44 protein-coding genes, 4 tRNA genes and 2 pseudogenes (1 of these 50 only partly in view) are annotated in these 43,391 nt (G+C 65.9%); 20 read left to right on the forward strand and 30 right to left on the reverse strand.

What is annotated here, in order from left to right; genetic code table 11:
- On the forward strand, window positions 1-254 hold the final stretch of the coding sequence (locus A5691_RS03160; protein ID WP_068014926.1) for a glutamate--cysteine ligase. The gene continues 829 nt to the left of window position 1, outside the view; the window shows 254 of its 1,083 coding nt (coding positions 830-1,083); its start codon lies beyond the left edge, outside the window; the stop codon is at window positions 252-254.
- 120 nt (window positions 255-374) lie between these two features.
- On the opposite strand, the gene A5691_RS03165 is transcribed toward A5691_RS03160, so the two are convergent.
- The 3 genes from A5691_RS03165 to A5691_RS03175 form a co-directional block, all read right to left on the reverse strand.
- Window positions 375-1,160, reverse strand: coding sequence for a sulfite exporter TauE/SafE family protein (locus tag A5691_RS03165; RefSeq protein WP_082950108.1), 786 nt, complete (start codon window positions 1,158-1,160; stop codon window positions 375-377).
- A gap of 65 nt (window positions 1,161-1,225) precedes the next feature.
- Window positions 1,226-2,158: a catalase family peroxidase gene (locus tag A5691_RS03170; protein WP_067751606.1), complete on the reverse strand. Its 933-nt coding sequence runs from the start codon at window positions 2,156-2,158 to the stop codon at window positions 1,226-1,228.
- Between the two features lie 17 nt (window positions 2,159-2,175).
- Window positions 2,176-2,964, reverse strand: coding sequence for an SDR family NAD(P)-dependent oxidoreductase (locus A5691_RS03175; RefSeq protein ID WP_068014930.1), 789 nt, complete (start codon window positions 2,962-2,964; stop codon window positions 2,176-2,178).
- A 196-nt stretch (window positions 2,965-3,160) separates the two neighbouring features.
- On the opposite strand from A5691_RS03175, the gene A5691_RS03180 reads away from it, so the two are divergent.
- Window positions 3,161-3,736: a hypothetical protein gene (locus A5691_RS03180; protein WP_068014933.1), complete on the forward strand. Its 576-nt coding sequence runs from the start codon at window positions 3,161-3,163 to the stop codon at window positions 3,734-3,736.
- 42 nt (window positions 3,737-3,778) lie between these two features.
- Here the strand turns inward: A5691_RS03180 and A5691_RS03185 are convergent, their stop codons facing one another.
- Window positions 3,779-4,369, reverse strand: coding sequence for a carboxymuconolactone decarboxylase family protein (locus A5691_RS03185; RefSeq protein WP_068014936.1), 591 nt, complete (start codon window positions 4,367-4,369; stop codon window positions 3,779-3,781).
- Window positions 4,370-4,519: 150 nt separating this feature from the next.
- Between A5691_RS03185 and A5691_RS03190 the strand changes: the two genes are divergently transcribed.
- Both A5691_RS03190 and A5691_RS03195 read left to right on the forward strand, forming a co-directional pair.
- Entirely contained in the window at window positions 4,520-6,079 is a 1,560-nt protein-coding gene (locus A5691_RS03190; protein ID WP_068014939.1) for a long-chain-fatty-acid--CoA ligase, read from the forward strand.
- Window positions 6,076-6,864 (forward strand): annotated as a pseudogene (locus A5691_RS03195) (MBL fold metallo-hydrolase). Before A5691_RS03190 ends, A5691_RS03195 begins: the two are co-directional and overlap by 4 nt.
- Here A5691_RS03195 and A5691_RS03200 read toward each other — a convergent pair.
- The 4 genes from A5691_RS03200 to A5691_RS03215 form a co-directional block, all read right to left on the reverse strand.
- The gene (locus A5691_RS03200) at window positions 6,859-7,698 is read right to left on the reverse strand and encodes an enoyl-CoA hydratase/isomerase family protein (protein WP_068014941.1); all 840 of its coding nucleotides are present in this window, start codon (window positions 7,696-7,698) and stop codon (window positions 6,859-6,861) included. The pseudogene A5691_RS03195 and the gene A5691_RS03200 overlap by 6 nt on opposite strands.
- Before the next feature lie 51 nt (window positions 7,699-7,749).
- Window positions 7,750-8,043 (reverse strand): hypothetical protein, encoded by a 294-nt coding sequence (locus A5691_RS03205; protein ID WP_067783469.1) that lies wholly within the window; start codon window positions 8,041-8,043, stop codon window positions 7,750-7,752.
- A gap of 32 nt (window positions 8,044-8,075) precedes the next feature.
- Entirely contained in the window at window positions 8,076-11,333 is a 3,258-nt protein-coding gene (locus tag A5691_RS03210; protein WP_068014945.1) for a serine/threonine-protein kinase, read from the reverse strand.
- A gap of 114 nt (window positions 11,334-11,447) precedes the next feature.
- Window positions 11,448-11,522: transfer RNA gene (locus A5691_RS03215), tRNA-Val, on the reverse strand.
- A gap of 178 nt (window positions 11,523-11,700) precedes the next feature.
- Between A5691_RS03215 and A5691_RS03220 the strand changes: the two genes are divergently transcribed.
- The 3 genes from A5691_RS03220 (at window position 11,701) to A5691_RS03230 (ending at window position 11,963) form a co-directional block, all read left to right on the forward strand.
- A tRNA-Gly gene (locus tag A5691_RS03220) sits at window positions 11,701-11,773 on the forward strand.
- A 28-nt stretch (window positions 11,774-11,801) separates the two neighbouring features.
- Window positions 11,802-11,875, forward strand: a tRNA-Cys gene (locus tag A5691_RS03225).
- A 13-nt stretch (window positions 11,876-11,888) separates the two neighbouring features.
- Window positions 11,889-11,963 (forward strand) — tRNA-Val (locus tag A5691_RS03230).
- A 249-nt stretch (window positions 11,964-12,212) separates the two neighbouring features.
- On the opposite strand, the gene A5691_RS27805 is transcribed toward A5691_RS03230, so the two are convergent.
- Window positions 12,213-12,734, reverse strand: coding sequence for a hypothetical protein (locus A5691_RS27805; protein ID WP_156675492.1), 522 nt, complete (start codon window positions 12,732-12,734; stop codon window positions 12,213-12,215).
- Between the two features lie 456 nt (window positions 12,735-13,190).
- On the opposite strand from A5691_RS27805, the gene A5691_RS03235 reads away from it, so the two are divergent.
- Both A5691_RS03235 and A5691_RS03240 read left to right on the forward strand, forming a co-directional pair.
- On the forward strand, window positions 13,191-14,534 hold the full coding sequence (locus A5691_RS03235) for an AAA family ATPase (protein WP_068014948.1): 1,344 nt from the start codon (window positions 13,191-13,193) through the stop codon (window positions 14,532-14,534).
- Entirely contained in the window at window positions 14,531-15,394 is an 864-nt protein-coding gene (locus A5691_RS03240; RefSeq protein ID WP_068014951.1) for a hypothetical protein, read from the forward strand. Before A5691_RS03235 ends, A5691_RS03240 begins: the two co-directional genes overlap by 4 nt.
- 244 nt (window positions 15,395-15,638) lie before the next feature.
- Here the strand turns inward: A5691_RS03240 and A5691_RS03245 are convergent, their stop codons facing one another.
- The 4 genes from A5691_RS03245 to A5691_RS03260 all read right to left on the reverse strand — a co-directional run bounded on the left by A5691_RS03245 (window position 15,639) and on the right by A5691_RS03260 (window position 21,299).
- On the reverse strand, window positions 15,639-16,619 hold the full coding sequence (locus A5691_RS03245) for a DUF6602 domain-containing protein (RefSeq protein ID WP_156675493.1): 981 nt from the start codon (window positions 16,617-16,619) through the stop codon (window positions 15,639-15,641).
- Between the two features lie 268 nt (window positions 16,620-16,887).
- Window positions 16,888-19,170: an ATP-binding protein gene (locus A5691_RS27070; RefSeq protein ID WP_156675494.1), complete on the reverse strand. Its 2,283-nt coding sequence runs from the start codon at window positions 19,168-19,170 to the stop codon at window positions 16,888-16,890.
- 327 nt (window positions 19,171-19,497) lie between these two features.
- Window positions 19,498-20,376: a helix-turn-helix transcriptional regulator gene (locus A5691_RS03255; protein ID WP_068014960.1), complete on the reverse strand. Its 879-nt coding sequence runs from the start codon at window positions 20,374-20,376 to the stop codon at window positions 19,498-19,500.
- Between the two features lie 119 nt (window positions 20,377-20,495).
- On the reverse strand, window positions 20,496-21,299 hold the full coding sequence (locus A5691_RS03260) for an SDR family oxidoreductase (RefSeq protein WP_068014962.1): 804 nt from the start codon (window positions 21,297-21,299) through the stop codon (window positions 20,496-20,498).
- 119 nt (window positions 21,300-21,418) lie between these two features.
- Here A5691_RS03260 and A5691_RS03265 point away from each other — a divergent pair, with 119 nt between their 5' ends.
- Window positions 21,419-21,784 (forward strand): hypothetical protein, encoded by a 366-nt coding sequence (locus tag A5691_RS03265; RefSeq protein ID WP_231980949.1) that lies wholly within the window; start codon window positions 21,419-21,421, stop codon window positions 21,782-21,784.
- Between the two features lie 88 nt (window positions 21,785-21,872).
- Here the strand turns inward: A5691_RS03265 and A5691_RS03270 are convergent, their stop codons facing one another.
- The 7 genes from A5691_RS03270 to A5691_RS03300 all read right to left on the reverse strand — a co-directional run bounded on the left by A5691_RS03270 (window position 21,873) and on the right by A5691_RS03300 (window position 28,228).
- Window positions 21,873-22,157 (reverse strand): hypothetical protein, encoded by a 285-nt coding sequence (locus tag A5691_RS03270; protein WP_156675495.1) that lies wholly within the window; start codon window positions 22,155-22,157, stop codon window positions 21,873-21,875.
- A 90-nt stretch (window positions 22,158-22,247) separates the two neighbouring features.
- On the reverse strand, window positions 22,248-22,919 hold the full coding sequence (locus tag A5691_RS03275; protein ID WP_067751552.1) for a hypothetical protein: 672 nt from the start codon (window positions 22,917-22,919) through the stop codon (window positions 22,248-22,250).
- 464 nt (window positions 22,920-23,383) lie between these two features.
- Window positions 23,384-23,884, reverse strand: a complete 501-nt coding sequence (locus A5691_RS03280; protein WP_068014968.1) for a hypothetical protein — start codon at window positions 23,882-23,884, stop codon at window positions 23,384-23,386.
- A gap of 101 nt (window positions 23,885-23,985) precedes the next feature.
- Window positions 23,986-25,254: an amidohydrolase family protein gene (locus A5691_RS03285; protein WP_068014972.1), complete on the reverse strand. Its 1,269-nt coding sequence runs from the start codon at window positions 25,252-25,254 to the stop codon at window positions 23,986-23,988.
- A 16-nt stretch (window positions 25,255-25,270) separates the two neighbouring features.
- Complete coding sequence (locus tag A5691_RS03290) at window positions 25,271-26,485, reverse strand: amidohydrolase family protein (RefSeq protein ID WP_068014975.1); 1,215 nt, start codon at window positions 26,483-26,485, stop codon at window positions 25,271-25,273.
- 4 nt (window positions 26,486-26,489) lie between these two features.
- Window positions 26,490-27,293 carry an acetoacetate decarboxylase family protein gene (locus tag A5691_RS03295; protein ID WP_068014978.1) on the reverse strand — a complete coding sequence of 268 codons (804 nt, stop codon included), beginning with the start codon at window positions 27,291-27,293 and terminating at the stop codon, window positions 26,490-26,492.
- Window positions 27,290-28,228, reverse strand: coding sequence for an SDR family oxidoreductase (locus A5691_RS03300; RefSeq protein WP_068014981.1), 939 nt, complete (start codon window positions 28,226-28,228; stop codon window positions 27,290-27,292). The genes A5691_RS03295 and A5691_RS03300 overlap by 4 nt, the downstream gene beginning before the upstream one ends.
- A gap of 65 nt (window positions 28,229-28,293) precedes the next feature.
- Between A5691_RS03300 and A5691_RS03305 the strand changes: the two genes are divergently transcribed.
- The gene (locus tag A5691_RS03305) at window positions 28,294-29,193 is read left to right on the forward strand and encodes a helix-turn-helix domain-containing protein (protein ID WP_068014984.1); all 900 of its coding nucleotides are present in this window, start codon (window positions 28,294-28,296) and stop codon (window positions 29,191-29,193) included.
- Window positions 29,194-29,240: 47 nt separating this feature from the next.
- Here the strand turns inward: A5691_RS03305 and A5691_RS03310 are convergent, their stop codons facing one another.
- The 4 genes from A5691_RS03310 to A5691_RS03325 form a co-directional block, all read right to left on the reverse strand.
- Window positions 29,241-29,660: a hypothetical protein gene (locus tag A5691_RS03310; RefSeq protein WP_068014987.1), complete on the reverse strand. Its 420-nt coding sequence runs from the start codon at window positions 29,658-29,660 to the stop codon at window positions 29,241-29,243.
- A gap of 116 nt (window positions 29,661-29,776) precedes the next feature.
- Complete coding sequence (locus A5691_RS03315) at window positions 29,777-30,007, reverse strand: hypothetical protein (protein ID WP_067751528.1); 231 nt, start codon at window positions 30,005-30,007, stop codon at window positions 29,777-29,779.
- Window positions 30,008-30,045: 38 nt separating this feature from the next.
- Window positions 30,046-30,789, reverse strand: coding sequence for a hypothetical protein (locus tag A5691_RS03320; protein WP_068014990.1), 744 nt, complete (start codon window positions 30,787-30,789; stop codon window positions 30,046-30,048).
- Window positions 30,790-30,956: 167 nt separating this feature from the next.
- Complete coding sequence (locus tag A5691_RS03325) at window positions 30,957-31,304, reverse strand: DUF732 domain-containing protein (RefSeq protein WP_067751522.1); 348 nt, start codon at window positions 31,302-31,304, stop codon at window positions 30,957-30,959.
- A gap of 610 nt (window positions 31,305-31,914) precedes the next feature.
- Between A5691_RS03325 and A5691_RS03330 the strand changes: the two genes are divergently transcribed.
- From A5691_RS03330 to A5691_RS03340, 3 genes are all read left to right on the forward strand, one after another.
- A complete protein-coding gene (locus A5691_RS03330) occupies window positions 31,915-33,861 on the forward strand; it encodes an alpha/beta hydrolase (protein ID WP_068014994.1) in 1,947 nt (648 codons plus the stop codon).
- Window positions 33,842-34,423, forward strand: coding sequence for a hypothetical protein (locus tag A5691_RS03335; protein WP_067751516.1), 582 nt, complete (start codon window positions 33,842-33,844; stop codon window positions 34,421-34,423). The genes A5691_RS03330 and A5691_RS03335 overlap by 20 nt, the downstream gene beginning before the upstream one ends.
- 62 nt (window positions 34,424-34,485) lie before the next feature.
- Entirely contained in the window at window positions 34,486-34,716 is a 231-nt protein-coding gene (locus tag A5691_RS03340) for a hypothetical protein (RefSeq protein ID WP_067891735.1), read from the forward strand.
- On the opposite strand, the gene A5691_RS03345 is transcribed toward A5691_RS03340, so the two are convergent.
- Complete coding sequence (locus tag A5691_RS03345; protein ID WP_067751509.1) at window positions 34,713-35,048, reverse strand: DUF732 domain-containing protein; 336 nt, start codon at window positions 35,046-35,048, stop codon at window positions 34,713-34,715. The two genes, A5691_RS03340 and A5691_RS03345, sit on opposite strands and share 4 nt — an antisense overlap.
- A gap of 326 nt (window positions 35,049-35,374) precedes the next feature.
- On the opposite strand from A5691_RS03345, the gene A5691_RS03350 reads away from it, so the two are divergent.
- The gene (locus A5691_RS03350; protein WP_067758904.1) at window positions 35,375-36,295 is read left to right on the forward strand and encodes a cation diffusion facilitator family transporter; all 921 of its coding nucleotides are present in this window, start codon (window positions 35,375-35,377) and stop codon (window positions 36,293-36,295) included.
- A 24-nt stretch (window positions 36,296-36,319) separates the two neighbouring features.
- On the opposite strand, the gene A5691_RS03355 is transcribed toward A5691_RS03350, so the two are convergent.
- The 4 genes from A5691_RS03355 to A5691_RS03370 form a co-directional block, all read right to left on the reverse strand.
- Complete coding sequence (locus tag A5691_RS03355) at window positions 36,320-36,664, reverse strand: DUF732 domain-containing protein (RefSeq protein WP_067784212.1); 345 nt, start codon at window positions 36,662-36,664, stop codon at window positions 36,320-36,322.
- A gap of 75 nt (window positions 36,665-36,739) precedes the next feature.
- The gene (locus tag A5691_RS03360) at window positions 36,740-38,254 is read right to left on the reverse strand and encodes a sodium:alanine symporter family protein (protein WP_231978455.1); all 1,515 of its coding nucleotides are present in this window, start codon (window positions 38,252-38,254) and stop codon (window positions 36,740-36,742) included.
- A gap of 141 nt (window positions 38,255-38,395) precedes the next feature.
- Window positions 38,396-38,698, reverse strand: coding sequence for a DUF732 domain-containing protein (locus A5691_RS03365; RefSeq protein WP_082950111.1), 303 nt, complete (start codon window positions 38,696-38,698; stop codon window positions 38,396-38,398).
- A gap of 74 nt (window positions 38,699-38,772) precedes the next feature.
- Window positions 38,773-39,069 (reverse strand): DUF732 domain-containing protein, encoded by a 297-nt coding sequence (locus A5691_RS03370; protein WP_231969355.1) that lies wholly within the window; start codon window positions 39,067-39,069, stop codon window positions 38,773-38,775.
- A gap of 147 nt (window positions 39,070-39,216) precedes the next feature.
- On the opposite strand from A5691_RS03370, the gene A5691_RS03375 reads away from it, so the two are divergent.
- The 3 genes from A5691_RS03375 to A5691_RS03385 all read left to right on the forward strand — a co-directional run bounded on the left by A5691_RS03375 (window position 39,217) and on the right by A5691_RS03385 (window position 41,081).
- Entirely contained in the window at window positions 39,217-39,963 is a 747-nt protein-coding gene (locus tag A5691_RS03375) for a Clp protease N-terminal domain-containing protein (RefSeq protein ID WP_067784210.1), read from the forward strand.
- Window positions 39,964-40,050: 87 nt separating this feature from the next.
- Entirely contained in the window at window positions 40,051-40,584 is a 534-nt protein-coding gene (locus A5691_RS03380; protein WP_067757898.1) for a hypothetical protein, read from the forward strand.
- Window positions 40,572-41,081, forward strand: coding sequence for an N-acetyltransferase (locus A5691_RS03385; protein ID WP_067757895.1), 510 nt, complete (start codon window positions 40,572-40,574; stop codon window positions 41,079-41,081). The genes A5691_RS03380 and A5691_RS03385 overlap by 13 nt, the downstream gene beginning before the upstream one ends.
- Here the strand turns inward: A5691_RS03385 and zapE are convergent.
- Window positions 41,059-42,114, reverse strand: a complete 1,056-nt coding sequence (zapE, locus tag A5691_RS03390; RefSeq protein WP_067784206.1) for a cell division protein ZapE — start codon at window positions 42,112-42,114, stop codon at window positions 41,059-41,061. The genes A5691_RS03385 and zapE overlap by 23 nt on opposite strands.
- A 34-nt stretch (window positions 42,115-42,148) precedes the next feature.
- On the opposite strand from zapE, the gene A5691_RS03395 reads away from it, so the two are divergent.
- Both A5691_RS03395 and A5691_RS03400 read left to right on the forward strand, forming a co-directional pair.
- Entirely contained in the window at window positions 42,149-42,910 is a 762-nt protein-coding gene (locus A5691_RS03395; protein WP_067757889.1) for a pyrimidine reductase family protein, read from the forward strand.
- 82 nt (window positions 42,911-42,992) lie between these two features.
- Window positions 42,993-43,391, forward strand: a pseudogene (locus A5691_RS03400) (hypothetical protein); the annotation flags it as partial.

Below are 43,391 nucleotides of genomic sequence, written 5' to 3' on the forward strand. Positions count from 1 at the left end.
ACGACGGCCTCGCCGGACGCACGCTCGACCTGGTCCACGGCCGCGGAGCCGTGTCCGCGCGCGATCAGTTGGGCGCCCTCGTGCAACGCGTGCGGCCGGCGCTGGAATCGCTCGGCGAATATGACCGCGTCACGGGCGAACTCGACCGCGTCGCAGCCCAGGGCAACGGGGCGATGCGCCAGCGGCGGGCGTGGCGCAAGCGCGGCGAGGTGAGGGACGTCATCGACGAGGTGGCCGCCGCCACGCTGGACTGAACCGGTTGCCGCGCCTCTGTTCACTTGCGCGTGCGCCCAGGGCGGCGACACGCCGGGCGGGCCCTCCCTGGGCGCACACTCAAAGCCGTGAACGCACAGCCGATGCGGCCCGCGCCTCGGTCACGCCACGGCGACCAGTCGGTACAGCCCGATCAGGCCGACCACCACGATCGTCGCCCGCAGCGCGTTGCCCGACAGCCGCCGCCCGTACCGCGCCCCGATCAGTCCGCCGACCAGTGAGCCCGCCGCGATCAGCCCGGCGGCCGGCCAGCTGATCCGGTCGAACGCCACCCACGTATAGGCCACGGCGGCAACCACATTCACCACCAGCGTGAGCAGGTTCTTGGCGGCGTTCATGCGCTGCACCGACTCCGGCAGCAGCGCGCCCATCACCCCGACCAGCAGGATGCCCTGGGCGGCGGTGAAATAGCCGCCGTAGACGCCGACGGCGAACGTGCCGAGCACCAGGACCGCCATGCGGCCGGGGGTGATGTGTTCGGGTGAGCGGCCGGCTACCTCGGCGCGCCGGCCGGTCCACGCCTGGATCCGTGGGCCCACGACCACCAGCACCAAAGCCAGCACCAGCAGCACCGGCACCACCTCGGCGAAGACTTTCTCCGGCAGGTGCAGCAACAGGAAGGCGCCCACCACCGCGCCGGCCAACGAGGCGGGCAGCTGCCAGCGCAGGCGATTCCATTGACCGCGCAACTCGGCGCGGTAGCCCCAGGTGCCCGACACGCTGCCGGCGACCAGGCCGATGGCGTTCGACATGGTGGCGGTGACCGGCGGGAAGCCGAGGGCGACCAAAGTCGGGAACGTGATCAAGGTGCCGGACCCGACGAGCGCGTTGATGGCGCCCGCGCCGAGCCCGGCCAAACAGATCAAGAGCATGTGGGAAGGCGACACTGAAGAAAAACCTTAGCCTGCCGCCGGTTTCGGCCCGCGGGCGAGTGCGGGCGGGGGTTTCCCGGTCAGGCGGGCGGCGCCTCGGCCCCGCGGTCGACGCCGGTGCGTAGCTTGACCGACGCCGAATACGCGAGCGTCCGGAAGTGCAGGACCGGGTCGTCGGAGGGTTCGATGCCGTCGGTCACCCGCATCGGGTCGAACACGACGATGTCGCCGCCGTGTTCGCGTTGGGTCTCCAGGCCGGTGATCTCGATGGTGCCGACGGTCGCGATCTGAGTGCTCTGCCATGCCGCGGACGGGTCGACCGTGGAGTCGGCGGGACCGGCGATCTGCACGCGATATTCGAACCGCACCGGCCCGCTGTCCAGGCGCGCATTCAGCTCGTCGGTGAGGAAGTCCGCACCCTCGCCGTGGGCGGCCGACGCGGACAGGTAGTTCTGCGCGGCAGCCGGAACCAGATGGTAGCGAACGAATCTGGCGCTGCCGTCGGCGGCGACCCAGCGGAATGCGTGCAAGCCGTGGTATTCGGTGGTCGCGTAGCTGGCCGGGATCTTGTTGGCGTCGCGCACCACCGGCAGCGCGCCGAGCAGCCGCGGATGGGTGAGGAAGTATTTGGCCATGCGCAGCGGCGTGGTCAGGCCGGGCCGCATCGCCTTGAGCAGATCGACGAATCCGTCGGGCGTGCTCGAGACGAACAGCCGGGCGGTCTGCGTCGACACGTCGGTGGTGGAGCCGTCGGGCAGCGTGAACTTCACCGCCATGCCGCGGATCCCCGGCACATTGTCGCGCTGCTTGGGATTGCCCGCGCCATTGGAGAATCGGATCAGCGCCGGGACCGTCGAGCCGTCGAGATGCTTTGCGCGCGAAAGCATGACCGCGTCCGGGGTCGCGGTGAACGTGCCGCGGTAGAGCGTGCCTTTGGCGTGCAGCGCGCGACAACCCGGCTGGGCACCGCCGGTGCCTCGGATCGCCTCGATCGCCTCGTCGGGAGTGACCATGCGCGAATCTTAAAGCGCTATTCGGGAAAGCCGAAGAGTTTCACGACACCGTGATCGCGGCCTGCGGTGTAGCCGCCGTCGACGGCGATTGCCTGGCCGCTGACGAAGGAGGCGTCGGGCGACAGCAGGAACGCCGCCATGGCCGCGACCTCCTCCGGCTGCCCCAGCCGTTGCAGGGCGTGTTCTTCGGTGATGGAGTGCAGCGGGCCCTCCATGCCCGGCAGGCCGAACACGCTTTGCGCCATCGGCGTTTCGATGAAGCCGGGGCAGATGGCGTTGGCACGGATGCCGCTCGGTCCGTAGTCGAGCGCGATGTTCTTGGTGAGCAGGACGACGCCGCCCTTCGCCGCGTTGTACGAGCTGCCACCCGCCGTGCCTTCCAGGCCCTCGACGCTGGCGACGGTCACCAGCGAACCCCGTTCGCCGTCGACCCGGGGTTGCTCGATCATCCGGGCCAGCGCCGCCTTGGCGACCAGGAACGTGCCGGTCAGGTTGATCCCGATGACCCGGTCCCACTCGGCCCTGTCGAGCAGGTGGACCGGGCCGCCGCCGGCGACCCCGGCGGCGTGCAGCACGCCGTCCAGGCGGTCGGGCACGGCGGCGAGCACCGCAGCGATCGCCGCCTCGTCGGTGACGTCGGCGGCGACGAACGTGAACCCCGGCCCCAGGTCGGGCGCGGCGGTCAGGTCGGCGCCGATCACCGTGCCCCCTTCGCCCAGTAGGCGCCGCGCGGTCGCCAGGCCGATTCCGGACGCGGCGCCCGTCACGACGAAGGTGCGGGAGCGGGCACGGTCAGGGTTCGCCACGTCTGGTCCCCTCGGTCGAAGGTCGGTTGGGCCGCAGACATGTTGACACACCGGTCCGCCACCGAAGCCGGTTTCGATAGAGGAGAGCTATCACCAAATAGTGCCGCGGTCTTGGACACCGGCCCGCTTGCGGGGAGATCGTTAGAACCGGCGGGCGAATCCCCCCGTTCGCCCAGAGCCTGAGCAGGAGCCACACATGTCGACCCCCCAGCCAATACGCCCGCGGCGGGCAGCCGCCGGCCTGGCCGTCGCCACCGCCGTGACGGCGGCGGTCGTCCTCTTCCCCACCACCCATGCGGCGCCGGTGCGGCTCGTTTCGGCCGATCCGGTCGATGTTGCCGACGGCGTCTCGATCGTCCCCGCGCCCGGCTGGACGCTCGGGCACCGCGGGCCGAATTGGGTGGCGCTCAGCAACGCCGACGGCAGTGCGCAGCTGCGGGTCGCGGTCAAGCCCGCCGGCGCGACGGATGTCGGTGCGGTGTTGCAGGCCGACATGAGCGAGTACGCGTCATCTTCCGGCCTGGGCGACATGAAGACTTTGACCGCGCCGGACACCCGGCCGCTGCAGAGCGCGAACTTTCAACAGCAGGCGTCCATCGACTACACGGCCGACGTGCCGGCCCCGGAGGGCCCGATTCCCGTCCTGGGCACGTTCACCGAGCTGCTGAACACGTCCAACCAGCGGTCGGCGTTCATCGACTTCCGGCAGAACAACAACGCGACCCCGCAGGCCGTGGACGACGGCGGGATGATGATCCGCTCGATGGAATGAGGGATGCGAACTGGTTCAGGCGAATCAGCAAGGCGTGCAGTACTATTCGCCGTCCCCCTCGCGTCCCGGAACCGACGCATCGAACGCGTTGAGGGTGACGGCCACCATCGAGAAGCAGCCGACAAGAAAAACGATTTCGGCGAGGCCTTGCTCACCGAACGTACGTCGCGCCGCCTGGTACGTCGTCTCGGCCAGCGCCCCGCCACGGTTCAGCGCCGCCGCCATGTCGTAGGCGACCGCCTGGTCACTGCTGAGGTCGCTGGGCCGCTCGCCGGCGGCGATGGTCGCGATCGTCCGGTCGGGCAGCCCCGCGCGTCGGGCGAAGTACTCGTGGCCATAGATCTCGTAGCGAGCACCGAACTTGGCGGCGGTCACCAGGATCACCAGCTGGTGGACCGTGGCGGGCAGCACGCTGTGCTCCCATAGCGCCTTGTTGAAGGCCCAGGCCGGCTTCCCGAAATTCGGGAAATGCAGCCAGCCGTTGAAGGGGCCGATAAGGGCACCGTCCTCGCGGCGGGCGATGAGTTCCCCGAAGTGGTCTTCGATCATCGCCGCCATGTCGTCATAGAGCTCCCGTTGATCAGCGCTCAACGTGGCCGGTGGCAGTGGTGGCAGACGCGTCCTTGCTGGCATGGCTCGATCGTGCGACCGCGGCGACCGTTGCGCCAGGACTTGTTGGTGACCAGTGGTAGGCGGAACCTCCCAGCGGACCGGGCAGGCCGCCCGCACGTCCTGGCATGATCGCTATCGCAGAATGGAGCAAACCGACCTCGGAGGGGCCTCATGCCACCAGCCGACACCACGGCGCACACCACGGAGACGCTGGCGGGATTCGTCGATCGGCACGCACAGCAGCGGCCCGACGCCGTCGCGATCCGCTACGGCGAATTGGAGTGGTCCTGGGCCGACTGGGCCGCGCGAATCCGCCGTGCGGCCGGCGCGCTGCGCGCCGCCGGTGTGCGGCGCGGTCAGAGCGTCGCGTTCCTGGACAAGAACCACCCCGCCTGCCTCGAGGTGCTGTTCGCCGCGGCGTCGATCGGGGCCGTGACCACCGTCGTCAACTGGCGCGCGATGGGCGACGAACTCGTGCACGTGCTCGACGACAGCGGGGCGCGGCTGCTCTTCGTCGGCGCCGAGCTGCGGGCCGCGGCCGAGGCGGCCGCCGCACGCGCGCCGGGGGTGGAGCGCATCGTCGTGGTGGGTGACGAGTACGAATCCCTGCTGGCGGCCGCGTCTCCCACGGAGCGCGACATCGACGTTCACGAGAGCGAAACCGCGCTGGTGATCTACAGCTCGGGCACCACGGGGCGCCCGAAGGGCGTGTTGCTGAGCCAGCGGGCGCTGGTCAACCACGCGGCGAACCTGGCGCCGGCCTTCCCCTTCGACGACGGGGACGCGAACCTCGTCGCCATGCCGCTGTTCCATGTCGGCGGAATCGGCTACGCGCTGTTCGGGATTCGGGCCGGTGTGCCCACCATCATGACCCGCGAACCCGACGCCGCCGCCCTCACGGGCGCCGTGCGGGCCGGCGCCACCCACGCCTTCTTCGTCCCGCCGGTGATCGCCCGGTTCCTCGACGCCGGCGAGGCGGCGCACGCCACGATCGCCGGCCTGCGCTACATCGTCTACGGGGCCGCGCCGATGCCGCTGCCGCTGCTGCACCGGGCGCTGTCGACCTGGCCCGACACCCGTTTCGTGCAGGTGTACGGCCAGACGGAGCTGTGCGGGGCGGTCACCGCGCTCAGCGACGACGACCACCGCGATTCCGCGCGCCCACACCTGCAGCTGGCGGCCGGAAAGGCGGTGCTGGGCACCGAGATTCGGGTGGTGGATCCCGAGACGGGCGCCGCGGTGGCCGCCGGCGAGGCGGGCGAGATCTGGGTGCGGAGCAACCAGAACATGACCGGCTACCTGAACCGGCCGGAGGCGACCGCCGAGACGATCACCGACGAGGACTGGGTGCGCACCGGCGACGTGGGGCGCCTGGACGCCGACGGCTACGTCTACATCGAAGACCGCCTGAGGGACATGATCATCACCGGCGGCGAGAACGTGTACGGGCCCGAGGTGGAAAGCGTGCTCATCGAGCACCCCGCGATCACCGACGCCGCGGTGATCGGTGTACCCGACGACTTCTGGGGTGAATCGGTGAAGGCGATCGTCGTGGCCGACACCGAGACCGACGCGCAAGACGTCATCGACTTCTGCCGTCAGCACCTCGCCGGCTACAAGTGCCCGAGGACGGTGGACTTCGTGGAATCGCTGCCCCGCAACGCGAGCGGGAAGATCCTGAAAGCCGCTCTGCGCGAACCGTATTGGCGCGAGCGGGGACGGGGCATATGAGCGCCGCGGTCGACGCGCAACGGCGCGACCGTGCGATCAGTGTGCTGGGCGGACCGACCACGGTGGTCGACATCGCCGGCCGGCGGATCGTGATGGACCCGACGTTCGACCCGCCCGGTGTGCACGCCTACCTGACGAAGCTCGCCGGGCCTGCGGTGAACGCCGACGCGCTCGGCCCGGTGGACGCGGTGCTGATCAGCCATGACTAGCACCCGGACAACCTCGACGACGACGGTCGCCGCATGGCCCTGGCCGCGCCGCTGGTGCTCACCCACCCCGGTGGCGCCGCCCGGCTGGGACCACCCGCGGTGGGGGTCGCGCCCTGGCAGACCTACGAGCTGTCCGGATCGCTTGCGGTGCAAGCGGTTCCGGCGGTTCACGGGCCGGCCGACGGGCAGCGCGACGCCAGCGGGCACGTCAACTGCGAGGTGACCGGCTTCGTGCTGTCCGGGCCCGGCCTGCCCACCGTGTACCTCAGCGGCGACAACGCCTCGATGGCGGCGGTCAAGGAAGTGGCCGACCGGGTGGGCGTCATCGACGTCGCGGTGCTGTTCGCGGGCGCGGCGAGCGTGCCGGCCAAGGAGCGCGGCCGGCCGCTGACGCTGACCTCGGCGCGCGCGGCCGCCGCCGCCGAGATCCTGGGCGCCCGCGTCGTCATACCCGCCCACGTCGACGGCTGGGCGCACTTCAGCGAGGGCGCCGGCGAATTCGCGGCGGCCTTCGACCAGGCCGGGATCGGCGACCGGCTGCGGGTCGCCCCGCACGGAGAGTGGATCGACCTATAGCCGTCCCTCGACCCGCAGATCGGGGTGCACCCAGTCGGGTGAACGGCGCTCCTTGAACGCGCGGAAACCCTCGCGGGCCTCGGCGTCGCTGAGGCTGCTGGTCATGCCGATGCGGTCATAGAGACCCAGGTAGCTGTCGATGCTCGACTTGATCACGCCGCGGGCCCGCGGCGCGGTCCGACAACACTGCGCGAGCAGCTCTTTCGCGGTGTCCAGCAGGTCGTCGTGCGGCACGACGCGGGTGACCAGGCCCCAGTCCAGGGCCTCCGCGGCAGTCAGCACCCGCCCGGTGAACATCAGGTCGCGGGTGCGCACCGGCCCGATGACGCGGGTGAGCATCTGGCTGTAGTAGGTGTCGGCGTAGCCGCGGAACAGCTCGGGGACGCGGAAGGTGGCCCGTTCGCTGACGATCGACAGGTCGCTGCACAGCGCGATCTGGAACCCGCCGCCCTGGCACAGGCCGTTGACCGCGGAGACGACGGGTTTGGCCGAGGTGCGCACCGTGTCAAACGGCGTGACGTCCATGCCCAGCGCGCCGCCGAAGGTGATCCAGTTGTCGGTGGCTCCCCCGCCGCCCATGTCACCACCGGGCGCGAAGACATCCCCGGTCCCGGTGATCAGCAGCCCGGCCAGGTCCGGGTCCTCCGCGACACGTCCGACGGCGTAACGGATCCCGAAGTACATCGCGGGGGTCAGGGCGTTGCGCGCTTCGGGGCGGTCGATGGTGCACACCGCGATCGACCCGTGCCGCTCGAGGGTGAGATACGGCGTGCCGAGCCAATCCCCCTCCGGCGGGCGGGGGGTGTCGTGCTGGGCCGGGGGAACCTGGGCCACGGGATTCCTCTCATCGGTCGCTACTGTCGCTCTTACAGTAGCCGCCACGACCTACAGGTACGGCAGCGTGGCCGTCGCGCTGGCCGCGGACGCGTCGTCGATCAGGGTGGCCAGTTGGTTCTGCAGCGCGGTCGTGGCCTCGCCCACCGGCTTGTCGCAGAACCGGCATCGAGCGGTGAACCTGGGCTGGTCGTCTTCGTCCGGCCAGAAGCGGCGGGGCCCCACTTGGGCGCCCGGGTCGAAGGCGACCGCCTGATGGGGGGCCTCCTTGAGCAGCCTCCCGACGGGATGGCCTTGTGGGCACTCGAGTTTCAGGATTGCGATGCCTTCTTGGTTGCCTACCATGCTCCACCGTCCTTTGTGTGTGTTGTCTGCCGTCAGCCGAGGCCGGCGTCGATGAGCAGCCGCGGCAATCCGTGTTGGGCGCACTGGGCACGCACCAGCGCGAGGTCGTCGTCGGCGGGACGTCCGGCGGCGGTGAGGGTTTCGACCAGCAGCACGCGGGCCTGCAGGTTCGCCAGCGGCCGGGCGGCCGCGTCGATGCCGGCCAGCAGCGCGACGGCGTTCCGGCATGCCCGGTCGCGGTCGTCTCGGGCGCGGCTTCGGGCGAGCAGCCGGATGCCGGAGGCCGCGTCGAGCTCGGCGGTGACGGTGGCGATCCCGTTCCCGTCCCGGGGCACGTCGCCGGCGGCCCGCAGCCGGTCGGCCTCCGAGGGTTCGAGTTTCAGCCCCAGCCTGACCCGCTCGTGGTTGATGGCGGCCGCCAGGCGCGGCAGCCGCAGCTTCTCTGCCACCGCCATCCCGGCGTCGAGGCGGCCGATCGCCTCGTCGCGATCGCCCTGCGCGGCTTTGACTTTGGCGCCGACGACGTAGCGAGCAGCCAGGTAGTCCACCCCGCCGCCTTCCGGACCGAGGTGATAGCTCTCCTCCAGCAGCGCGGCCGACTCGTCCAATTCGCCTGTCTCGTAGAGCAATTCGCCGAGCACCGCGCCGGCGATGCGGGCCGCGTAGGAGTGCGAGCCCACGGCCGAACCGATCTCGAAACCCTCGCGGAACTTGCGCAGCGCAAGCGGGATGTCGAGCCGCTGGCGGGCTGCGATGCCGGCCCAGCTGCACGAGTAGACGGCGCCCACCGCGCCGACCTGCTCGTTGAAGGGCTCCGCCCACGCCAGGAGTCGTTGCGCGGCCGGCAGATCGAAGCGGTAGATCGCCGCGAACGCCAACGCGGTGGCGGCGGCCTGCGGCAGCACGGGACGCAGCTCGTCCGCGCGGGACACGACGTCGGCCAACAGTTCCTCCAGCCCGTCGGTCCGGTCGGCATAGATCTCGGCCACCGCCCGCACCACGCTGGCTTCCAGGGCCAGGTCCGCGCGCCTCGCCTCGGGCAGGTCCGCCCTGGCCAGCGCGACGGTGAAGCGCTCCAGCGCGGCCTCGGTGGCCTCGCTGCGGTGCAGCAGGATGTTGGCCCACGCCGACGCGAGCTGCAACAGCGGCCGGGAGACCACGAGCTGCGGGGGTAGCTTCTCGACGAGGCCCAGAAAGGTCGTCATGCGGGACTGGTTGATCAGCGCCCTGGTTTCCAGGCGCTCGACCAGGTCGACCGCGTGCGCGGTCTCACCCGCGGCCAGCGCGTGGTCGACGGCCTCGCTGATGTGGTCGTGCTCGGCGAACCACTCCGAGGCCGTGTGGTGCAGCTCGGCAAGACGATCGGGATCGTCGCGCTCGAGCCGGCGCCGCAAGAACCCCGCGAACATCTGGTGGTAGCGAAACCATTGCGGGGCATGATCAATGCGGCGCAGGAACAGGCCGCGCCGCTCGATGTCCTCGAGAATGGCGTGCCCGCCGCCGACTTCGGCCAGCACCGATGCCAGCTCACCGCAGATTCGTTCGGTGATCGAGGTCGCCATCATGAACTCGACCAGCTCGGGCTCCAGGGTGTCCAGGACATTCTCGGCGAGGAATTCTTCGACCGCCTCGTCGTCGCCGGCCATGCGGCTGACCAGGTCGCCTGCGTCGCCGCCGCCCCGCAGGGACAGCGTCGCCAGTTGCAGGGCGGCGACCCAGCCGTCCGTCGAAGCGGTCAGCGCCGCCACGTCCTCTCCGGCCAGCTGCAGCCCCGCGACGTCATTGAGCAGGGACCGCGCCTCGTCATTGTCGAAACGCAGCTTCTCGCAATCGATTTCGACCAGCTCGTCGCGGACTCGCAGCTTGCTCAACGTCACGGCGGGGCGCGACCAGCTGGTCACGACGATCTGCAGGTGATCACCCCCGTGCTCGATCAGGAAGCGCAGGGCGTCGATCGCTTGGGGGTCGGACACCCGCTGCCAGTCGTCGACGACCAGGGTGATCGGTTCGCCGAGGTCGTCGATCGCGTCGATCAGCGAGGTCAACACGAAGCGGGTCGCCTCGTCGCCGCGCTGTTCGAGCATCTGCTCGAGCGGTTCGGCGAGGGCGGGACGCACCCGCCGGATCGCGGCGAGCAGGTGGGCGAGGAACCACACCACGTTGTTGTCGTCGTCGTCCACCGTCAGCCAGGCCACCGTCACGCCGGCGGCGGTCAGTTCGGCGCGCCACTGGGCCACCAGGGTGGTCTTGCCGTATCCCGACGGCGCGTGCAGGAGGATCAGCCGCCGGCGCCCGGCCTCGCGGAGCAGCGCCATCAAGCGGTCGCGCGGGACGAGCGATCGAGTCGAGGCGGGGGGACGGAATTTCGTCGCCGGCGCCGGCGGCGTCGACGCGGTTTCGCGAGCGCGGTACGCGGCCGCCGGGACTGTCGATCCCGCCAGGTCGACCGGCACGACCATGGTGTCGACGGGGATCCGGTGACGGCGTTGCGCCTCGCGCAGTTGCTCGCCGTATTCGAGCGCGGTGACCGGCCGGCGCGTGGGGTCGCGCGTCATGCCGGTCTCGATCACGGCGACGACGTCGCCGGGCACGCCCCGTTCGGTGAGCATTTCGGTAACCGACCGGCCCATCGGCGGGTGGCCGGTGAGCGCGCAGAACAGCGTCGCGGCCAGCGAGTAGACGTCGGAACCGGTTGTCGGCGTGGCGCCTTCGAGTAGCTCGGGCGCGATGAACGCGGGGGAACCGATGACCACCCCGGCGCGGGTCTCGAACCCGCCGGCGATCCGCGCGAGGCCGAAGTCGGTCAGCTGCGGCTCGCCGTAGTCGGTCAGCAGGACGTTTCCCGGCTTCACGTCGCGGTGCAGAATGCCGGAGCGGTGCGCGGCCTCCAGCGCCCCGGCGAGCTTGACGCCGATGCTGAGCACCTCGGGCCAGGGCAGGGGACCCTGGCCGCTGACCAGGCCCCACAGCGACCCCTTGTCGTGGTAGGGCATGACGATGAACGGCCGGCCGCTGCGGGTGGTGCCGGCCTGCAGGACCGTGACGATGTGCGGGTGACCGGAGAGCCGGCCCATCGCGCGCTGCTCGCGCAGGAAGCGGTCGAGGTTGTCGGGGTCAAGGTCGTTGGTGAGTACCTTGACCGCCACCCGGCGGTCGAGCTCAGGCTGGGCGCAACGGTAGACGACCCCGAATCCCCCGCGCCCGATCTCCTCGACACCCTCGAAGTCGAGTTCCGCGGCGACCCCGGCGATCAGATCCTGCTGGATCGCCTCTGCGTCCACGTCGGCCATCGACGATCTCTGTCCTCGCGAGTAAGGCCGGTGCGCCTTGCACTGGTCGTGTCACCATATCGCGGAATGACCTGGGGCGATGGCGGGAAAATTTGGGCTCCAACAGCCAACTTGTGGTGGTCCCGGCTGGGATCGAACCAGCGACCTTCCGCGTGTGAAGCGGACGCTCTCCCACTGAGCCACGGGACCGGCGCCGAGAGGCGAACGACGTCGAAGACTAGCACGGACCGGCTCCCCAGTATGGGCCGCGTGCGCCTCTCGGGGTCTGCGCTAGCCTGGACGCGGCTCGTACCGAGAAATTTGTATGTGCCCGCTCACGTCGACTATCGTCGTGCTTCGCAACGGGCGACGATCTCGTCCGAGGCGCGCGGATGTAGCGCAGTTGGTAGCGCATCACCTTGCCAAGGTGAGGGTCGCGGGTTCGAATCCCGTCATCCGCTCGAAGGTGCAAGTGGCATCAACCCCAGCGGTGGAGTGGCCGAGTGGTGAGGCAACGGCCTGCAAAGCCGTGCACACGGGTTCGATTCCCGTCTCCACCTCCAGCTTTTGATCCCGGCGCGATTAGCTCAGCGGGAGAGCGCTTCCCTGACACGGAAGAGGTCACTGGTTCAATCCCAGTATCGCGCACCAGAGTTATTGCAGTTCACACGCTGTCCTTAGTTGAGCTTAGCAAGAAGCATGTAATACTCATGCAATAGCGCAAGCAGACAGCCATGGACGTCACACGCGCCGGGGTCAATGTCCACGACTGTCGTAGAGTGCGGCGCACCGTGGGCGGGCCGCGAACACCCGCAGCGATATCTCCGAGAACTCGCCGAGGCTGCAACCAATTCACCTGTCGTGGCGAATCAACTGCGTCTCGCTTTCCGAACCCTGCGCCTATTCTCGGTCCGCAGTAACCGATGCCTCGATATTGCTCGAACCATCAACAGTATCGTGTTGGGCCTTTGGCGCTTGAGCGTCCGAGAAGAATTTGGTGATGATGGTTTCAATTCGCCGTGTTGCTGAATCCCAACCAAAGCCAGACAGAAAGCCGACGGCCAAGTAGCCCAGGTTGGTTACCAAACCTGTATCGCTACTTGGCTTTCCGGAGAAGATGAGAAGTCCGCTCTGCAACAACGCGAACACAACCAGACCAAGCACACCGCCGAGCACAGGAGCAAACAAATACCCCCACGTGTGGCGTACATCGAATGAATTACGGACCGATACCCAGCGGTGGAATTTCACCATCCCGAGCACCCCAGCGCCGAGGATGCCGCCGAGCATGGCATGGAGCAGTCCGATCAGTCCGGCTGGTGGAGCCGAGCATGAAACGCCAAGTACAGTGCAGTCGGTGGAAGTAGTCCGTGTCAGTAGCGTAATCACCGCGCGAACCGCGAAGACGGTGTAGAGCAGCATCCAGGCAGCAAGTAATAGCTTTACTGCAAAGAGACCTACGAGACGAATTGCCGACAGCCTCCTGGCGCATCTGGGATCTCGGAGCTCCTGCATCGGCGCCCCCTCACTGCCGGCAACCGCTCGGTCCGACATAGAGCCCTCCCCTGCAGCCAAAGTTCCATGTGCGCTCGCACATTAGTCCACCCCTCAGGTTGGCGGACAGATGCCACGCCAGCGCTTCGCCAGGAGGCGTGGCAGCCGGATCCGGGCCATAACCTGTGGGGAAGCTCGCCCGGCTCCAAGCTCTCCGCCGAGACACGGTGGGGCACAGTCGCCGTATTACGTACCGATGCCACGGCGACACGCACTTCAGCGTCAGTCTCACATCCCTAGGGGCTGGTAGGCATGCTAGAAGTTGTATCTGGATCCAGCTAATCTCCGAATAGCCGAGGTCCTAGGCGCACGGGGAGGAAACTGATGGCTCGTATCACCAACATCAGCATCGTAGGCCTCCTGGACTACTTTGCGCATTCGATCGAGTTTCCGTCCGATTGGCGCTACATCCTTCTCTACGGCCCGAATGGTGTTGGCAAGACTCGGCTTTTAGAGATACTTCATGCGCTCTACTCCCGCGACTTCGACGCGCTTTACGAAGCACCTTTCGACAGTCTTAGTGTCACTCATGACGACAACTCTAAGCTTCTAATAACGCGCAGCGAACCCGAAGAAGGTAGCGGCATCGACGGCGGCCTATCGTTTACACTGACTTTCACATCCTCGGATAAGGTTTATACCGGCCATTACGAAGCCGGGGGGGACGAGCGATTGCGACGTTATCTGCTTGAGAACACCAGTTGGGAGCCAATTAGCGGCGGGCAGTGGAGAGACAGCCTTGATGGCGAGATCACCGACTTTCGCGACTTGTATTTCCGTTATGGACCTTCATCGGACATGCCAAGCGCGCGTATGGAGCGGGCTGCGAGAATGGATGAGCGTATAAACCAGCTAATTGAGGAAACGCCGGTTCATTTTATCGAGACGCAACGTCTTCTATATGACGATTTGCCGAATTTTCGCCCAGCCCGCCACAGAGAGGTAGCCCGCAGGCGTACGATTGATGCATATGCAGAGGACATAAAACAACAGATGGCGACGGCCCTCGCCGAAAACTCGCGTCGCACGCAACAACTAGATCGGTCCTTTCCGCGAAGATTGCTCGAGGATCCGCTAGCGCCTGTGGAAGACGCCAATATCATCCGAGAGCGGTACGAAGAGCAGAGTGCAAAACGGAGCCGTTTAGCCGAGTTGGGCCTCATTAATTCGGCTGTAGACGTGCCACTACCCGTTCGCAAGCTTAATGACTGGGAATTGAGAGTTCTCAATACATACTTAGACGACACGGACGACAAGCTGGAGACCTTCGACCACGTGGCGGCCAGAGTATCCCTGCTTGAAGAAATTGTTCATCGCAGATTTTTCAACAAAACGCTTCGCGTAAATATCCGCGAGGGAATCGTGGTGACACGGGATTCTGACGGAAGGATCATTCCCCCATCCAAGCTTTCATCGGGCGAACAGCATGAGCTCGTGTTAATGTACGACCTGCTGTTCAACGTCCCGCAAGGCGCTCTTGTCTTGGTCGACGAACCGGAAATATCGCTGCATGTCGCCTGGCAGAAAAGTTTTATACAAGATATCGACCGAATCGCTCAATTAGCAGACCTTCGCTTTATGATCGCAACACATTCTCCGCAGATCATTAACAAATCGTGGGACCGGACCGCAGAGTTGGGACCGCAGATAGCGGGTCACTACGAATGAGGGAGTCGCTCGACGGCGATACTGTTTTCGCCGGAATCAAGATGATGCGGCAGGTAGATCAACGCGCCATCGTGCTGGTCGAAGGCCAAGAAGATACCGCGTTGATTGATCCGCACCTAAATCAAGAAGCGTGCCGGTCGGAGATAGCTTTCGGCAAGCAAGCGGTGCTTAGAGCCGCTCACCTCGCGGAACTCAGCGGGTATTCAACTGTATATGCGGTTGTAGACCGAGACTTCGACTCCGAAACCGACCTTCAAGAATACGGTGGCCATATCTCAGTATCTGAATACTACGACATGCAAGTGGATATCTTTAGGCATTGTCCGGGCATTCTTCAGCGCCTGCTCGCCGCGCACGCTGATCGCGAGAAGCTGCGTAGTCACATGCACAGACTAGCAACCCGGGCGGATGATTTGCTTGTTCAGATAGCCGGCCGCGTTGGGGCATTGCGACTTCTATCGGTCAAGAAGACGCTGGGCATTCTGTTGAAGGACTTTCCTATGGCCCCGCTTATCGAGGCGCACGAAAACGGCGAACTTGTCGAGAAGATTTCCGTTATTGCCATAGGCCGTACAAAAGCCGTCGACAAGCCGACGGCGGCGGACCTTCAGTCCATGCTTGAGGCGACAATAGCAGAACATAATTTAGCATTGCTATGCGCAGGACACGACCTGGTTAATCTATTATCGGCACTCGCGAGCGGTCGTTGGGGAGGGCCATCTGGGTCCGACGCGATGGGTCGCGCCTACCGAAGCACGACTGATTGGGAGTGTTTCGCGAAGCTTCGAGTTTGCGCGGATTTGCGCACTTGGGGCGAGGAATCCGGCCTTGTAATCTGGGAAAGAGACCTAGTGTCGTAGTGTGTCCTGCCAGGAATTCAAGCCCGGCTAATCCCGGCCGACGATGCACCGTTATGGTCTCGACGCAAGCAGGCAAATCGCGCAAGGGCGTCCGAGCCTTCGGGTTGGAACTAAGGTACGAAAACGCGGACTCCAGGCCGTCGCCCGCCACTCTCGGTTGTCCGAAGCTGATCAGGCTGACCCATCGGGCCGATTCCGGGTCGCGGTCATCGCGGGACGCCTTAGTTCTGAAACTTTCCAGCGCCTACAGGCCTGGCGACGGCGGCTTCGCAATGGGATCGACTTGAGGAATGAACGCTAGCCCCCCTTGATAGGGCTTGTAACTTTGTCCGATGCCGTAAAAATTGGGTAGGTCCGTAGGATCCTCTAAGATCGAGTTGGTGGCATGACCATATAGTCTGGCTACTAAGGTCCCGAGCGGCGATTCCTCGGAGTGGCCACTCGACTCGATAAGCATCAATGGTTCGACGCGATCGTCGGGTCCCATGAACTTCGCGATTTGCGCTTGGGTGGACCCTTCTGGGACCCAGCCCCAAAAGAAGCACGCCTCGCCGAGTACGCACAGACAGTGAACCATCTGGTCTCGATCTGGGTGAAGCCGCTGGTTGATCTTGATAAATCGGGCTACCAATTCGTTCAGGCTGTCATCCGCTAGGCGTATCCCCACAACTGCTGTAAACAACGGATTGGTTAGGTCGACGTTCCCAGGCAGGCCATCAATCCGTCTATTCTCCGTCACCTGGCTTCGTGGAACGACAGGCCGGCGGAGCCTACTGCAAGTAACCAGCTTCGCCATCGCCGCGTCAAGGACCGAAATGCTTAACGATTGCTTGACCTCAAGAACCGCGTACGCGCCTTCGACCGGCATAACCCGCTGGCGATCAGTCGTCGTAGGCGGCGGCTTGATAAGAGGGAACCAAGTGTCATTGAAGATGACGACATCGCAATCACCGGCAGTATTGCCATCCCGGTCCGACACGGCCCCACAAGTTACTTCGTATCGACGAGGGAGGATCTTTGCGAGCTCTTCGCGAAAGATGGCCTCAATTGGCAGCCCTGCCGAAAAGTTGTACTGGCCCATCTTGATCTCGGCAAGCGCCCGGACACCGAGCATCAGTTCCACCCATTTGCAACGCTCGTAGAAGGCTCGCTGCATACGTTCAGTCGATGGCTTCGGCTGTGCGCCATTCAGGAGTATGTCGATGTCGTCTGGCGGGTTAGTCATGTTCTATTAATCCTCACGGTGAACTACGAAACTTGAGTGTTGCTACCAGTGGCGTTACCGCTACGCCTGACACAACCGTAATACTCGCATCTGGCACTCTTCTAACGCGGAATGCGCATAAGAAGCCCACGCCACGCCGACTCCGCGCGGACTGGACAGTAATTGGCAGCGACCAGTCGACCCTTCGCACCTGCTGCCATATTTGAGACGCCCGGAGCGTTCGGTCTCAGGACTCTGAGCGCACTCATCAGAGTGCGAGTAGGCGGATTCACCTGGCGGGGGCTAGTACCGGGTCGGTTGCTGTGATGACGTCGATTACTCGCCTCATCCCAGGTGGCTCATAACTGGCATCAACCATTTGGTCCACGATGACATTGCGGAACCCCTCGTAGCTGCCCACACCGGACAGCTCCCGAGCGGCGAAGCGCTGCAAGATGGATCGGCCAGGAAGTTCTTTTACCCACGTCCCATTATCGAGGGATGCGATAAACCCATCTTTGATCGCTGCCGCTTGCTGCTCAAGGAACGCATAGTCGATAGTATCTCGGGCATTGTTTAGGCGGTCAAATGTTGCGCTGACGGAGGCAATGAGCGCATCTGCTGCGTTGCGCTTGCTAGGGTCGCCTCCGAGATGCACAGAGGATACAATCCTATCGTTCACGATTTTCCTAAGGGCATCGACGACTAGTCTAGGCAACACTTCCTTTGCTGCGTTTCTTAGCGCTTCTACAACCTGGTCGTCGCTATCGAATTTTGGACGGCCCAAGAGAACGCCGACAGCTTCACGGATGAAGCGTGGTTCCAATAGATAGTTTTCGATGTGGTAGGCGTCCCAGCTCAGTTGATGGGTGCCTTGCGGAGGCAATTCCGACGGTGCGGAATCCCTATCGGTAACTGCGAAGAATCTCCTCGCCATACCAACCCGCTCAGCGGTGTGTGCGAGAACTTCATAAAGGTCCTTGACGCGACGTTTAGAGCCGCCGCTGACAAGGTTTGTATTCTTTGCAAAATCTGGAAAGAGCTTTTCAGTAATCCGTACATCGGTGTCCGTATCGCCACCACCCTCAAACAGTACAACCTTGCCCTGCGGACGGTACATTGCGAGGTCTCCAACGAGATCTATTGTTGCGCGTTCTAATTCGTCGCGGGCAAGAATTGGTACAGCTTGATTGTCTGTGAACTCCTCGGCGTCCGCTGCCGTCATGTGGAATACGCTGTAATTGGGGTTCCCAACAGCTTGGCGGAGCAAGGCGTCTGAGTGTGTAACCAGCCACAACTGGTTATTACGAGCCTTACCCAAATGCTTATGGTAAAAGTCGGGGAATCCGCGCAGTAGGCCAGGATTTAGATGTAACTCCGGTTCGTCCAGCAGAATCATCGAATTTCGAGGTGTCGTATTTCGTAGCCAGAGATAACCATAAAGTACTTCTTTTTCGCCTGAGCTTAGTTCGTTGATGTCGTGCACCTGTCCGCCCTTGGTGCGGACTGGGAACCTCAGGCCGCCGTTGGGGTCAGGCTCAACGCCAAGGTATTGCTTGTCGGGGAAGAACGTTTGAAACAGTTCCTTCAACGTTTCGTTCAGATCAGACTGACCGGATGGCACTCCTGACTCGCGTGAAATCAGGTCACGAATATATGTAGTGGCCAATTGAGTCTTAACATTCGCGTATTTCTGCTGCCAGTTGTATAACGCCTGTTGTCTACGTTGCGAGTCGATTTGCTTAGCATCCAGATTGACTCCACCGATAATTTCTCGCTGGTAGGCGCGGGAAGCACTATGATACTCGATTACGCCCAGGTGATCCGGAACGTACGTTTGAAAGATCATTTCCACAATAAAGTTCGGAGTATGTGAAAGCTCCAAGTTAGAGCCGATGGTGAAAGCTAGCTGATAGGCAGGTTCCGTAAGCGCTTGACGGAGCATTGACGCAAGAACTTGAATGTTCTTCTGCGCAGCTTCACCATGCTGGCGGAATTGAGTTGCGAAAGCCGGCGAGAACGACGAGTGTGGTATTGGCTGTCCGATTGCCATGGCCCACGCGGCAGGTTCTACGACTCGCTCTGCGTTCGTATTCAGGTAGTCTTTTTCGGAGGAGTGCAGTTCAATTGTGGCAGCAATACTTATGGGCCTGCTTTGGTCGCGAAAGAGTCGTTTGAACTGCTCGCGGTCGTTCATATCAATTTGGAACTCACCAAACCACTGCATCCACTCGGCACCTTCATATCCACCGTAGATAGACTTGAGGAGTCGAATGGCATCGAATACGCAAGACTTCCCGCACCCGTTGGGTCCTGCGATCAAGATAAAATCTGTTAAGCTCTCAATCCTGAGGCGACGAATTGCCTTGAAATTTTCTATTAACAGGTCACGGAATCTCATAAACCCTAACTCCGGGTAGATGCGCATGATAGTCGACGACGCGTCAAGGATATGCGAAGCGAAGCATGGACCGGGGTTGCTGTCGGCACGCCGACGTCGATTGGTCGGTCCAGCTAGCCGCTCCCGGCTGGCAGGTGGCCACTGGTGCAGGGTGGTGACGGTGGTCAGCACCTAAAGGCATGCAGGGTCGTGTTCCTCCATATCGCGCCGTGCTGACGCACGATGGTGTGTGTACATCACCATGAGTTGAACCATACGAACATTTGGGAATACCCCGCGGAGTAGCCGTTTGGGTGCACCGTCCGCGCGGCTAGCGGCCCCGTAACTGAGTCACCAAATAGCGCTTGGATCCACCTCTTTGGCTCTACACATCCGCTCGAAGTGCTCGGGATCTGCGAAACCTGAAGAATCCCATGCACCGAAGGATGTGAATCACCCGAGCATCCAACACGTCGACGCTTTACCCACCTTCGCGGGGGAAGCAGCGATTGCGGGTGCTTAGAGTTCGGTCGCCAGCATCTGTTGGGTGGCCGCCCACGACGCTAGTAGCGCTAGACCATCCGCGGTCGGCGTACCCGCGGCAGCGGTGTATACGTTGAGGCGCAGGTTGGGTTCGTCGGGCAGTTCCAAAGACTCGACGTCCAAGTCGAGTTGACCCACGACTGGATGGTGCAAACGCTTGCGGCCCGACCGGTGCAGCCGCACGTCCTGAGATGCCCACCGTTGCCGGAATAGCTCACTGCGCGTTGACAGTTCGCCGACTAGGGCGATCAGCTCCTCGTCGTGCGGATTGCGGCCAGCTTCCATGCGCAGCTTCGCGGCCGCGTCCCTGACGATCTGGTCGTAGTCGACAAAAAATTCTCGGGCCGCCTCGGGGTGCAGATAGACGAACCGCGCTGTGTTCGCTGGCCGTCGCGGATCGGCCAGCACCGGTGAGAACAGCGCGCGGGCTAGTTGATTCATGGCGAGCATGTCATAACGGCCGTTGTGGATACAGGCTGGCGCATCGGAGATGGCGTCGAGCACCTGCTGCAGTGTCGAGCGCACCGTCACGGCCGGCTTGTGCCGGCGTGGGCGGCTTGGCCCACCGGATTGGCGTGCGAGGTGGAACAGGTGGTCACGCTCGGCCTCGTCGAGTTGCAGGGCAGAGGCCAACGCGTCGAGCACGCCGTCGGAGGCGCCGGCGAGGCTGCCGCGTTCCATGCGCACGTAGTAGTCGACAGATACGCCCGCCAGTAGCGCTACCTCTTCGCGACGCAGACCTTTGACCCGACGATTGCCGCCGTAGGCGGTCAGGCCCGCCTGCTCGGGTGCGATGCGGGCGCGACGCGAGCTGAGAAACTCCCGGATCTCGGCGCGTAGATCCATCGTGGCCATCCCCTTACCGTAGGCCCGCTCTGCAATCTGAGGGAGGCACTGCGAGTGCCCCGATGACTGCGTTGAGACCTGGCTTACAGGTGTGCACGAGGGACCGCTGGAAAGCCTGGCGCCGGCGCCTAAGTACCCGACGCGGTCGTCGCGATGCCGCCGTCTACCGGGATGATGGTGCCCGTGAGGTAGGACCCGGCCCGGCTAGCGAGAAACACGGCGACACCCGCCATGTCGTCGTCGCGGCCGAGGCGACGCAGCGGGGCCGCCGCCGCAATCGCGTCACCGATGGCATCGAGCGTCGACGCCATCATCTGCGACGGGAAGGGGCCCGGCGCTATTGCGTTCACCGTGATGTGCTGCGGGCCGAGTTCCCTGGCAAGCACTCTGGTGAGTTGATGAAGTGCCGCTTTGCTGCTGGCGTACGAATAGTTGGGCGACTGGGCGACGTGGATGGCGGCGATGCTGCCGATGTTGATGACCCGAGCGGGATCATCGGCGGTGCCCGATCTGCGAAGTGCGGGCAGCAGCGCTTGCACCAGCCAGAACGGCGACTTGAGGTTGATGTCGATCACGGTGTCCCAGGCTTCCTCTGGGAACGTTGCCAGCGGTTCGCGCCACATCGCTCCCGCGTTGTTGACCAAAATGTTCAGGCGTTCCGAGTTCAACGTCACGAGACTGGCGAGGCGCTGACACTCCTCGTAGCTTGACAGGTCGGCGGGGATCGCTTGAATGTCACCAAATTTCGACAACTCCTGCCGCGCCCCCGCGCACGCGTCTGCATTGCGTGAGCTGATGACGACGCGGGCGCCCGCCTGCAGAAGGCCGCGCGCTATCATCAGCCCGATACCCCTGGTGCCACCAGTGACCAGTGCGTACTTTCCACTGAGATCGAAAAGTCTTGTGCGCGATGCTACTTGATTTTCCGTCATCTAAACCAGGTTGACAGGCATGTCGGGCCCTGGGGAGACCCTGGCGATACAGGTACCGAAAGTGCCACCCTTGGATCGGCGAAAGTGTCCCCTTCGGTGCTCCTGGTAGCTCCAAGTCGATGAACGCAGCCCGAACGACGGGCCGCGACGACCTACAGGAGATCACCATGAAGAACACCGCCCGCAGATCGATTCGTTTCCGCTACGCCGCCACGCTGTTCGGCGCGCTGGCCATTGTCGCGGTGGCGCCTGCCACCGCTTTCGCCGAGCCCAACGGGCCCACCGGCGGGGGCGGCGGATGCCACTACACCGACCCGGACGGCTACGACATCCCGATCGACGAGGGCCAGGGCGTCATCGTCGCCGGAAAGCTCGTCACGTGCACCAACGGTAAGACGGTCGTCACCGACGCACCGGCGCGCACGCACCCCCATCCGCCGGCCTCACCGCCCAACCACCTGCCGGTGCTGACCCGGAAGGCGTAGGCCGCGCGATCACACTGACACCACCGGGCCGCCACCGTGAAACGCGGTGGTGGCCCACGTGTGGGTCACCCCAATGAGTCGTGCCGGCCTACGGGCGTTCCTGAATTACGCACTCCACAATCCGATTGGCCAACCGCGGGTCGAACCCCATGTGCGACACCCGCTGCGCTTCGGCAGCCGGAGAAACACCGGAGTTGAGATCCTGCTCAATGACCCCGAGGAGCTGCTGGTTCTGGTAATCGCGTTCCGACAGCGGGATTTGCGTAATGCTTCCCACGCAATTTCCGTAACCGCTCAAATCGGCACGAGCGGGCGCCGCCGCCATCATCGCGACGGTTACTCCGACTGCAGCGGCAACGGGAACGAAGCGCACGGGGATAAGGGTACCCAGCCGCAACGCCGAAAAACCAGCAGACGGTTTACGCCCGGTCGGCAGAGGGGAGCATCCCGGCGCCGACAGCAGTCAGAAGTCGAGCCCGTATCCGCCGCGCAAGTCCCTGTGCGCCGCCTCGAGGGTGCGGTCGCACAACTCCACAAGTGCCTCGAGGTCGAGATCCGAGTCCCGGCCCAACCGGTCCAGCCACCCCATCTCCACCCTCCTCAGCTCCGACCATTTGAGTTCGCCCTCGTAGTACACGGTGACGTCCTCCTGCGGGGCGGGGCAGGCCGTCGTCTGCGCCAATTGTCGCTTGCACGAATCCAATTGGGTCAGCGAATACCCATGCTCCCGGAACTGACGGTCCCACTCGTCGAGCAGAAGACTTACCGCGTCGCGCACCGGTGGCGCGGCGTAGACCATCAGCTCGGCCACCCCGTCGTCGAGGCCGAGACGCATGCGGAAGTCGTAGAGCTCTCGGATGGCCTCGGCGCGGCGCTGGCTGGCGACCTCCTCGGCGGTGCCGGACCCCTCGTATTGAGCCGCCCGTTTGACGTAGATGGTCGCCGAAATCAGCGACTTCAACACGGCCTTCTTGTCGTCGGCCGCCCGCTTCTCGAAGTCGAGGACGCGTTCGTGGCGGCGGTCTTCCTCCTTGTTCCTGGCGTCGATGCGCTTCGTCCAAATCGCGACGGTGGCGCTCGAAATCACCGACGCGAGAGGTACGAGCGCGTTGGTCAGCAGCGTCGCCCAGTTCATTGGTCGACCCTTACCCGCAGTACCCCGGGGGCGGCGCCGGGGCGCCGCGCGGGACCACGGTTTGGTTGCAGAGCCCCGATTCCGAATGCGGATTTTGAGCAGCGGTGGGGTTTGGGCTGGGGGTGTCTGGCGGCGCGGGATCGGCGTTGGCCGTGGCCGCGGTCAGCCCCATAACGGCCATCGCCAATCCGCCGGCGAGAGCCGCGCCGGCGGCCACTCTTGTCAGTCTTGGGTGGGTGGGGCGGTCGGGTGTGGTCATGATCTTCCTTTGCGGTCGCATTCCCCGGTGGGTGCGCCCTGCAGGTGGACCATCCCCGCCGATTGGACAGTTTTCGATATCTCTTCCGGAGACCGTTACAAGAGAGCCGGAGTGGGTTGCGCCCAAACCTAGATCGAGGCTATTCGGGCGGCCAAAGGGTGTCTCGGGTTTGCGGAATTTGAGCCGTCGCGGTGTCGGGGTTAATTCAGACGCGTTCAGCCTTCATGTCCATGTCGATCGTGCCTTGGCAGGCGCCGCTCAAAATGTCGGTGTGCATCAGACCGTCGAGCGATCCGTCGGGTTGGGGCGTGTAGGTGACCGTGGCTCGCGCCGGATTCCATTGGATCGACGTGTCGGGCATCATGCAGTCCCACTGGAAATCGTTGGTTTGCGACCACGACTTTCCGTCCCAGGTGAACTGGACGGGCTGCGGAACCGTCGGGTTGGTCGGTGGAGGGCCGCTGACGATCGTGGCGACGCACTTGCCGTTCGTGCAGCTCGAGCGCAAACCGTAGATCTCGGTGTGCTGCACCTCGGGATTGCCCACCGCCATGCTGGTGCCCGCCTTGGGACCAACCATGAACGTGATGGCGTACTGGCCGTTCCACGACGGATTGTCGGCGAGGGCGGTAGCGGGAAATGACAGCGTGATCGGCAGCAACGCGGCGCATACACCGACGAAATTTTTCCAACGGTGCGATGCCATTGTTTCTCCTCTGCGGCCGTACCTCTTCAATAGTCATCCGCCGATACATCGCGGGCAAGGTTCTGGCCGATTGTCGGCATCCGCGAGAAGATTCGCTCCCCTCAGCTCTCCACCAAATCGGGAATCGGCTCCGCGTCCGTCAGCCAGTGGCGTCCGGTCCGGCGGGCCGCCCCCCACTTCGGGATGCTGACGGCGTCGTCCTGACCCAGGTCCTCCGGCGTCGGGCCGATGCGCCGGGCCAGCCCGGAGAGGGCACCCAGATCGAAGTTGTAGAGCTCCGCCGCCGCCAGACCGAGCATCTGGCGGGTCTCCTCGATCGGGATGTCCCAGAAGGAGCGGCGCAGCCAGTCGAGGGTGTGCGGCCACGTCCCCTCCGGATGGGGGAAGTCGTTGCCCCACAATAGGTTCGAAACGCCGATTTCGTAGCGCCGCGCCAGCTCCCGGCGCTCGGTGGTGGTGGCGCCGATGAAGCAGTTCCGGTCGAAGTAGGCCGAGGGCGGCATCGTCAGGTCGCCCTCCATCTGATGGCTCATCTTCTTGGCCGAATGCTCACGGAGGTACCGCGTGTCCATCAGCCAGAGCAGATCGTTGGCCCAGAACGCGCCGCACTCCGTGACGCCCCAGCGCAGCCGGGGGAATCGCTCGAACACTCCCGACCACAACGCGAACCACATCGGGCGGGCCCCCCACCAGCGCACCTCGGTGACATAGATCCCCAGGTGCCCGCCGTACTCCTCCTGGGGGGCCGGACCGGAGTGGGTGTGCACCGGCATCTGCAGGTCCTGGCAGGCGGCCCAGACCTTGTCGTAGCGGCGGTCGTGATACGGCGGATAGCCGACCCAGCGCGCGGGGATCAGGATCCCGCCCCGCAGCCCGGACTCGGCCGCGCGAGTGATCTCGGCGACGGCCGCGTCGACGTCCGCCAGAATCGGCACCACCGCGACCCCGGCCCGACGTTCGGGGCTGTGGCTGCACAGCTCGGCCAACCAGCGATTGTGGGCCCGCGCCCCGGCCATGGCGCGCCCGGGGTCCAGGTCGCCCGACTGGCCCAGGCCGGCCCCGAACGGCGCGCCGGCGACCCCGGTCACGGCGTCGGCGTCGGGGAAGATGACCTCGCCGACCACCCCGTCGCCGTCGAGCTCCTTGTCGCGCAGCGCCACATCCCATCCCCCCGCGATGCCCTCCCCGTTCTCGGAGAACCACTCCTGCGCGAACTGCTCGTCGATGAATCCACCGGCCTGCGCCGCGGCGGTCTTCTCGGCCAGGTAGGTCTCGAAGTCGTCCCGGTATTCGGGGTCGACGTATTCGCGGTATCGCTCGGTCGGGAGCTCGGCGTGGGTGTCGGCGGAGATGATGACGTACGGGTCCACGGTGGGCGTCCTTTCGCTACCAGGTACGGATCGGGTCGGGCTCGAAGGCGGTGCTGCTCGCGCCGGCGGGCACGGCGGTCAGAGGCTCGGCGACCTCGGCCACGGTCGGGCCGATTCGGTCGGCCAGCGGCGCGAGCGCCTCGAGGTCGAAGCCGTAGACTGCCGCCGCGGTGCCGCCCACGATGGCCGCCACCTCGTCGGCCGGGACGCAGGAGAAGGTGTGCCGCAGCGCTTCTCGGCTGTGGGGGAAGGTCCCCTCGTAATGCGGGTAGTCACTCCCCCACATGATTCGGTCGACGCCGATTGCCTGGCGCTCGGCACATTCGACTGGACGCATGAAACTGGCGCCCACGTAACACTGGCGGGCCCAGTACTCGCTGGGCTTGAGACGCAGCGAACCGGCGGTGGGCCCGGCGAACCGGGCGATCGCCGAGCTCGCACGCCCGTAGCGCGCCGCCGCGACGTCGAGCGAAGCGAGGGTTGCCGGTATCCAGCCGGCGCCCTGCTCGGTGAAGACCACGGTGAGGTCCGGGTGGCGATCCAGTGCGCCGCTGAGGATCAGGTGCCACAGCGCCCGGTGCGCCCACCAGTGCGTCTCGTACACCCACACCGCGAACGAGCTGCCCCACCCGTCCGTGGGGCTGGGGCCGGCGTTGCCGCCGTGGTGGTTGAGCACCAGGCCCGCCTCCGCGCACGCCGCCCACAGCGGTTCCCAATGCTCGGCGTAGAGCGGGGGAAGGCCGGTGCCCGGGGCGATTCCGGGCAGCAACACCCCGCCGCGCAGGCCGAGATTGGCGATGTGCGCCAGCTCGGCGATGGCTTCGTCGAGATCCCCGAGCAGGATCTGGCCGACGCCGGCCCGCCGCTCGGGTGACAACGAGCAGAAGTCGGACAGCCAGCGATTGTGCGCGCGCAGGCCCGCCCAGCGCAGCTCGAGCTCCCGCGCGGTCTCCGGCGGAGGGGCGGCCAGGCTCGCGTGCGGGAAGAACGGCGGCACGGTGTTGGGGAAGATGACCTCCCCCGCGATGCCGTCGGAGTCCAGCTCCGAGTTCCGCCGGTCGCTGTTCCAGTTGTGCTCGGCGTCGGGCTCGCTGAGGTCGCCGAACGGGTTGACGTATGTCCTTGCCCAGCCGTCGAATTCATCCCGATAGTGCGGATCGAGGTAGTCGCGGTAGTCGAGCAGGTCAGCGCCGGCGTGGCAATCGGCCGAGATGACCGTGTACCGGTCCATGCGCCTACACCCGCGCCGGCTCGGGCCCGGGGGCGGCGAGCAGGGCCACGTCGTCGTAGCGCTGGTGCACGTACGGCAGCAGCCATTCCTGCGGCACGCGGGCCGCGATCCGGCCCACCTGGATGGTGCGCCGACGGCACCAGGTGATCGACCGGATTTCGCGAATCACGATGTCGGCCACCGGGTCAAGAGGCGACTCCCCCAACTCGAGGGTGCCGTCGATGTTCTCCAACAGCTCGTAGTGCCGATGGTATTCGCCGTAGACCAGGTGGGGGTCGGTGATACCGCCGCCGTCGGGGGCGCGCAGGAACTTGAAGTAGAACTCGGTGTTCACCTGGTCGGGCGGCAGCTCCGCCGGGCCGGCGACCTGCCCGACCACCCTGATGAGCTGATAGCCCAAGCGGTCAACGGCGGCGGTGACGCGATCACCGTCGCGCTCCACCTCGATGTGGGCCAGTTTCTTTGGTTCGCCGAATGTTTCACGCCCGCCCGTGACCGACTGTTCGCTGGACTGGGGCATGAAGAGGGGATAGTCGCCCTCGCGTTCGCCATGCCGGGCGGCCACCGAGAACACCGCCGACCCGAACGGCGGCCTGCCCTCGATGCGCACGCGCTGAAGCTGAACCCGCACCAGCGGTTCGGCCCCCGGCTGCAGCGGCTTGGGCAGCACGGCCGCGACGATGTCCGGATCGGTGAGGTAGGTGACCGTCACCGCCTCGGTGGCGATGGGCGCCTTGGTGGCGTCGATCTCGTGGTCGACCTGCGCCTCCGGTGCGCGAGGACCATAGCGGATTTCCTTGTTGCTCAACGCTTTTCTCCTTCCGTCTCATCAGCCCGCTCGGCGCTTCGGCCGAGGACGTCGACCAGGTAATCGGGTGTGCCGCGATTCAGGATCGAGGCCGCCTTTCGGCTCACGACCTGGTCGGCCGGTGTGGGTGGCCCCATCATCCAAAAGCGCTCCGCGCGAATGCCGTCCACCACCAGGTCGGCGACCGTCTCGAGCGGAGTGAACTCGACATGCGCACCGGCGGCCTCGAAGCGGGCCACCACCTTCGCCAAGGTCTGATCGGGTGTCTGACGCTGCTGCGTCGCGGCGTAGCGCCGCGGTCGGTGTCGCCACGATTCCCAGATGCCGGTGTTCAAGAAGCCGCCGGGGAACAGGACGTGCGCCCGCACCCCCGTCCCCGTCATCTCCAGGTGGGTGTAGAGGCTCTCCGTCAGACAGAGCACCGCGGCCTTGGTCATCGGGTAGACCGCCGTGGCCGGTCCGCCCATGGCCCCGCGAGCGATCGGCGCGAACCCGCCATTGCCCGAGCAGGTGTTGACCACGTGCCCTTCGCCCCGTTCGAGCAGGAGGGGCACGAAGGCCTTGATGCCATGGATGACGCCCAACACGTTGACATCGATCCCCCAGCGCCAATCGGCCAGATCGTGCTCCCACATGTAACCCTCGGAGACCCCGCCGGTGCCGGCGTTGTTGCACACCACGTGCACGCCGCCAAAGCGAGAAATCGTCTCCTTGGCGAGCGACTCGACCGAGGAATAGTCGGTGACGTCGGTGACCACGCCGGCCACCTCGATGCCCTCGTCCGCGAGCGCCCGGGTCGCCTGGTCCAGCGGCTCGGCGAGGACGTCGGCCAGCACCACCTTCATGCCCTCTTGGCCGAACCGCCTGCCCATGGCCCGGCCGATGCCCCCGGCTCCGCCGGTTATCACCGCCACCTTGCCCGGTAGGTCATTCATTGTGGCGATCGTCACATAGTCGCTTATCACATCGCAAGCAGTCGCACTATGCGACCATTGCGCCCATGGCGCCGCGTCCCTCCCCGCAAACCGAGCGGGTAGTGGCCCTATTCGAGCAGCTCGCGGGCGACGCGAGCCGGGGCATGACGCTGGCCGAGGTGTCGCGCCGGTTGAGCGTCCATAAGGCCAGTTGCCATTCGATGCTGTCCGAGTTGCTGCGAGCCGGCTGGCTGCTGCGCGACCCGGTTCGCAAGACCTATCACCTGGGTCCCGCCCTGGTTCGCCTCGGCCGGGAGGCGGCGGGGCGCTATCCGGCGCTGGTGCTGGCCCGCTCCGCGATGGCCGAACTGTCGGCCGCGACGGGCGCGCACTGCGTGGCGTTCTCGGTGAGCGAGGACCGCTCGACGGTGGTCGATCAGGTTCGTAGCCGCCGCGGCGGCGGGCATCCGATGCCCACCGGCACCCAGTTCCCCCATCGCCCGCCCTACGGCGCCTCGACCGTTGCCTTTGCCGGGGCCGAGGCGCGGGAGCGCTGGCTGGCCGCGCTGCCCGAGGACGTGCGGGACCGCTACGGGCGGGCCATCGCGGCAGCACAGCAGCGCGGCTACGCGGTCGGTCTTCACCTCCTGCCCGACCTGCGCCTGCAGGAGCTGGCGCTGATCGTGCGCAGCGCCGAGGTCCGTTCCTCGCGGCTCAGCCAGCTGGCGCAGCAACTGACCGACGAGCTGATCCACCAGGAGGACTGGTTCCCGGTCAGCCTGGAGCCGGACCGCACCTACGAGGTGAGCCACATCGACTCCCCGATCCTGGGACCCGATTCCCGCATCGCCCTGATGCTCAGCCTGGTCCCCAGCGCGGAGCCGATGAGCGGCGCGGCGGTAACCCGCATGGGGGCGCAGCTCGCTTCCGCGACCCGCAACCTGAGCGCGACCCTGCCCGAAGAGTCGGTGGCCGAAACTCGTTGAGAGACAACGGCTGCCGGGCGACGAAGTGGCCCGCGGCTTGAGTGGACTCAGTCCGACGACTTCTCGGAGTCTTTGGAATCCTCGTCGTCGTCCTCGTCGTCCTTTGAGTCCTCGTCGTCCTCGTCGTCCTCGTCGTCCTTTGAGTCCTCGTCGTCCTCGTCCTCGGAGTCCTTGTCGTCCTTGGACTTGTCCTTCTTGGACTTGTCGTCCTTCGAGTCCTTGTCGTCCTTCTTGCCCTTGCCCTCGTCCTTCTTGTTGTTGTCCTTGCCCTTGGACTTTTCGGAGTCCGATTTGTCGGAGTTGTCGAGCTTGTCCGCGAATTTCGTCAACAGCTCGGCTAGTTTGCGGGCCTCATCGGAGTCCAGCGAATCGAGAAACAATTGCTCGTCGGCGTCCGAGACACGCTGAACGAAAACTGCGTCGTCCTTGATGCCGACGTCCCACCGGCCCCCCTCGTCACGAGCCATCTGATGCCGCCTTTCAACTAGTGAGCTGTTTGCACAACCGACGCGCCCGGCGCGTTACTGCGTTGTTTACCCACTTGTGCCGGCGACGCCTCACTGATGTGTCCCGCGCCCCGGGTTCAGGGCGCAATCGGCCGCTTGAAGAAACATGCGACGGAAAAGGCTCCGCGGTGGTCGGCGTCCAGCCCGACCATCTCCCACCCCAGCCGACCGAGCTCATCGGCCCTCAGCTTCATCTCGTCCATCGCGGTGTCCCCCTCGCGGTAATCCCAGGTGTACTCCCATTGCTGCGGGTACCACTTGCCGTCTGACGCCAGCCACCATCCCGGGCCCGGTGAAGGATTGTCCATGTCGTCGTGAGTACCACAGGCGGTGCCGGCCGTCGCAGCTACGGCGCGTACGCCCAACCGAGAAAGATGTTTTGCGTGTCGTTCGGGCTCGGTCTTATTTCCCGGATGTGCGGCGGGGTGAAGTAATTGGCGGTCAGGTACTGCCCGTTGCCCTCGCTGAGCATCACGTGTCCGGTGCCGTGGTCGAACCCGGGATTGCTCGTAAAAACGAGCGCCCCCTCCGGGATGCCGTCGGGGCTGGTATGGATCTGCCCGTTGCGATTGAGGTCGTTGAACGCATCCATCGCCGAGGGGTAGCGGAACGCGTGGTTGTAGGCCTGTTCGACGAACGCCTCGCACTGCACGGTGTTGTTCGGGTCGCTGGCCATCTGGTCGCGCGCCCACGCGAGGGCGTGCGCCGCCTTGTCCTCGCCGGCGTTGGAGGTAGGCGCCGCCGCGCCGCCGGCGCAGTCCGGCCCGAGCGCGTCGAGAGTGCGCGTGTCGATGTCGACATCGGCGACGTAATGACCGTCAGTTGTCTTGTACCAGAGGCTGTCCCAACCGCCGTTGGAGATCTGGTAGCTGAAGAAGCCCTTCACGGGCTCGCCCGCGGTATGGCAAACGAGGGTCAGGACCTGGCCGGCGTTGTAGACGCCCTCCTGGCCTGCCTTCGAGGTGGGGCCGGTCATGCGATTGGTGGTCGGCGCTTTGACCGTGCCGGTCGTTTCAGCCTGAGCGGGCGCGGCGGCGCTCAGACCGAAGGCAAAAACGGCTGCCGTCGCGGCCGCGATTGCTGATCTCATCGCCTGGTCTTTCTGCCACGCCCCATATGAAATTGATCGGGACGCTACACCGGGACCAAAGGCCACGTCCTTGAAATGGACGCAAGAACTCGATGGGCAATTCGTAAAGGATCCCGCGGCTTCCTTATCGACCCATTACCGAAACCCGCCGCAGGGGCTCGCCAATTTCAGCAGTGGTCTGTCCAACACCGCTGCAAGGGGCAGTACGTCGAATGCGCGAGGGCCACCATGGAATGCACGTCTCCGAACGTCACGTTCCGTTGATCCAGGTTGGCGTGGATGCTCTGAGCGATCTGGTCATACGTCCAACCCCAGCCCAGGTCGTCACAGATGAGGCGCCCCATTCCCGTGAGGGCGGCGTCGTGTTCCGGCGGCCAATTGAAACCCTGGGCCCGCAGCTGGGCCAGGTAGGCGTCGTCGAGGGGATCGGCGGCCGCGATGCCGGCGCTGGCGAGAAGAGCGGCGCCAGCCGTGACGGGAACGGCCAACCGGGTTAGCCAGCGACGTAAGGGCATTCGATGCGTTTCCTTTCCTCGCGCCGGTGGCGACGCCGCCGTCAGTCGACGGTCGCAAACGCGGCAAGAAAACGAAGAATAGGAAAGGCAGGGAAATTGCAGCTTATGAAAAGCTGAATAGTCGGCATCGCTCAAGGCTTCAGTGTCAGCCCGCGGGCGGCGGTGGCGGCGGCGGAGTCCATCTCCGCCCGTCCGTGGTCCACCCGCACGGCAGCCAGTTCAGCTGGGGGCCGTCGAACGTCAGGCATTTCGGCGTGCCCGGCGGCGGCGTCGGGCCGGGAGACGGCGAGTCAGCGTGAGCGGTCGCTCCGCTGAGCATCACAGTCCCAACGGCGACAAATATCGCTGCCGACTTCCTCATCGCGATTCCGGTGCTTGGGGAACCACCAGAGCGAGTCGCTAGCCTTCGGCCCGCGCGTTCACGATTCGAATGCTAATTGTCCGAACTGCTGAAGGCCTGGAGAATTCCTGACAATCGGCCGTGCGGCCGGCCTGCGGACAACATGCGGCGCCCCCAGACCGCGCTCGGGGTGAAGCGTGTAAGAGGGCGTTCGATAGTAAAGTTCACCGACATGGGAGGCGGTGACGCCGCAAAACAGCAGGCGGTGCGATGCAGCTCCGGTACATAAGCGTCCCGGCGCTGATCGCCGAAGCGGGGGGCGATCCCTGGGCGATCAACCAGAGCCTGCAAGCCGGTAGCCCGTTTCAGATTTCGAATCTCGCCGAGGCTTTCCACCAGGCGGGCCGCTGCACCCAGGAAGCGAACGAGAGTTTCGAACAAGCCCGCAAACGCTTCGACGCCGCCTGGAACCACCAGAACGGCGACCATCCGATCAACGGCTCGGCCGAAGTGCAGCGCGTGATCAAAGCGCTGGGAGCCCAGTCCCTCCAGCTGCCCAAGATCGGCGCCGACTTGGAGAACATCGCGGCCGCCCTGGCCGAGGCGCAAAAGGCCGGGGCCGGCGAGATCGCCACGCTGGAAGGCGAGCTGCAGAAGCTCGACGACCTGATCGGGCAGGCGGTCGACATGGAAAAGGACAGCCACCTCAGCGCGGCCGACCGGCAGGCGCTCGACGCCCTCATCCACGCGTGCGAAGACGACGCCATCAGCGACACCAAGGCCGCGCTGGCGCAGCTGCAGGCGCTGCGCAACGGCTACTCGGCCACGTTGCAGAAGTCGCTGGGCAATCTGCGTGCCGACGGATACGACCCCGAGTCGCTGCGCCCAGTCGACGCCGACACGCAGATTCCGGCGCCGGACACCAACCCCGAGGACGTGCATCGCTGGTGGACGTCACTGACACCCGAGCAACGGCAGCGCTTCATCGCCGAAAACCCGGACCAGATCGGCAATCTCAACGGCGTCCCGGTCCTGGCCCGAAGCGACGCCAACATCGCCGTGATGACCCGTGACCTCAACCGGGTGCGCGACATCGCCTCCCGCAGCGGCGTATCCGTCGACGACGTGCTGCACGACCCCGCCAAATACGGCCTCTCGCCGACCGACATCACCCGCTACCAGAACGCCAACGAGACCAAGCAAGGGCTCGACCACGACGCGGGCAACGATCCGCGGCACCCCAATCCGACCTACCTGTTCGCCTACGACCCGTTGGCGTTCGGCGGCAAGGGCCGCGCGGCGATCGCCATAGGCAACCCGGACACCGCGAAGAACACGGCGGTGATCGTGCCGGGCACCAGCAGCAGCGTGAAGGGCGGATGGCTGCACGACGGTCACAACGACGCCATCAACCTCTTCGCTCAAGCCAACGCGGCCGACCCCACCAACCCGACGGCCGTGATCGCCTGGATGGGGTACGACGCCCCCAACGACTTCTCCGACGTGCAGCGCATCTCCACACCCGAACTCGCACGGACCGGCAGCGCGGCGCTGGCGCAGGACGTCAACGGACTGTGGGCGACACATCTCGGCGGCGGACAACACGTCACGGTGCTGGGCCACTCCTACGGTTCGACGACCGTGGCCGACGCCTTCGCCATGCACGGCATGCACGCCAATGACGCTGTGCTGCTCGGCTGTCCGGGCACCGACGCCGCCAAAAGCGCCGCCGATTTCCACCTGGACGGCGGTCATGTGTTCGTCGGGGACGCCTCCACCGACCCGGTCGGAATGCTCGGCCAGCTGAATGGCTTGAGCAAGCACTTCTTCGGCGACGACATCGTCGGGCAGGTGATGGGCAGCGACCCCGGCCTGGGCGCCGATCCCGCCGTCGACGGCTTCGGATCGACGCGGTTCCGCGCCGAGGTGCCCGGCGCGAACGGCATTAACCCCCACGACCATTCGCACTACTACTATCCCGGAAGCGAGGCGCTGCACAGCATGGCCGACATCGTCTCGGGCCACGGAGACGCGTTGGAAGCCGACGGCCTGACGGCCGGACATCGTCACCAGATAGGCGGCGTCCAAATCAGGATTCCCGGGCTCCCCCCGGTCACCGTCGGACCACATACCCCGGCGGTCGTCGACCCGGAGTGGAACCGCCCGCCGGGTTCTGTCACCGACAATCACTTCTTCGATGGCCAGCACCACCATTGAGCGCCGGCGCAAGCGGTCGCGGCAGGCAGCGCTTGCCGCGCTGGCGGCCGTCGTCACGCTGTTGATAGGAGGATGCGGTTCCATGTCGCCCAAACAACATTCCCCCGGTTCCTCTCATCCGGTGGATGATTCCGCGCATCCCCTGACCGACGACCAGGCCATGGCTCAGGTTGTCGATCCGGCGAAACAGATTGCGGCCGTGGCGAATTTGCGGGGACTCAGCGGGGGTTTCTCGTTCGCCTCCTGCAACGACCAGGGAGATCCGCCCTACATGGGCACCGTCACCATGAGTTTCCTGTTGCAGGGCGACCCCGACGCGTACTTCCAGCAGGTGCACGCCGCGATGGTGGCTCATGGCTGGAACGACGGCGCCCCTCCCGGACAGCATTACTTCGGCACCACGCTGAACAAGGATGGGGTGACGGCGAATATGAGCTACTCCCCCTCCGACCACAGTTACGGGCAGATCATGCTGTACGGACAATGCCGCAACACCACCGATCACCACCACGACGGCAAGACGAACACCACGGACATCACCAGCCAGCTGAACGCCCGCTGACGTGATCCAGGGAAATCATTCGGCCCCGCAATGACTTTCGTCAGAAGGGTAGAGTCGCGGGCATGAATTTGGTCGAGTGGCTGAAAAGCCCGCATCACCTGCGCACGCGTTTGATGATGGAGCGACAACCGATCCGGAACATCGAGATAGAGACCGTGTTCCTCGAACTCTCCCACCGCGACGCGCGACTACGGTTCCCGGTGATGTTCATGCTGCTGCCGAGGCGTTTTGGCTCGTCGCCCGACGGCACCATTCGCCCAGACCAGAAGAAGTTACCGCGGAACCCCGATTAGCTCTGCGTGGCTTTGCTGACGTACTGCGGGCAGTACGACTGCGTTGCCGCGCCGATGAAGTAACCCGAATTGTTGTCAGATAACTGCAGCGCACTCTTTACGTCGGCCAATGTCTGTGCCAGCGTCGCGCCATTGGTCCAGTCCTGGCAAACGCCATGTCCGGCATTGACGACCGTCTGATTCGACAGGTTGGGGAATGTGATTCCCTGCTGTCCGAGCGCCTGCAGGAAAACGTCATCCGTCGCGTCCGCATTCGCCAAGGGCGCGGCGATGACAGCCATGCTCGCCAAACCCACGGCAACTGGGCCGGTCAAGCGTGCGATGTTCTTCATGGTGGCTCCTCAGGGTGGGATCAACTTCTAGCCGTCGGTATTTGTGTACGCGCCGATCGGTTAATGGTTCGGCCACTCGATACTTTTACACACGCGCCGGTTCGGCGCTCGGCAATCGGCAAACTTCCTGTCCGGTGACGGCCGCGCGAAACTCCGCCATAATTAACGGAAACGGCATTTATGCCGAGTTATCGCCCCGACCGCAGCAACGGTTGCCGAAACACGCGACGGCGCCCGCCGCGCCCCGAGGCCCACCCCCGAGCGGGTCGCGGAAACGCCGGCCCAGCGGGGTGGGGCGCCGGCGCGCGTTCGGGCATGCTTGCCGTATGCACCTCGTCAACGGCGTCCGCGACCCCGCGGCAAGTTTTCCCCTCGACACCGTCACCGATGATGCGGCCGAGCGTCGGCAGGCCAACCGGGCCGTCGCCGTCAGCGCGATCGGACTGGCGCTGACCGGGCTCGTCGAATTGGCGATCGCACTGCTGTCCGGCTCGGTGGCGTTGCTCGGGGACGCGTTGCACAATCTGTCGGACGTCTCCACCAGCGCGCTGGTGTTCGTCGGGTTCCGGGCGTCACGCAAAGTTCCCACCGAGCGCTATCCCTACGGCTACGAGCGCGCCGAAGATCTCGCCGGAATCGGTGTCGCACTGGTGATCTGGGGCAGCGCCGCCGTGGCCGCCTTCGAAAGCGTCAACAAGCTGCTCCGGCACGGCGGCACCGGATACGTGGGCTGGGGCATCGCGGCGGCGCTGGTCGGAATCGTCGGCAACCAGCTGGTGGCCCGCTATAAGTTGGTGGTGGGCAAGCGGATTCGTTCGGCGACCATGGTGGCCGACGCCAAACACTCCTGGCTGGACGCGTTGTCGTCCGCGGGGGCGATGCTCGGGCTGATCGGCGTGGCGCTCGGCTGGGGATGGGCCGACGCGGTGGCCGGGATCGTCGTCACGGGGTTCATCTGCCACGTCGGCTGGGAGGTGACCTCGGAGATCGCTCACCGCCTGCTCGACGGCGTCGACCCCGAAATCATCACCACCGCCGAGGCCGTCGCCGCCACGGTGCCGGGCGTCACGCACGCCCACGCCCGGGCCCGATGGACCGGGCGGACGTTGCGGGTGGAAGTGGAAGGCTTTCTCGACCCGGACACCCCGTTGGCGGCCGCCGATCGAATCGGGCGCCTCGTCGCCGCCGCGCTCGCGCCGCGGATCCCCGAGATGCACAACTTCACGTGGACGGCGCGAGCCGCGTAGCGCGCACCCACGCGCTCCAGGCGGTCAGTTGCCGGGGGCACCGTCCGGCTTCGGGCCGCGGTCCTCGCCGGTGACGTACTTCGGGCAGTAGTGGGCCGCCGCGAGGTACGTGAACTTGGCCGCGCTGGCCCCCTGGAATGCCGGGTTCTGGTTGCGCAGCTGGGTCACGATCTCCGCGGTGGACTGGCCGTCGTCGAGCAGGTCGCACACCGACTTGCCGATCGTGACGGCGTTGCCGCCGTCCTGGTAGGTGAGGCCGGCGTCGCGCAGGTCGGTCAGAAAGTCCTGATCGTTGTTCACATCGGCGTACGTGGGCGCCGCCAGGCCGATCGCGGCGGCCACGCCGGCCAGAACCAGTAGAAATCGCATAACGCAGCGATTCTCGCAGACCTGCCGGCGAATGGCACCTCGCCGGGGAAACGGCGGGTGAACTCTGGCGGCCGGTTAGGCCGCCGGCGCGCGAGAGGGTCGCAGCGCCGGGCGGTGCAGCGTCAACGACTCGGGCAGCGCGCCGACCTGCCGGCGCTCCGCGCGCTCCCAGATGTCGCCGTCCAGGACGCCGGGCAGGCCGGCCTCGCTGGCGATGAACACCGGCGCCTCGCCTTGCGCGAACTGCCGGTGGTAATCCTTGAGGGCCGCGAACGCCCACTTGCCCAGCAGGCAGATGGTGAGCAGGTTCGCGATGGCCATCACCGCCATGGTCAAGTCGGCGAGCGCCCACACCAGGGTCAGCTTGGCCAGCGCCCCGAAGATGATGGACGCCAGGGTGACCGCCTTCAGAACGTTGGCCGCCAACCGCCGTCCGCCCAGGTAGAACAGATTGGCCTCGGCGACCACGTAGTTGCTCAGCACCGATGCGAACGCGAAGACGAACACCACCGAGGTCATCAAGACCGTGGTCCACGACCCGAGATCCGCGGCGATCGCGGATTCGGTCAGGCTGGCCCCGGCGAGCGAGCCCAGGCGAGAGGGATTGTAGGTTTCCGGACCGGACAGCAGCACGATGAACGCCGTCGCCGTGCAGATCACCATCGTGTCGACGAACACCGCGAGCGACTGAATCAGGCCCTGCTCCACCGGATGTGCCACGGTCGCGGCGCCGGCGATGTTGGGCGAACTGCCCATCCCCGCCTCGCAGGCGAACAGGCCCCGCTTGACGCCGGTGAACATCGCGGCGAGCGCTCCGCCCGCGAAACCGCCTGCCATTTGGCGGATTCCGAACGCACCGCCGATGATCTCCCTGATCACCGTCGGCAGCTCGGTGATGTTGACGGCCACGATCCCCAGCGCGAGCAACGTGTACACCAGCGCCACCACCGGAAGGACCGATCCGGCGAATTGGGCGACGCGCCGCACGCCACCGAAAAGCACGGGCGCCGCCAGCACCGCCAAAACGACTGTGGTCCAACCGACCCCGATGCCGTGCGACGACTGCAACACCCCGCTGATCGCGTTCGTCTCCACCATGTTGAACGCTGTGGAGAACGTGACCACCAGCAGCATGGCGAAGATGACGCCGCCCGCGCGTGACCGCAGGCCCCGTTGTATGTAAAACGCGGGACCGCCGCGGAAGGCTCCGTCGTCCGAGCGGACCTTGAAGATCTGGGCCAGGGTGGCCTCGATCACCGCGGTGGCCATGCCGACCGCGGCCACCACCCACATCCAGAAGACGGCGCCGGGCCCCCCGACCGTCAGGGCGATTGCGACGCCGGCGATGTTCCCGGTACCCACGCGCGACGCGAGGCCCACGCAGAACGCCTGGAACGACGAGATCCCACCGTCCTGGCGATGGGCCCTACGAAGCTGGCGAAGCATGCGCCCGAAGTAGCGGACCTGAATGAATCGGGTGCGCACGGTGAAATAGATGCCGCCGCCGATCAGCAAATAGATCAGGACATGCGTATTGAGGATGTTGCTAAGGGGCTCGACCAACTGCTGCTGAAGGAAGTCCAAGCCCATGCTTCCTTTCGGCTACGACCACTGTCCGTCGCCGAAATGGTATGGGCGAATTGTTGATTACAGGTTTCGTTAACCTGCCGTCAATGGTCGGCCGTGTAACAACCGCATCACATTCGTCGTAACGGCCCACCGCCGCCACCGCTAGGAGGCGGCGTCGGGCTTCGAGAGCGCTTGGGGGCAATACGAGTTGGCGGCGATTGCCGCAAACCGGGTGGCGTCGTCCCCCTGCAGCCCACGATTGAGCATTTGGAGCATCCGGACGACGTCGGTCAGGTTCGAGCCCTCGCTGACCAGCTTGCACACCGACTTGCCGGAGGTGATCGCCTGCTCGGGATCCGAATAGGTCAGGCCGGCCGCGTGAACGGTCGCCAGGAAGGTGTCGTCACTGCCGTCGGCGTGCGCCGGGCCGGCCAGACCGATCGCGGCCGCAAGGCCGAGCGACATCAGAAATAGCCTCACGGCTCACTGATCGTTCCAGAGCTGCGGCCGCCCCGCATCTCGTGGCGCGAATCGGCCGGTTACGAGCTGGCGGTCGTGGTCGTCGGGCTGGACGACGAGAGCGCGTCCGGGCAGTAGGCGTTGGCCGCTATCGCGGTGAACTTTGCGGCCTTGTCGGCGCTCAATGCGCTGTCGCCCTTTTGCACCGCCGTCGCGATGTCAGCGATCGCGGTGCCGCCACTGGCCGCCGAGCACACGTAGTGGGCCGCCTGTATGGCCTGTCCCGGGTCCGTATAGGTGAATCCGGCCGCATCCAGCGATGCGAGAAACGCACCGTCGGTGTCGTCGGCGTATGCCGGCGCGGCCAGGCCGATCATGACAGCAACGCTGGAAATTGTCAGAACAAGCTTCATAAATTTGAAATCGTTCCAGACCTGCGCGGAGTACGCGGATGACGAAACAATAATTAACAATCGTCAACCCCGGGTTGACATCTCCAAGCGCGTCAACCTATCGTTGACGGCATGGCCGACCCGACCCGCATCGCCTACCCCGTCCGGCTCGACGAGCTGATCAATGCCATCAAATCGGTGCACACCGACGCGCTCGATCAGCTGGCCGACGCGGTGCTGGCGGCCGAGCACCTGGGCGAGGTCGCCGACCACCTGATCGGGCACTTCGTGGATCAAGCCCGGCGGTCCGGGGCGTCGTGGACCGACATCGGCAAGAGCATGGGCGTCACCAAACAAGCGGCCCAGAAGCGGTTCGTGCCGCGCGCCGAGGCCGCCACCCTGGATCCCGAACAGGGCTTCGGCCGCTTTACGCCGCGGGCGCGCGGCGCGGTGGTGGCGGCCCAGAACGCCGCGCACGAGGCCGCCAACGACGAGATCACGCCCGGCCACCTGTTGCTCGGCGTGCTCAGCGATCCGGCCGCGCTGGCCACGGTGTTGCTGCGCCTGCAGCAGGTCGACACCGAGTCGCTGCGCGCGGCCGTCGAGCTGCCCCCGGCCGGGGGCGCAACCCCCGACCTCATCCCGTTCAGCGGCCCCGCGCGCAAAGCCCTGGAGCTGACCTTCCGGGAGGCACTTCGGCTGGGGCACAACTACATTGGGACCGAGCATCTGCTGTTGGCGCTGCTCGAGCTGGAGGACGCCTCCTCCGACGAAGGACCGCTGCGCCGGTGCGGCGTCGACAAGGGCCGTGTCGAGGCGGATCTGATCAAGGCTCTGGAGTCGCTCGGCGGCGGCACGGGCGCCCGCGCCGAGGGCTGATCCGGGGTGGTCGACCCCTCCCCGACGCATCACCGCATGTGCGATCATTCGAAGGTTCCCTTCCCGGGTTGCCTAGGAGGCGAAGACATGGCGAAGACGCACCGCTGGCTGGTCGTCCTGTCCGCGTTCGTCGTCGCCGCGGCGAGCGTCACCGCGATCGCCGCGCTCCCCGCCCCCCGCGCCTGGGCCGGTGACGCCCCCATCGGCCACATCGGCGACACGCTGCGGGTGGACACCGGCACCTACGTCGCGGACGTGACCGTCACCGGCGTGGCGCCCTGCGACCCGCCGCCGGGCTTCGGCTACACGCGCGAGGGCACCTTTCGGGGTTTCCCGGGCAGCTCGGTCGAGCGGGCCGACGTCGTCGTTCGCGCGGTCCGGGTGCCCAACCCGTTCGTCATGGCGACCACCTTCAGCTTCGACGGCGTGACCCAGTTCGCCGACGCCTACAAGCCGCGCGCCTCCGACGCCCCCGATGCGCTGGACAACGTGCTCACCAACGCGCCGAACGGGGCGATCGTGCGGGGCGAAGTGTATTGGGACGCCTACCGTGATCCCGTCTCCACCGTGGTCCTGCTGGACAAGAAGACGGGCTACCACCTCGCGCAGTGGAATCTCTGACCCGCGCCGTACGCGTCGTCACGACGGATTCCGTTGACGTTCAACAGCTTGCCGACGTCGCCGCGCGTACCTTCCCGCTGGCGTGTCCGGCCTCGATGGCAGCCGAGAACGTCGCCGCGTTCGTCGACGCCAACCTGACGGCCGCCCGCTTCGCCGAATACCTGGCCGATCCGCAGCGCGCGATCCTGACCGCCACACAGCACGACCGAATCGTCGGTTACGCCATGCTGATTCGCGACGGCGACACCGCCGAGCTGTCCAAGATGTATGTCACGCCGGAGCACCACGGCACCGGGGTCGCGACCGCACTGATGGACCTGGCGCTGACCACCGCCGGCGAGTGGAAAGTGGGGCGCGTGTGGCTCGGCGTCAACCAGGCCAACGAACGCGCGCAACGCTTCTACGCCAAGAGCGGCTTCCAGGTCAGCGGCACCCGGACCTTCCAGGTCGGCGCCGGACGCGAGGACGACTTCGTCATGACCCGCCCGCTTCGTTGACCGTCAGCGCCAGGAGCCGAGACATGGCCCGCAGGTACTTCTTTCGGTAGCCGCCCGCCAGCATCTCGGCGCTGAAGATGGTGTCCAGCTTCTCGCCCGAGGCGACCACCGGAATGCCGGCGTCATACAGCCGGTCGGTCAACGCCACCAGTCGCAGGGCGACGTTCTGGTCGTCGATGCCATGCACACCGGTCAGGCACACGGTGGTCACCCCCTCGATGAGGGTCAGATATCGCGACGGGTGCATGGTGGCCAGGTGCGCGCACAACGCGTCGAAATCGTCGAGCGTCGCCCCGTCGACCCGCGCGGCGCGCGCGGCCACCTCTTCGTCCGAGAGGGGTTGCGGCGCCGGCGGCAGGCCGCGGTGCCGGTAGTCGGGCCCCTCGATCCGCACGGTGGTGAAAATGCTTGCCAGCGTGTTGATTTCGCGGAGGAAGTCCTGGGCGGCGAACCGGCCCTCGCCCAGTTGCTCGGGCAGGGTGTTGGAGGTCGCGGCCACCGACACCCCCCGCTCCACGAGCGACGAGAGCAGCCTGGATATCAGCGTGGTGTTGCCCGGGTCGTCGAGCTCGAACTCGTCGATGCACACCGCCGTGTAGCCGGCCAGCAGGTCGACGCATTCGCGGAATCCGAACACGCCGGCCAGCTGGGTCAACTCCCCAAACGTCGCGAACGCCTTGGGAGTTGACGATTCCGGGCCGTCACCGGGCAACGCGTAGTACGCCGACGCCAGCAGGTGGGTCTTGCCCACGCCGAACCCGCCGTCCAGATACAGGCCCACCCCGGGCAGCACCGCTCGCCGGCCCAACAACTTTCGCCGGCCCGCTCGTCGCTCCACCGCCTGACGACAGAACTGCCGGCACGCCACGACGGCGGCGGCCTGCGTCGGCTCGGCCGCGTCGGGCTGATACGTCGCGAAGCTCACGTCGGCGAACGTTGGGGGCGGCCGCAATTGAGCGATCAGTCGCTCCGGCGACACACTCGGATGCCGATCCACCAGGTGCGCCACTCCCCCGGAAGTGGACCCGTGCATCCCAGAACTCTAGCGGCGTGCTGCAATCAACCCCATGGCCCTGCCCGAGACGCCGCTGTCGCTGCTCGGATCGGTGCGCGAACTCGGCGACGCCGAACTCCCCCGCCTCTACGGCTACCCGGAACGCGACGGGACGTGGGTGCGGGCCAACTTCATCGCGAGTGTGGACGGCGGCGCCACCTCCGGCGGCAGCAGCGGGACGATGGGGGGTCCCGGCGACCGGTTCGTGTTCAACCTGCTGCGGGAGCTCGCCGACGTCATCGTCGTCGGCGCGGGCACCGTCCGGGTCGAGGGCTATTCGGGGGCGCAGCTGAGCGTCGCCCAGCGCCAGCAGCGCCAGGCCCGCGGGCAGAGCGAGATCCCGCAACTGGCGATCGTCACCAAGTCGGGCCGGCTGGACCGCGACATGGGGGTGTTCACCCGGACCGAGGTGCCGCCACTGGTGCTCACCTGCGCGGCGGCGGCGGCCCCGGCGCGCCGGATGCTCACCGACCTGTGCGAGGTGATCGACTGCTCCGGCGACGACCCCGGCGAGGTCGACGAGGCCGTGATGCTGGGGGCCCTCGCCGCCCGCGGGATGCGCCGCATCCTGACGGAGGGCGGGCCGATGCTGCTCGATTCGCTGATCCAGCGCGACATGCTCGACGAGCTCTGCCTGACCATCGCGCCCTACCTCGTCGGCGGGCTGGCCCGCCGCATCGCGACGGGGCCCAGCCAGCTGCTCACGCGGATGCGCTGCGCCCACGTTCTGACCGACGACGCCGGTTACCTGTACACCCGCTACGTCAAGGCCTAGCTTTGCGGCGACCCGTCCCCCAGCTTCGCGGGGGTTCCCCCAGCGCCCGGCTTCGCCGCGCTTGCGATCGCCGCTAGCTACTGTGGTCGACATGAGTCGGCAGATCACGCTCGCCACGGTCTTGCTTGCGGTGACCGCAGTGGTCGCCGGCTGCGTCCCGGGCCTGGCCGCCGACCCGCGATTCGCGACCAACTCCGGGGCCCGGCCCCAAGGCGCGACCACCGCCAAGCCACCGCCCAGCGGCCCGCCGCCCATCGCGGCGCCCAAGAACGACCTGCCCTGGCACGACTGCACGTCGCGGGTGTTCGGCGACGCTCACGGTGCCGGTCCCGCCGCCGTTCGGGTCCAGGTCCGCGTCGTAGTTCGCGCAGTCCAGCTGGACCCCGGCGGCGGGGGGGACCGCGGCGTCGCCGAACACCCGCGACGTGCAGTCGTGCCAGGGCAGGTCGTTCTTGGGCGCCGCGATGGGCGGCGGGGGTGT

It is taken from the genome of Mycobacterium sp. E183, assembly GCF_001667735.1.
GTDB lineage: Bacteria > Actinomycetota > Actinomycetes > Mycobacteriales > Mycobacteriaceae > Mycobacterium.

Excerpts from the sequence above, each read along its gene's own strand:
- A5691_RS03330 (WP_068014994.1), top strand. The coding sequence starts at position 31,915 with ATGCAGCTCCGGTACATAAGCGTCCCGGCGCTGATCGCCGAAGCGGGG.
- A5691_RS03305 (WP_068014984.1), top strand. The coding sequence starts at position 28,294 with ATGGCGCCGCGTCCCTCCCCGCAAACCGAGCGGGTAGTGGCCCTATTC.
- A5691_RS03395 (WP_067757889.1), top strand. The coding sequence starts at position 42,149 with ATGGCCCTGCCCGAGACGCCGCTGTCGCTGCTCGGATCGGTGCGCGAA.
- A5691_RS03255 (WP_068014960.1), bottom strand. The coding sequence starts at position 20,376 with ATGGCCACGATGGATCTACGCGCCGAGATCCGGGAGTTTCTCAGCTCG.
- A5691_RS03235 (WP_068014948.1), top strand. The coding sequence starts at position 13,191 with ATGGCTCGTATCACCAACATCAGCATCGTAGGCCTCCTGGACTACTTT.
- A5691_RS03265 (WP_231980949.1), top strand. The coding sequence starts at position 21,419 with ATGAACGCAGCCCGAACGACGGGCCGCGACGACCTACAGGAGATCACC.
- A5691_RS03245 (WP_156675493.1), bottom strand. The coding sequence starts at position 16,619 with ATGACTAACCCGCCAGACGACATCGACATACTCCTGAATGGCGCACAG.
- A5691_RS03180 (WP_068014933.1), top strand. The coding sequence starts at position 3,161 with ATGTCGACCCCCCAGCCAATACGCCCGCGGCGGGCAGCCGCCGGCCTG.
- A5691_RS03380 (WP_067757898.1), top strand. The coding sequence starts at position 40,051 with ATGGCGAAGACGCACCGCTGGCTGGTCGTCCTGTCCGCGTTCGTCGTC.
- A5691_RS03375 (WP_067784210.1), top strand. The coding sequence starts at position 39,217 with ATGGCCGACCCGACCCGCATCGCCTACCCCGTCCGGCTCGACGAGCTG.
- A5691_RS03260 (WP_068014962.1), bottom strand. The coding sequence starts at position 21,299 with ATGACGGAAAATCAAGTAGCATCGCGCACAAGACTTTTCGATCTCAGT.
- A5691_RS03325 (WP_067751522.1), bottom strand. The coding sequence starts at position 31,304 with ATGCCCTTACGTCGCTGGCTAACCCGGTTGGCCGTTCCCGTCACGGCT.
- A5691_RS03340 (WP_067891735.1), top strand. The coding sequence starts at position 34,486 with ATGAATTTGGTCGAGTGGCTGAAAAGCCCGCATCACCTGCGCACGCGT.
- A5691_RS03355 (WP_067784212.1), bottom strand. The coding sequence starts at position 36,664 with ATGCGATTTCTACTGGTTCTGGCCGGCGTGGCCGCCGCGATCGGCCTG.
- A5691_RS03350 (WP_067758904.1), top strand. The coding sequence starts at position 35,375 with ATGCACCTCGTCAACGGCGTCCGCGACCCCGCGGCAAGTTTTCCCCTC.
- A5691_RS03300 (WP_068014981.1), bottom strand. The coding sequence starts at position 28,228 with ATGAATGACCTACCGGGCAAGGTGGCGGTGATAACCGGCGGAGCCGGG.
- A5691_RS03240 (WP_068014951.1), top strand. The coding sequence starts at position 14,531 with ATGAGGGAGTCGCTCGACGGCGATACTGTTTTCGCCGGAATCAAGATG.
- A5691_RS03320 (WP_068014990.1), bottom strand. The coding sequence starts at position 30,789 with ATGAGATCAGCAATCGCGGCCGCGACGGCAGCCGTTTTTGCCTTCGGT.
- A5691_RS03205 (WP_067783469.1), bottom strand. The coding sequence starts at position 8,043 with ATGGTAGGCAACCAAGAAGGCATCGCAATCCTGAAACTCGAGTGCCCA.
- A5691_RS03335 (WP_067751516.1), top strand. The coding sequence starts at position 33,842 with ATGGCCAGCACCACCATTGAGCGCCGGCGCAAGCGGTCGCGGCAGGCA.
- A5691_RS03185 (WP_068014936.1), bottom strand. The coding sequence starts at position 4,369 with ATGCCAGCAAGGACGCGTCTGCCACCACTGCCACCGGCCACGTTGAGC.
- A5691_RS03170 (WP_067751606.1), bottom strand. The coding sequence starts at position 2,158 with ATGGTCACTCCCGACGAGGCGATCGAGGCGATCCGAGGCACCGGCGGT.
- zapE (WP_067784206.1), bottom strand. The coding sequence starts at position 42,114 with ATGCACGGGTCCACTTCCGGGGGAGTGGCGCACCTGGTGGATCGGCAT.
- A5691_RS03310 (WP_068014987.1), bottom strand. The coding sequence starts at position 29,660 with ATGGCTCGTGACGAGGGGGGCCGGTGGGACGTCGGCATCAAGGACGAC.
- A5691_RS03290 (WP_068014975.1), bottom strand. The coding sequence starts at position 26,485 with ATGGACCGGTACACGGTCATCTCGGCCGATTGCCACGCCGGCGCTGAC.
- A5691_RS03370 (WP_231969355.1), bottom strand. The coding sequence starts at position 39,069 with ATGATCGGCCTGGCCGCGCCGGCATACGCCGACGACACCGACGGTGCG.
- A5691_RS03275 (WP_067751552.1), bottom strand. The coding sequence starts at position 22,919 with ATGAACTGGGCGACGCTGCTGACCAACGCGCTCGTACCTCTCGCGTCG.
- A5691_RS03210 (WP_068014945.1), bottom strand. The coding sequence starts at position 11,333 with ATGGCCGACGTGGACGCAGAGGCGATCCAGCAGGATCTGATCGCCGGG.
- A5691_RS03315 (WP_067751528.1), bottom strand. The coding sequence starts at position 30,007 with ATGGACAATCCTTCACCGGGCCCGGGATGGTGGCTGGCGTCAGACGGC.
- A5691_RS03190 (WP_068014939.1), top strand. The coding sequence starts at position 4,520 with ATGCCACCAGCCGACACCACGGCGCACACCACGGAGACGCTGGCGGGA.
- A5691_RS03360 (WP_231978455.1), bottom strand. The coding sequence starts at position 38,254 with ATGGGCTTGGACTTCCTTCAGCAGCAGTTGGTCGAGCCCCTTAGCAAC.
- A5691_RS03345 (WP_067751509.1), bottom strand. The coding sequence starts at position 35,048 with ATGAAGAACATCGCACGCTTGACCGGCCCAGTTGCCGTGGGTTTGGCG.
- A5691_RS03280 (WP_068014968.1), bottom strand. The coding sequence starts at position 23,884 with ATGGCATCGCACCGTTGGAAAAATTTCGTCGGTGTATGCGCCGCGTTG.
- A5691_RS27805 (WP_156675492.1), bottom strand. The coding sequence starts at position 12,734 with ATGCTGCTCTACACCGTCTTCGCGGTTCGCGCGGTGATTACGCTACTG.
- A5691_RS03365 (WP_082950111.1), bottom strand. The coding sequence starts at position 38,698 with ATGTCGCTCGGCCTTGCGGCCGCGATCGGTCTGGCCGGCCCGGCGCAC.